Source organism: Streptococcus pseudopneumoniae (genome assembly GCF_001072925.1).
GTDB lineage: Bacteria > Bacillota > Bacilli > Lactobacillales > Streptococcaceae > Streptococcus > Streptococcus pseudopneumoniae_Q.
Map to the genome: position 1 here is coordinate 1 of NZ_JVHE01000104.1, position 48,924 is coordinate 48,924.

The following is a 48,924-nucleotide window of genomic DNA, read 5'->3' on the forward strand; positions in this document are numbered from 1 at the left end:
GTCGCTTTTCATTATAGATCTTATGGGACTTTTTTTCTACACAAAAATAGGCTCCATAATATCTATAGGGGGTTTACCCACTACAAATATTATAGAGCCAAAAAAAGGAGAACCTAAGTCCTCCTTTTCTATATTCTTATTTTTCAGTCAAAGCTGCAAGCCCTGGAAGAACTTTACCTTCGAGAAGTTCCATTGAAGCTCCACCACCAGTAGAAATCCATGAAAACTTATCTGCACGTCCAAGGTTGATCGCTGCGGCAGCTGAGTCACCACCACCGATGATTGATTTAACGCCTGGTTGTTTAACGATAGCGTCCATTACACCGATTGTACCAGCTTGGAAGTCAGGGTTTTCAAATACACCCATAGGTCCGTTCCATACAACAGTTTTCGCACCAGTCAATTCTTTATCGAATTTAGCGATTGATTTAGGACCGATATCCAAACCAAGGAATCCTGGGTCTACTGCTTCACCTTCAGTGTCTTTCACTTCAGTGTAGTCAGCAAATGCGTTTGCTTCTTTTGAGTCAACTGGCAAGATCAATTTGCCGTTTGCTTTTTCAAGAAGAGCTTTAGCGACATCCAATTTGTCTTCTTCTACAAGTGAGTTACCGATTTCGATACCTTGTGCTTTGTAGAATGTGTAAGTCATACCACCACCGATAAGAACTTTATCAGCTTTTTCAAGCAAGTTTTCGATAACACCGATCTTGTCTGAAACTTTTGAACCACCAAGGATAGCCACGAATGGACGTTCTGGAGCTTCAACAGCTTCTTGGATGTATGCAATTTCGTTTTCAAGAAGAAATCCAGCAACTGCTTTTTCAACGTTTGCTGAGATACCAACGTTAGATGCGTGTGCACGGTGAGCTGTACCGAATGCATCGTTTACGAAGATACCATCTCCAAGTGATGCCCAGTATTTACCAAGTTCAGGATCGTTTTTAGATTCTTTCTTACCGTCAACATCTTCAAAACGAGTGTTTTCAACCAAAAGAACTTGCCCATCTTCAAGAGCGTTGATAGCTGCTTCCAATTCAGCACCACGAGTTACACCTGGAAGGAAAGTAACTTCTTGACCCAATTTAGCAGCCAAGTCAGCAGCTACAGGAGCAAGTGATTTACCAGCTTTGTCTGCTTCTTCTTTTACACGTCCAAGGTGAGAGAAGAGGATTGCACGTCCACCTTGTTCAAGGATGTACTTGATAGTTGGAAGAGCTGCAGTGATACGGTTGTCATTAGTAATCACGCCATCTTTTACAGGAACGTTGAAGTCAACACGAACGAGAACTTTTTTCCCTTTCAATTCAACGTCTTTAACAGTCAATTTTGCCATTTGGAAAGACTCCTTAATTTTTTTTACGTGTTAATTATATCACAAAATCAATAAAAGAGATAGCAAAACCTTAAACTTTTATCCACAACAATTTTTCTCGATTAATTCAGGACAGTGCCTTGTAACTACGACAGAATACTCTACCATTTTTATTCTCCTCCCCTATACAAAAAGATTTGACTCTTAAAAGTCAAATCTTTTTTATTAAATATGAAGTCAGTGTTAGATACACTCTCTATCTTAATCTTCTTTTTTCTTTTGAGCTAGCAAGCCAAAACCACTTAAAACTCCGACCAAGCCAAGGGCAAGAGGATTTGCATCTACTTCTGTACCTGTACTTGGAAGTTGTTTTCCTTCAATTTTTTCAGCTTGTGCTTCTGTTTTTGCTGGTTCTTGCTTCGCTGCCTGGCTTGCTTGAACTGGCGAAACGGATGTTTCAGTCTTAGGCTCTGTTTTTCTAGTTTCCTTCTTAGTATCTTGAGTCGCTGGAGCAGGTGTAACTGGTCTGTCACCTGGTACTTTAACTACTTTTGGACCGACTTCAACAATCTCAGTTACAGCTTCCTTGAGAACTTCCGTTCCCTTAAGACTGCGATATCCTTCAGTATCAATCTCTACAAGGTTTCTACGAAGGCCTGCAACTCCTACTTGAACCAAGCGACGTTCTCCTACTTGGAGGCTAGGATTTACTCGTTCTTCATGTTCATAGGCAAGAACTTCTTCTTCCACAACCAAGCTTGGTTTCTTAACTTCTAAGACTTTTGGACCGTCAAGCGGTTGAGTACTACTTTCAATCTTAGTACCAACCTCAGTAATCTCTGCCACTGCTTCTTTGACTACTTCTGTCTTTAGAAGAGTACGGTTGCCTTTGGCATCCACTTCAATCAAATGACGGATTTGTCCTTCTGCACCAGCCTGAACAAGACGTCGTTCACCCAACAAGAGGTCTCCTGACGGACGTTCTTGGCGTTCGAAGGCTTGAGTTTCTGTTTCAACCACTAGCTCAGGTAGAGCTTCAACTGTTGGAGCAGTTTCACCTTCTTCTAAGCTACCCACATGATGGCTTTCTTTAACAAGGAGTTTTTTGTTGAGTTCTTCCTTGAGGTTGGCAAATGCTTCTGGACTTGGATTTGTTGAGCCAATAAGAGTTTCTGCTTGAGCGATGATTGGATCGTCTGCATTTTTCTCACGAACTTTTCCTAGAAGAGTTTCAAGCTCTTCCTTAGCTGTTTGATAAAGCTGTACACCATTCAAGTCAGAACCTGCTTGTTTCAAGTCATTCAAGGCTTGGTTGACTGCTTCTTGACTAGCGTCGTGGTTTTCTAGGACAGCTTTTGCTGCTTCAATCTTCTCAACGAGAGCTGCTTGTTTTTCAGCATCCGCAAATGTATAAGCTATTGTTTCTTTGCGTCCTTGGGCAGATGTGATTTCTTGTTTCAGATATTCGTCGTTAATGGCTGCCTTAGGTGATACTAGAACATCAAATTCGACAGTTTGTCCTTGATAGTGCAATTGGAGTTTTTGACGGCCTGTTTTTTGAGAATCATAACCTGTAATTTCGACTCCTTGGTCTGTAAAGCTATGTTCAGTCTCCGTCTCATCATCATACAAGACCTTGAAACGTCCTTCTGATAAGTCTAGAGCATCACCTACCAAGTAGTCAATTTTCGGTTGCTTGCTAATATACAAGGCTGCGACTTCTTTTGGACCAGTTTCTTCACCAGTGACTTGAACCTTAAAGCTACCTGCAACTGGAAGACCAAGATAGGTTACTGTTAACTCTTGTTCGCCATGATGGTGAGCATCGTAGCCGTTGACTACAACACCAGCATGACTAAGGTTGATGACTTCATCTGCTTCTTCACCTTCGTATTTGACACGGAGAAGACCACCTTTAAGATTCAATTCCTCACCAACTTGATAAGTTGCCTTTTTAGGTGCTACTTCTAGACTGACAGCCTTAATCTTTCTTTCATCCTGAGGAATCGTTACAGCAAGAGTATTACTGATTTCTTTCCCTGGCAATTGTGTGCGGTAGTAAAGAAGGCTTGGACGTTTTTCAAGGCTCAATGGTTCTGTTGCCAAATCTCCTCCAACTACCGTATTTAAGGTAGCGATTGGAGTTTGTGAATCTGCCTTGTCATAGACTGTGATGGTTGCCCCAGCAGGAACTTCTGAGAAGCCGAGCTGAACCTTATTGTCTGTTAGAACACGCGCCGCCACTTTAGCCATTGGAATGTTTTGGCTCTCCGTATCAAGAGCTTCATACATCTTCCAGTTGTAGATACGAATGGCTTTCCATGGTGTTCCATTGTCAGATGTGATGACGTTCAAGCGCCAGTCTTGGGCTGTAATTGGACTATCAAGGGTAATATCTGAAACATGGGCTTTATTGCCACGAACAGCTTTAGCTAATTTCCATTCGCCTGCTTCATCCTTGTAGTAAAGGTCAAAGTCTTTGGTGTTCATCAAGCCATCATTAACAGACTCCCCACCAGCTCCTGCATGATCCATGACCCATCTAACGACACGGCGTGGTTGTGTCAAACGGATATCAACGCTACCACTCAACTGAGCAGAAGACCATTTGTCAGATAGACTGGTGATGGTCCCATTCAACATACCTTCGATACCTTCTCCACCTTCTGTATTTTGGAAAGTACTTCCGATAACAGTCGCTCCTGGAACGATGTTTGCTGCTAATGGTCTTGGAAGGCTTGTATCTTGGACAGTCATTCCCCACTCGAAGTTTGTAGTTGCTGCTTCAGAGCGAAGTCCATTCTTACCGACTGCGACAACCTTCAACTCTTGACTAGTACCAGTTGCACTAGCTGAACGGCTAACTTTTGGTAGGTAGATCGTAGTTGCAGATGAGCCTGTCAATAGGCGCCAAGCATCGCCATCCTTCTCATAAACTTCATAGAAGTCAGCATCCTTGTTACCTGTAAATTGAACAATGGCTTCTGCTTCTTGGGCATTTTTAAGGGATTGTTTAGCTACTTTAAGAGCTGTTGGTGCTTGAGGAGCCTCTTGATTATCTGTTACAGTCAACTCACCCAAGTTAAATTGATAGCCCTTAAGAGCAGCAGTATTTTCAAAAGTGAGTTTGATACCGTAAATGGTCTGACCTGCCAAGGCACTCAAGTCAAATTCATCTTTTGTCCAATCGTCAGATAGAGTCAGTTCTTTACGAGCATTCTCTCCACCATAAGTATAGTTTTTCTGAGTCGCAAACTCTACATAGACCTTGCTTCCCTTACCACCTTTATGAGCAACACGAAGTTTTGTTTTATCTGTTACTTCCAGTTTTGTAGAGTAGAGACGAACATCTTGGTTGGTATTTTCAGCTAAATCACCCGCAAACTTAAGTGAGTTACCACCATTGTAGGCATCTTCAAAGTCATAGTCAGCTTGAAGTTTAGCACCTGATGAAGTTTGCCACCAGCGCCATGTAGGCAAGATACCTGATACAGAACGATAGTTCCATTCAGAATCCTTAGAAACTTTACCGTCTACAAACCATTTTTTACCATGTCCAGTGTTAAAGGATGTTGTGAAGCTACGGCCTACTGCTGGTGTACGGTCAGCTACAAGGTTGGCAATTCCGTACCAGTCCTTGTCATCTGGTTTTTGACCAGTTGGATCTCCTTGATAACCTGTAAAGAAGATGTTTTCATTCTTATGATAGTCTTCGCCTGTCTTACCAAGACTCGTGATAGTATCAGGTGCAAAGAGTCCAAGTGATAAGCGGAGCTTGCCATTTTCATCTAGAAGGGCATCCCATTTCACTTTTGTCTTGTAGGAACCACCTTGTTGCAATTCCAATCCTGTAAAAACATCATACTGACTACGTCCAAGCCATTTTGCCATAGTTACAGAGTAATCATTTTTCTCTTTGGTCCAGTTAAAGTTGGCAAAGAAGTGATCCGCAGGAACCTTGTCTCCCTCTTTTTCCATGAATTGGTAATTGTATTCACCAAGTCCATCTTCATGATAACGACCATATTCATAGGTCATGGCGTCATACCAAGAATATTTGACTGGGTGATTGACTTGAGCTGCATATTCCTTGGTATAAAGCATGAAGTCACGCATTTTCTTACCAAGAGGCGTCACGATATCACCTGTTGTTTCTTGGTTGATAAAGTATCCATCAAATCCATAATATTTAGCCAAATCAACCAACTTACGAGCGATAGGGAAAGTACCGTCTTCATCTTGTTGAAGGGCTGCAGCAAATTTTTCTTGGTCTGCAATGCTATTTGACCAGTTAAAGAATAAGGTACCCAATACAGGAACACCATTACGGTGACCAGCATCAATCACATCCGGAGTTGGAACCAGCCCTTCCCAGAAGACCATGGAATTCAAGTACTGCCAGTAGTCGAAAGCGTAGGCTTTAAACTCTTCACCACCTACAGAAGCATGGTCTTTAGCCTTAGAGTTAGTGTTAGCAAGAGCTTCAACCTTAGCGTCCTTATTAGCTTTTTCGTTAACTACATGTCCACGATAGCGCTTGGCTAGTTCTACTGAAGAGCGGTTAATAGCATCGTCTTCGCGAGCACCTGGTTCCCATTTCAACAAATCTTCCCATGTGTCAAACTTAATTTCTTTTGGTCTAAGACTTTTTTCTTCTTTCTTAGGAACGTTAGCGACAGTAGCTTTTTCTTCTGGCTTATTTTCTGTAGTAGCAGGCGTTTCTTCAACCTTAGGAGTTTCAGCAGCTGGGCTAGTTGCTTCCTTATCAGCTGCAGTCAATTGATCCAAACTTGGTTTCTCTTCTGAAACAGGCTGCTCGCTTGTCTTATCTTCCGTCGCTTCCAGCTCCTTCAATACTTCTGGTGCTGGTGTGGTTGCTTCTGCTGGAGTAGTGGTTGACGGTTGCTCTGAAGCTACTGCTGTAGTTGTTGTCCCATTTTCTGGAACGACAGACTCTTCAGCCAAAGCTGGGCCTGCAAATAGAACTGAACCAATCATCAATGAGCAGGCACCCACTGACAATTTCCGAATACTATAGCGACAATGTTTTTCAAAAAATGGATTCTTCATCTTTTTCTCCTTTGACTTCCTCACAAAAGTAAGCGCTTTATTTCTGAATTAAAAAAGTAGCTGTTCCAAAAATACACAGAACAGGTCATTTTTATTTTACGATATTTAGAAAAAGAGTCAACACTAGCCCTTCAAGAACTATAAAGAAGTGAAGAATTAATATAAATTAGACAATCATTGACCATTTTTCGAATAAAATCAACATTTTTCTCAAAAAAAGAGCATTTACTACTTGTTAGATTTACTTTTATCCTTTAAAATAGAATGGGAGAAATTCCGCGATTATTTTTCGGAGGAAAAAGAAAATGTCCATTAATTGGCAGGAAATTATTTTTCACTTTTTAGGTGGTCTGGGTCTATTTTTATATAGTATCAAGACCATGGGAGACGGTTTGCAACAAGCTGCTGGAGACCGCCTTCGATATTACATTGACAAGTACACAAGTAATCCCTTCTTAGGGGTTTTAGTGGGGATTGTCGTCACTGCCCTAATCCAGTCAAGTACAGGTGTAACGGTTATTACGGTTGGACTAGTCAGTGCTAGTCTCCTCACCCTTAGACAGGCCATCGGGATTATCATGGGAGCCAATATTGGAACGACCGTAACGTCCTTCATCATCGGTTTCAAACTTGGCGAGTATGCCCTACCCTTGATTTTCCTTGGAACCATGTTCTTATTCTTTACAAAAAACCGTACTGCAAATAATATTGGACGTATCCTTTTTGGTGTGGGTGGTATCTTCTATGCCCTCAACCTCATTAGTGCTGGGATGAGCCCTCTTAAAGACTTGCCTCAGTTCAAGGAATACATGGTTACCTTGGGTCAAAATCCTATCTTGGGAGTTGTGGCTGGTGCAGTTATTACCGTTCTGATTCAGGCTTCTTCTGCAACCATCGGGATCCTACAAGGTCTTTATGCAGGTGGATTCCTCGACCTCAAAGGGGCACTACCAGTCCTATTCGGAGATAATATCGGTACAACCTTAACAGTTATCATCGCAGCAGCCGGAGCAAACATCTCTGCTAAACGAGTTGCAGCAACTCACGTTACCTTTAACGTTTTAGGAACCATCCTCTGTTTGATTTTGTTAGGCCCATTCACTTCGATGATCGAGTACTTCCAGGCACTACTTCACCTCTCACCTGAGATGACGATTGCCTTCTCACACGGTGCCTTTAACGTCAGTAACACCATTGTACAATTCCCATTCATCGGTGCTTTGGCTTACTTTGTTACTAAGCTAATCCCTGGTGAAGACGAAGTTGTTAAATACGAACCTCTTTACCTGGATGAACAACTCATCAAGCAAGCTCCTTCTATCGCTCTAGGAAATGCCAAGAAAGAACTCTTGCACCTAGGAAACTATGCTGTAAAAGCATTTGACCTTTCTTACGACTACATTATCAATTCTAACGAAAAAGTAGCTGAAAAAGGACACAAGACTGAAGAAGCTATCAACACAATCGACGAGAAATTAACACGTTACCTCATTAGTCTATCTAGTGAAGCATTGAGCCAAAAAGAGAGTGAAGTCTTAACCAACATCCTTGACTCTTCTCGAGACTTGGAACGTATCGGTGACCACGCTGAAGCTTTGATTAATCTTAACGACTACTTGCAACGCAAGAATGTTCAATTCTCTAACTCAGCCCTAGAAGAGTTGGAAGAGATTTACCGTCAAACAAGCGATTTCGTTAAAGATGCTCTTGAAAGTGTTGAAAACAATGACCTTGAAAAAGCTCAAGCTCTTATTGAACGCCATGAAGCCATCAACAAGATGGAACGTGTCCTTCGTAAGACTCACATCAAGCGCCTAAACAATGGTGAATGTTCTACCCAAGCAGGTGTCAACTTTATCGACATCATTTCACACTATACTCGTGTGTCAGACCACGCTATGAACCTTGCTGAAAAGGTTTTGGCTGAACAAATTTAATATAAAAAAATGCTTTGATTCTTTCGAATCAAAGCATTTTAAATAGCTCTCCAATCATAAAGGAAGATGCGGCTGCACCCCTGTATCTCGCTTCTTCCTTTTTGATAAAGCGGGCCAGATTGACTAACTCTGGTGCTGGTGTTTTGGGATTTTGGAGTAGTTCGAGTGTAACTAAACCTGAAAGTCGGACTGCAAGCAAGCGCTCATTGGTGCTGGGCAACTGCTTAGCAGTTTCTAAGAGTGCAGCCACTAAATCTTCACTCAAGTTTTGACGGGCATTATTGTAAAGATCCCGTATCAAGGTTTCTAGGTTGGCTTCTTCCATCCTACACACCTCCATTTTTAAATTTAATAGTTCTTAATCAAATCTACAGTTGAGCGATCCAATTTTTTCACCAAGGCTTGTAGAAAAGCTTGGGCTTCTAGGAAGTCATCCATAGCGTAAAGGGTTTGGTGAGAGTGGATATAACGAGCACAAACACCGATTGTTGTTGATGGTACTCCACCATTTTTCAGATGAGCTGCACCTGCGTCAGTTCCACCTTTTCCACAGTAGTATTGGTACTTGATACCAGCTTCTTCAGCAGTTGTCAAAAGGAAGTCCTTCATGCCTGGGAGAAGCAAGTGACCTGGATCGTAGAAACGAATCAAGGTTCCATCACCAATCTTACCTTGACCACCATAAACATCACCTGCTGGTGAGCAATCCACCGCAAGGAATACTTCTGGATCAAATTTAGTTGTAGATGCATGGGCACCACGAAGTCCAACTTCCTCTTGCACATTTGCACCGAGGTAAAGTTCATTTCCCAGTTTTTGACCTGACAAGCTTTCTGCCAACTCGCTAACCATGAGAACTCCATAACGGTTATCCCATGCTTTTGAGATGATATTTTTTTCATTAGCAGTTAGGATTGCGCTACTATCTGGAACGATGGTATCTCCAGGACGGATACCAAAGCTTTCAGCTTCTTCCTTATCCGCAAAACCACCGTCAAAAACGATATCTGAAATAGCTGGCATGGTTGGGCCACCTGTGCCTCGAGTCAAATGTGGAGGAACTGAACCTGAGATGACTGGAATTTCACGTCCTTGGCGCGTAAAGAGTTTAAAGCGTTGGCTGCTGACAACCATAGGGTTCCAACCACCAATGCTGACTACTCGGAAGGTCCCGTCTGGCTTGATTTCACTAACCATAAAACCAACTTCATCCATGTGAGAGGCTACCAAAACACGAGGTGCATTTTCAACTTCTGAGTGTTTAACCCCAAAAATACCACCCAAGCCATCAGTCACAACTTCATCTACGTGAGGAGTAATTTTTTCACGAAGATAAGCGCGAACAGGTGCTTCATGACCTGAGATAGCGGAAAGTTCTGTTACTTCTTTGATTTTAGAAAATAATGTTGTCATTTCTATCCCTTCTTTCTTTCAACCATTTTACCACTTTTTATAGGAGAAAGGTAGTGGAAATCAACATTTTACCAAGTAACTTACTCTTATAACAATAAAAGAATCACAAATGTGATCCTTCTTCTCTTGTATTTCGCTTTAATGAAAAGTGATCTGGTACTGGATCTTTACCCGTTTCAGACCAAGGATGGCAACGTAATATCCTAGCCAGTCCCATCAAGATACCCTTGAAGCCATGTTTTTCAATAGCCTGAATCATATAGTTGGAACAGGTAGGCTCAAATCTGCAAGACGGTGGAAAGGCTGGCGAGATAAAACGTTGGTAAAAGCGCACTGGCGCAATTAAGATTTTTTTCATTATTTATTATTTGTTACAGCCATGGTGTGTAGTTGGCTGATTTCTTTTTTATTGAGACGACGTGCTTCTCCTGGACGGAGACCTGTCAAGTCTAAGTGTCCAAAACGTGTCCGAGACAACTTATCCACTTGGAGCCCAACTGCTTCAAACATCTTTTTAACCTGATGGTTACGCCCTTCATGAATGGTCAGCTGTACAACTGAACGATTCTTAACTGGATCTACCTTGAGAATTTCATAAATAGCTGGCTTGGTTTTCTTGCCTTCAATTTCAACGCCTCGAGTCAAAGGACGAAGATTTTCCTTGTTAGCCACACCTTTAACACGCGCAACATAGACCTTATCAATCTCATTACGAGGATGAATCATCTCATCTGTAAAGTCCCCATCGTTGGTCAAAATCAAGACTCCAGATGTATCCCAGTCCAAACGTCCCACAGGGTAAATCCGTTCTTTCACATTAGGCAAGAGGTCCACAACAGTCTTGCGTCCCTTATCATCCGTTACACTGGAAATGACACCACGTGGTTTATTGAGCAGATAATAGACCTTTTCTTCGTTGTAGATGGGTTGACCTTCAACTTCTACCTTGTCACCAGACTTGATAGTCGTCGCTAATTCACGTACCACCTGGCCGTTGACAGTCACCAAGCCTTGCTTAATTAACTCCTCTGCTTTTCTCCTACTGGCCACACCTGCGTGGGCAATATACTTATTGATTCTCATCTTCTTCTATCCTTTCACCAAATAATTGGCTTTCTTGTGCTTGAATGTCAAGCTCATCAATCACGGGCAATTCTTCCAAGTGGTTAATGCCCATGTAATCTAGGAAATAATCCGTCGTTACATAGAGATTAGGGCGTCCAAGTACCTCTTTTTTCCCGTCTTCTCGTATCAAATCGAAGGCCTGTAACTTAGCTAGAGCTCCGCTTGAATTAACCCCACGAATAGCGTCGATTTCTATACGTGTGATAGGTTGCTTATAAGCAATGATGGACAAGGTTTCTAGCGCAGCTCGAGATAGACTCTGGTTGATAGGCGCCTTAGAATATTCTTTCAAAATAGCTGCAAATTGAGGCTTGGTTACCAATCTGTAGGCACCACCTGTCTCAATCAAGGCTAAACTGGAATCTGGGTCTTTTTCATACTTTTGGACTAACTTTTCTAAGCTTTGCTGAATCCCAGTCGGTGGCAAAGAAAGGAGTTCAGCCAACTGGCGAATCCTTATCCCCTCTTCACCCGCTACAAACAAGAGCGCTTCTATTTCTGCTAAAGTACTCATATTTCCTCTCTATCAAGATCGACTCTGCTCTACTTGATTTTCCTCATTCTTTTTCAGGAGATAGATATCTCCAAAGCTCTCTTTTTGGATTAAGAGAATTTCTTGGGTTTTAATCAACTCCAAGGTCGCTAAAAAGAGTGTAATGACCTCTTGTAAATCCTTGGTTTCTTTAAACAAATCCTGCAAGCATAAGTGCTGACCTTCAACCAAGGCTTCTCGGACGATAACCATCATATCCTCAATCTTATACTCATCTCGTAAAATGGTTGTGTGACTTTGCGAGAATTCTTCTTTTTTCTTGGAAAGCAAGTTTGAAAAGGCTAAGAAAAGATCGATCGTGGTCTTATCGTGGACAAGTTCAGCATCCTCATAAATCAACTCTGTCGGCGCTTTTGAGTAATACTGAGCTCGTTCTTGATGCTTCACTTCCAACTGCTCTCCCAAAAGTTTAAACTTACGGTATTCTTCGATTTGAGAAAGGAGGTCCTGCTCCAGGTCATCCTCTAGGTCTGTCACTTCTGCAACCTTGGGCAAGAGCTTGCGACTCTTTATGAGCATGAGTTGACTAGCCATGACCATGTACTCACCTGCGACTTCCAAACGCATAGCTTGTAATGTGGAGATATAGGCTAGATATTGCTCGATAACCTCTGTAATGGGCACATCATAGATATCCATCTGGTACTTTGAAACCAAGTGCAAAAGAAGATCCAAAGGCCCTTCAAAATCTTTTAATTTAATATCCATTATCTATATTTTTCCAAAGTCATGACTGTCTTTAATCCTAGCTTTTTAGCAATTTCGTACAAGTCAACCTTTTCTTCGATTTGTCTTAATATAAACTGTTCTCTCAATCCTTGGGCAGATAAGTCTGAAAAACCTTTTTCCTTTAGAAAGGCTTCTAACTGACGAAAGGCCCACTGACGGGAGTATGGCTTCCCAGATTTTTCAAAGAGGTAGCTCTGCCCCATCAAGGGTTCTAACTCTGCAAGCAAGTTTGTGGGAAGGCTCAAGATTCTTTGTTGGGAAGCCTTCTTGATTCTCAAAACTTGAAAATCCAGATTGATATCCGCAACCTTTAGAGTTAAAATCTCGCTTGGCAAGAGTCCCATTTCCAAGATGAGGAGTGCCAGTAAGCGTCCCTCTGGAAAGTCGCTTTCCTGCCAAAAGGATTCTAGGTCCAAAAGCTCAGGTTTTGCTTGTTGCTGCTCGGCCTGCTTAAGCAATTCTATGCGATAAAAGGTCTTGAGTTCCCCTTTTTGATAGAGAAAGTAGAGAAACTGGTTACAAGCAGAAACCTTACGTTTTTGAGCACTAATCTTCAAACTTGACAGTTGGGCTTGATAAATCTTGAGACTGGTCTCAGAAATCCGCTCGCCTACAATGTCTAAAAATTGCTCAAGATCATACTTATAAGACTGCTTGGAATTGGCAGATAAGCCCTGCTTTTCCTCTAAAAATGCTGAAATCCCTTCTCTCATTTGCTTCGAATCTCATATTCCTTACTAAAGTCATGCAAGAGAGCATTGACAGCCTTAAGGATTGATTTCCGTGTGATAATGCCTTGGAAGATACCATCCTTGTCAACGACTGGTAGGAAAGACTCATCCACTAACTTATGTAAAACATCCGTCAGTGTATAGTCTGGACTGACAACTGCTACGTCCTTCTTGGTCATATGTACGATATCCGTGTCTGCCATAGCTTCCTGACTCAAGCCCTGCTCCATCTGGTAGGCCAGAATGTCTCTAAGTCCAATGGTTCCGACAAATTCTTTCTCATCAGTCACTACTGGCACTCTTGTATAGGTCATCTGGCTAAGGAGGAGAATTGCATGATCTGCATTGTGGCTATCAATGAGTACAGCCAAATTTTCAGCAGGAGTTAAAAAGGTTTCCTCTTGCTCCAGTAAAAACTGTTCAAACTCCTTGGCAATCATCGAGCAAACTCCTTGGATAAGCCTGGATAGACCTCATGGTTACGTGTCAAAAAGTCCACTTTAAAGTAGCTATCATCAATCTCTACACGGGCATAGAGGCATTCTCTGATAGTCCCACGTGGCTGACTGATAGAACCAGGGTTTAGAAAGAGGGTCTTTCCTTCCATCCAAGCGTTTGGAACATGCAAGTGCCCATAAAGACAGATATCTGCATCTTCTTCCTGAGCCCAGAAATCTAGTTTCTGGAAATTAAAGTTAATATCAAACAAATGTCCATGGGTCTGGATGATCTTGGTAGGGCCTAGTTGAGTCACCAAACGTTCTGGATAGTCTGAATAAAAGTCCATGTTTCCTCTGACTACATGGATTCCTTCCCAGAGTGGTGAATCTGGTCGAAGTTCCGAGTCACCATCGTGAAAAATAGCATCGACTTTCCCAAGATAGCGGTCACGGATTTCTTCTACAATCAAGCTATCTCCGTGGGAATCGCTCATTACAATGATGGTTTGCTTTGCCATGATGGAAATACCTCCAAAAGTTTCTTAACGGCTAAGGCACGGTGGGATTGACTATTTTTTTCTTCAAGGGTTAATTCGGCTGATGATTTACCAGTTTCTCCTACTAGGAAAAGAGGATCATAACCAAAACCGTTTTCACCCTTAGGTTCAAAGTTAATGTAGCCTGGCCAGTCAGCTTCGACAACCAAGCTTTCCTTACCTGGGCTAGCTACGACCAAGGTTGTATGGAATTGAGCTGAACGGTCCTTGAGTTCAAAAACCATGGCTAATTCGTGCAAGAGTTTGGCGTTATTTTCTTGATCAGTTGCCCCTACTCCTGCGAAACGAGCTGACCAGACACCTGGTAGACCTCCAAGAACATCCACTTTTAGTCCAGAATCATCTGCCAAGACCATCTTTCCTGTTAATTTAGAAATGGTTTCAGCCTTAAGGCGAGCATTTTCTTCAAAGGTCATACCTGTTTCGGCCACTTCAGGTAGGTCTGGATAATCATTTAGATTTTCTACGTCATAGCCCAGTTTGTCAAAGATAGCTCGAAATTCCTTGGTTTTACCCTCGTTACGAGTTGCAATCAACAAGGTTTCTCTGACTTTATTTGTCTCGAAAAAGTCTTGAACATTGACTCCTTCTTTAGGCAATTCCACATGCAAGAGCTTCCCATTTTCAACCAGAAGCAGAGCTCCCTGACGTTGAATGACTTCCAAGTTTCGATTCGCTTCTTGGTTGAGAATATCTACCACAAAAGAGAGTAAGCGGTAGGCTGAACCATATCGCAAAACAGTGACTGAAAGTGGAAATCCTCGCTCCTCATCACGAAAGATTTTGGCTAAATCAAACAAAGGAAACTCTAAATCATCATCCGTCAAAGTCCGAATGCCACCAAAAACACTGTAGGATCCAACATACCAGTCCTGATCATCCTTGTATTCATAAATTTTGTTTGTCATAATGTTACATGCTCCACATGAATCTCTTTTTCCAGCCACTCTGCTCCTATCTGGGCAAAACTTTGGTTATTTGCAGTTGTATAAAAACGGTGTTTAAGGGGCGCCGCATCTCGGCTACGGTTAATCTCAAAGTAATTGAGTAAGACTGAGATATCGCGCACACACTCAGCGCCACTATCGATCAGCTGAACCTTAGGCCCCATGACATTTTGAATAATGGATCTGAGGAGTGGATAATGAGTACAGCCTAAAATCAAGCTATCTACTTTTCCGACTAAGGGACGCAAGGTTTCATAAACGACTTTCTTGGTCACACTGGTCGATAGAGCACCTGACTCGACCAAGGGAGCAAACTTAGGGCAGGCCAAGCTTTCCACTTGTAAATCTGGGTCTAGATCATGAATCTTTTGTCGATAAATATCTGATTTTACCGTCATCGGGGTTCCAATCACACCGATTTTCCCACCTTGACTTGCTTTGATAGCTGCTGATGCACCAGGCAAAATCACACCCAACACCGGAATATCCAACTTAGCTTTAATCTCTTCCCAGACGACTGCCGTTGCTGTATTACAAGCAATGACAATCATCTTAACATCCTTGGTCAAAAGAAAGTTGACCAGTTGCCAAGTATATTCACGTATCTGCTCAGCAGGACGGGGACCATAAGGAGCCCGTGCCGAATCTCCAATATAGACGATTTCTTCATGAGGAAGCTGGCGCATGAGTTCACGTACAACCGTCAAACCTCCAACGCCCGAATCCAAAAAACCAATCGGTCGATTATCCATACAGTCTTCTTTCTAGTATTTTTTTCTGATTGATAATTATTATTCATTTCTTTCTGAAATTTCTGACAGACTGGGTAGCTCCCCACTGTCTCCCTCTTAATCATAATCAATTATCAATAGAATGCAAGGAAAAAGTCTTGTCTCTAAATATCAGTCAAACATAGTGAGAAGTCTGGAACTTTCATCCCAGACTTTTCCTATTTATTTCTTTTTATTGTTAGCAAGGGCTGCTTTTTGTTGGCGAATGATTTGGTGGTAAACTTGTTGTACTTTAGCTTCGCTTGGCTTTTGACCGTTTGCACTCAAGAGAGTACGAACTGCTTCTGCGTTCAAACGTGGGTTATCCGCAAATTCTTTTTCGATTTGCTTGCGCACCAAGTACATACCTCCAAGAGCTCCTCCTAGAAAAGCTAAAAGAATCAATACAATTGCTAAAATAAGGTTCATAACATTTCTCCTGTTTCTTTTTGAATCTTCTATATTATACCATAAAGTCCTACGCCTGACTAGTTTGAGTTACGCTTTCATAAGGGTTGGTAATTACTCAGATTATTTTTTATCTCTGATCTTTTTCAATAGAATTAAAAAGAACTAAAATTTGGTAAAATAAGGTCATTTTTCCTGAAAGCCCTTGCAATAGTGTTGTTTATTTGTTATATTAAGATTATCTGAAAAAATCACACATATTTCTGCAAGACTTATTTTTTTAAAAGAAAATGTATGCGCTTACAGATTTAAGAAAGGAGAATTTTGTGGATAAGAGATATTGGGAAAAATCCTGTAAGTATAGCATCCGCAAGCTAAGTGTCGGAGCTGCCTCTGTTTTACTTGGAGCTGTGTTTTTAGCAGCACAGGGTGTGGCTGCTGATGGTGTCGAGATTACGGAAAGTGAGGCAACAATTACTGAAACCTCTGCTAAACCGAATACAAAACCAGAGGAAGTTCTTGTTTCTAACACAGAGACTCAGCCTGTAGCTGAATCAGCTGAGAAGCATACAAGTCCAGAGGCAGAACTACCTCAAACTAGTAGTCAGTCAGAGACAAGTGCTACTACCGCCCCTGCTGACAATAAGGAGAGTGAGAAACCAGAACTTCCTGTGAACAAGCAAGAACATTACGAATTACATTACAACCAACCAACTGCTCCTTCCTATGATGGATGGGAAAAACAAGCCCTCCCAGTCGGAAATGGGGAAATGGGTGCCAAGGTTTTCGGACTCATCGGTGAAGAAAGAATCCAGTACAACGAAAAAACACTTTGGTCTGGAGGCCCACAACCTGATAGTCAAGACTACAACGGAGGAAACTACAAGGACCGCTACAAAGTCTTAGCCGAAATTCGTAAGGCCTTAGAAGACGGTGACCGTCAAAAAGCCAAACAACTAGCAGAGAGAAATTTGGTTGGGCCAAACAATGCCCAATACGGTCGCTTCCTAGCCTTCGGTGATATCTTCATGGTCTTTAATAACCAGAAGAAGGGCTTGGAAAATGTTACTGACTATCACCGTGGCTTAGATATTTCTGAAGCTATCACAACTACCTCTTATACTCAAGATGGGACAAGTTTCAAACGAGAAACCTTCTCTAGTTACCCAGATGACGTCACTGTTACCCATTTGACCAAAAAGGGAGATAAGACGCTTGATTTTACTCTTTGGAATAGCTTGACTGAAGATTTGATTGCTAATGGAGATTATTCTTGGGAGAATTCTAAATACAAACAAGGGACTGTTAGCGTTGATTCTAATGGTATTTTGCTCAAGGGAACTGTCAAAGACAACGGTCTGAAATTTGCTTCCTATCTTGGTATCAAGACAGATGGACAAGTCACTGCTCAAGATGGTTATTTGACAGTTACAGGAGCAAGTTATGCAACACTGCTACTCAGCGCCAAGACTAATTTTGCTCAAAATCCGAAAACCAATTATCGCAAGGATATTGATGTAGAAAAGACTGTCAAATCTATCGTAGAAGCTGCTAAAGCCAAAGACTATGAGACTCTGAAAAATGATCACATCAAGGATTACCAAAGCCTTTTCAATCGTGTTCAGTTAAATCTCGGCGGCAGCAAGTCTAATCAAACTACAAAAGAAGCTCTCCAAACCTATAATCCAACAAAAGGGCAAAAACTAGAAGAACTCTTCTTCCAATACGGACGTTACCTACTGATCAGTTCTTCTCGTAACCGGACAGATGCCCTCCCTGCCAACTTGCAAGGGGTCTGGAATGCTGTAGATAATCCACCTTGGAACTCAGACTACCACCTCAATGTCAACCTACAGATGAACTACTGGCCTGCCTACATGAGCAATCTCGCAGAAACGGCTAAGCCAATGATCAATTATATCGATGACATGCGCTATTATGGTCGTATCGCTGCTAAAGAATACGCAGGTATCGAATCCAAAGAAGGTCAAGAAAACGGTTGGTTGGTTCATACTCAGGCGACACCATTTGGCTGGACAACTCCAGGCTGGAATTACTATTGGGGTTGGTCTCCAGCTGCCAATGCTTGGATGATGCAGAACGTCTATGACTACTACAAATTCACCAAGGATGAAACCTATCTCAAAGAAAAGATCTATCCAATGCTCAAGGAAACAGCCAAGTTCTGGAATTCCTTCTTGCACTACGACAAGGCTAGTGACCGCTGGGTTTCTTCTCCATCCTACTCACCAGAACATGGAACTATCACGATTGGGAATACCTTTGACCAATCTCTAGTTTGGCAACTCTTCCACGACTATATGGAAGCAGCCAATCATCTGAAGGTCGACCAAGATTTGGTGACAGAAGTGAAGGCTAAATTTGATAAGCTCAAACCTCTTCACATCAACCAAGACGGCCGTATCAAGGAATGGTACGAAGAAGACAGCCCACAATTCACTAACGAAGGCATTGAAAACCATCACCGCCACGTTTCTCATCTAGTTGGACTCTTCCCAGGTACTCTATTTGGCAAGGATCAGCCTGAATATCTAGAAGCAGCACGCGCAACCTTAAACCACCGTGGAGATGGTGGAACGGGTTGGTCTAAGGCCAATAAAATTAACCTCTGGGCCCGTCTCTTAGATGGAAATCGCGCCCATCGTTTGTTGGCAGAACAGCTCAGATCTTCAACCCTAGAAAACCTCTGGGATACCCACGCTCCTTTCCAAATTGATGGAAACTTTGGTGCAACCAGCGGTATGGCAGAAATGCTCCTTCAATCTCACACAGGCTACATTGCCCCATTACCAGCCCTTCCAGATGCATGGAAAGACGGGCAAGTCTCAGGCTTAGTCGCTCGTGGTAACTTTGAAGTCAGCATGAAATGGAAAGAGAAAAATCTTGAAACGCTATCTTTCCTTTCTAATGTTGGTGGGGATTTAGTCGTAGACTATCCAAATATCGAATCTAGTATTATCAAGATTAATGGCAAGGAAGTTCAAGCTAGTCGCCTCAAAGATAACCGTATCCAACTTGCGACTCAAAAAGGTGATGTCATTACCTTTGAAAACTTCCCTGGACGTGTGACTCGTTTGACAGCTGTTCGAAAAGATGCCATGACGGCTGAACTTGACTTTAACCCAGTCAAGGGAGCAAGTCATTATGTCATCCGACGAGAAAGCAAGGATGAAAACAGTCAAACTCCTAGCGTTCGTGAGTTTATCACCAACCAAACTCACTTCATCGATCGCTCGATTGATTCTAGCCATGCCTATACTTATACCGTTAAGGCTATGCTAGGGGATCGTACAACACCAGTTTCAGATCCTGCTTCTATTGATTCCTTTAGTGAGTTGGTAGATGACCGTGACAAACGCATCCAGTACGGCTCTGCCTTTGGAAATTGGTCTGACACAGAACTATTTGGTGGAACAGAGAAATACGCTGATATCTCAAATGGAAATTATTCTGATAAAGATGCGACTGCAACCATTCCATTCAATGGACCTGGTATTGAAATTTACGGTCTCAAGTCATCTCAATTGGGACTTGCCGATGTTAAAATTGATGGCAAATCTGTTGGAGAACTTGACTTCTATACAGCAGGAGCAACTGAAAAAGGTGTATTGATAGGACGTTACACAAATCTATCCTCAGGTCCTCATTTGATGACCATCACTGTTAAGCGCGAGCACAAAGGACGTGTCAATGAGCGTGCAAAAATTTCTCTTGATTACTTCAAGGTTTTCCCAGGACAAGGAGAAGCTGTTGAGAAGATCGACGACCGTGACCCTCGTATCCAGTATGGTTCCATGTTTAAGGATTGGAGCGATGCAGAGCTCTATGCTTCTACAGAGAAGTATGCCGACATCAACGCTGATGATAGCCTCGCTTCTGAAGCCATAGCAACCATCCCATTCTCTGGAACAGGTATCCGAATCTATGGATTAAAAACAGCATCACTAGGCAAGGCACTTGTCACACTGGATGGCAAAGAGATGCCAGCCCTTGACTTCTTCACTCCAGGAGCAACAGAAAAAGGTGCTTTGATTGGCGAATTCACAAATCTAGCTGATGGTGATCACGTCCTAACTTTGAAAGTAGATCCAGATTCTCCAGAAGGGCGAAAGAAAATCTCTCTTGATTCCTTTGATATCTTAAAAGCACCATCTGTGTCTCTCGATAGTCCAAGCCTTGATCCTATTAAGTCCAAAGATAAGACTGTTACCTTAACCCTACCAACTGGTAATTGGGATGCTGTTGCTGTGACCTTCCCTGGTATCAAAGATCCTCTTCTACTCAGAAAAGTCGATGACGACCATCTTGTTACATCTGGCGAACAAACGGTATTAACCATCAAGGATAATAAGGTACAACTGGATATTCCTGAAACTACAGATCGTAAAGCTGGCAATCCGATAGAAGCTTATGCTATCCAAGGAAAAACAATCAGCAGCTCTGTTGTAACAGTATTTCCTAAGGATGAAACCAGTCCAGTGGAAGAAAAAATTCAAACAAGTAAAGGGGATGAGCCTGCTCCAGTAGTAACCATTCCTGAGTACACAGATCCTATTGGTACTGCTGGGGAGCAGGAGCCACCTACTGTGGAAAGACCTGAATACACTGGTCCTATCGGAACTGCTGGGGAGCAGGAAGCGCCTACTGTAGAAAGACCTGAATACACTGGTCCTATCGGAACTGCTGGGGAACAAGAAGCTCCTACTTCGGAAAGACCTGAATACACTGGTCCTATCGGAACTGCTGGGGAACAGGAAGCGCCTACTGTGGAAAGACCTGAATACACTGACCCCATCGGAACTGCTGGGGATCAAGAAGCACCTACTGCGGAAAGACCTGAATACACTGGTCCTATCGGAACTGTTGGGGATCAGGAGGCACCTACTGCGGAAAGACCTGAATACACTGGTCCTATCGGAACTGCTGGGGATCAGGAGGCGCCTACTGTAGAAAGACCTGAATACACTGGTCCTATCGGAACAACTGGGGATCAGAGAGCACCTACTGTGGAAAGACCTGAATATACTGGCCCTATCGGGACAGGTAGTGGTCAAGCCGCGCCAAGTAACACAGTTCCTGAGTTTAAACTCAAAGTATTGAAAGACAAGACTACAAGAGTTCAAGTTATCAGTGGAACAACTGAACTAGGAGGCGCAAGCTACCTCGACAGTCAAAAAGTTGAAAACAAAGAACTCTTGGGCAAGAAATACGATGCTTACACTCTTCAACTCAAGGATAAAGATGGACAGCCAGTTCAAGCCAAAGGTGCTGTACTCGTTCGACTACCAGTATCCGGTGATATTCAAGAACTCTATCAATTAACTTCAACAAATGAATTAAAACCACAAGAATTCACCATTCGAGACGGTATGATTGAGTTTATTACTTTTGACGTGAGCACTTACGCTATTGTTTACAAGACAGAAGGCTCAACTGTTAAACCTGTCCCAGCTCATACGGAAGAAAGAAACCTAGAAACCACAAAACCATTGGTTGAAAGTAATGAAGCCAATGATCAGGTTTCTACGAATGACAAACAACTCCCAGCCACAGGTGAACAAGCTAGCCCTCTCCTCTTTATGGCAAGTCTCAGCCTAGCCTTATCGGCTACCTTCTTACTAAAAGGTAAGAAAGATTAATACTCTTCGAAAATCTCTTCAAACCACGTCAGCTTCGTCTTGCCGTATATTTGTTACTGACTTCGTCAGTTCTATCCACAACCTCAAAACAGTGTTTTGAGCAACCTGCGGCTCGCTTCCTAGTTTGCTCTTTGATTTTCATTGAGTATAAATATTGTCCCCCTAGGAATATAGATTTATTCCGCTATAAAAAGGATGGGAAATCATTCCATCCTTTTTCAATTTCAATAATATCCTACAAACCAAATCCTGTTCACATCTTTTGAAAATGATTTGATGGGGTAGATAATAGGTAGAACAAGTCTTGATGTTCTATCGTTTTTTTACAATCACTACTTCCGTTTTCTTGCGATTAGGTGAATCGGTGTTCCTTCAAAGACAAAGGCCTTGCGGATTTGATTTTCCAAGAAACGCAAATAAGAGAAGTGCATAAGTTCTTCTTCGTTGACAAAAATCACAAAGGTCGGTGGTTTAGTTGCCACTTGAGTCGCATAGAAGATCTTGAGGCGTTTCCCTTTGTCTGTCGGTGTTGGATTGATGGCAATGGCATCCATAATCACATCATTCAAGACAGCTGATGGAATCCGGGTATTTTGACTCTCGCTGATTTGCTTAATCATCTCAGGCAACTTGTGGAGACGTTGCTTGGTCAAAGCTGATACAAAGATAATCGGTGCGTAAGGCAGGTATTGGAACTGCTCACGGATATCTTCCTCCCAGTTTTTCATAGTATGGTTATCTTTTTCAAGAGTATCCCACTTATTGACCACGATAATCATCCCTTTACCAGCTTCATGGGCAAATCCAGCGATACGCTTGTCATACTCACGAATACCTTCCTCAGCATTGAGCACCATCAAGACTACATCTGAACGGTCAATAGCACGCATGGCACGCATGACAGAGTATTTCTCTGTATTTTCATAGACTTTACCAGATTTACGCATACCAGCCGTATCAATCATGGTAAACTCTTGGCCGTCAGCATCTGTAAAATGGGTATCAATAGCATCACGAGTGGTACCAGCTACAGGGCTGGCAATGACGCGGTCTTCTCCCAAAATGGCATTGATCAAGCTAGATTTTCCAACATTTGGACGTCCAATCAAGCTGAATTTGATAACATCTGGATTTTCTTCTTCAACTTCATGTGGGAGATTTTCCACAATAGCATCCAGCACATCCCCTGTCCCGATACCATGAACAGATGAAATCGGTAGCGGTTCACCCAATCCTAGAGCATAGAAATCATAGATATCATTTCGCATCTCTGGATTGTCAACCTTGTTAACGGCTAAGATAACTGGTTTATGAGTTTTATAAAGTTTATGGGCAACGTATTCGTCCGCATCTGTAATTCCTTCTTTACCAGACACGACAAAGACGATAACATCTGCTTCTTCCATGGCAATTTCTGCCTGGTGTTTGATTTGTTCCATAAACGGAGCATCGACATCATCGATCCCCCCAGTATCAATCATACTAAAAGAACGGTTAAGCCACTCACCTGTGGCATAAATACGATCTCGCGTTACACCTTCAACATCTTCTACGATTGAGATGCGCTCTCCCGCGATACGGTTAAATAGGGTTGATTTCCCAACATTGGGACGTCCCACAATGGCAACAGTTGGTAAGGCCATGTTTTCTCACTTTCTACAATAACTTCTTCTGCTCAAGATTTTCTCGAGTCGAGCTTGGTTCTGGATTACCGAATTGCTCTGCCAAACGTTGACTCCAAGTTGTAGTCGCACGCGCACCTGCATATTCAGTCTGTACACGGTCATAGGCTTCAATAGCCTCCGTTGACTGTTCTTGGTATTCTTCCTCAAAGACAACATTCTCAAGTGGCAATCTTGGTTTTACATCATGCTTTTGATTTGGCACACCTAGTGCAATCCCAAATACTGGATAGGTATAGTCAGGAAGCTTGAACAATTCTGCTAATTCAACAGACTTGTAACGCACCAAACCGATAATCACTCCTCCGTAGCCTAGGCTTTCTGCCGCAAGCAAGGTATTTTGCCCAGCAAGCGCAGCATCTACTGAAGTGATGAGGAGTCCTTCCACCCCTTGAGGTTGGAAAACATCCGTATGAAGACGGGCTCCTTTTTCTGCACGGTTTAGGTCACCGACAAAGAGGAGAAAGGCTGCAGACTGGCGAATCGCTTCTTGAGGAACTAACTCAAATAAGGCATCCTTCTTTTCTTGACTTCTAACTACAATCACAGAATACGATTGGAAATTTTTCCAAGAAGAAGCCATTTGTCCTGCAGACAAAATGGTATTTAAATCTTCTTGGGGAATCTCTTGCTCCTTAAATCTACGCACTGAAGTATGAGCCTTCATTAATTTGATTGTTTCTGTCATCGACGGTTTTCTCCTTTTAGTTGTGTTTCTTCAGCAAGGTAACGGATACGTTCCATGACACGTCTGGCTTCCCAAGTTTCGTCATTTCCGTTCTTGCCTTTTGCAAAATGTTTTTCCAAATCTTCAAAATTGAAGTTTGAAGTAAAGAAAGTCGGTAAATCTTCCTGCATGCGATACTGAAGAATCACCTGCAAGATTTCATCACGGACCCACGGTGTTGATTGCTCAGCACCGATATCATCCAAAATCAGAACTTCTGCCAGCTTGATTTCATCTACCAAGGTTTTGACAGAGCCATCCCCAATAGCATTTTTGACATCAATGACAAAGCTCGGATAGTGGAGGAGAGTTGATGAAACGCCACGTTTTTCTGACAAATCATGGGCTAGGGCAGCCACCATGAAACTTTTACCCACACCAAAGTCTCCATATAAGTACAGACCTTTTCGAATAGCTGGATATTGCTCCACAAAGGCTAGGAGCTTTTCAAAAACGGACAAGCGCCCCAAATCATCTAAATCTACTTGAGCTAGGCTAGCTTTTTTAAGACTAGCTGGAAGATTGATTAGCTTGAGACGGTTTTTAATCGCCGCTTCTTTTTCTGCCGCGATTAGCTCTGGAGTTTCTTCATAAGAGACATCTGCATAGCCATGGTTCATGACTAGGATAGGCTTGTAGCCACGCGCGATATAGTCTGTATCTCCTCGGAGGAACTTATCTCTCTCAGTGATATATTGGTTAAACTTGGAAATACTACGGTTCAACTCCTCCTGACTGAGAGATTCTTTCTGGATAAAGGCCGCAACATCAGGGTCTTTCACAATTTGCTGGACCAAATCCTGATACTGAAATCGGCTTGGTTGACGCTTGAGTACGTCTCCGACACTTTCCATCTAGTCTCCTCCTTTTTCTAATCGAGCTAACATTTCTTTTTTCTTACGTTCTAGTTCTAAGCGAGTTTCTTCGCTGGTTTCATTCTTATATTCAGGATTGCTCCATTTAGGCACATTGGTTTTTGCTGGGGCAGTCTGATTCTGCTTTTGCGTTTTTGCTTTTTGGCCACGTTCACGAATACGGAGGACAGCCTCCTCGGCACTACGAATATTTTGATAGGCGTAGTCATTAGCCACCTTCATGGCGTATTTTTCATTGATATTGGCCGAATCAACCTTATTAAAGGTCAGGAGCAAGATAACATTAATCACTTCATCCAGCAAGCCCAAGGCTGCCATCTGCTGGAGCAGGTCCCGTTCAGTCTGGGTAATACTTCCCTTGCGAGTCTGCTTGATTTCAGCAAGGAACTGCAAGGCTGTCTTTCTCTTAGCCTCTCGGATAATGGTTGCTTCCTTGGGACTAAAGTCAGAAGTCACAGGCTTTTGCGCTATCTTTTCGCGGATGCGTTTGACAGAAATCACTTGCGACACTGCTGTCGCTTTGGCTACTTGATAGGTTTCAAACCAGGTCCACTTCTGCTCATCAGCTATTGCAAACAAGGCCAAAACATCCGAAGTCTCATCTTGAAAACGAAGACCATCGCGAGCCATAATCTGACGGAAATGCTCCAAATCAAAATCATCTGCTAGAGGCTGACTGCTAGAGGTTTCTTGACTCGCAGACTCGGATAACTGAGGAAAGATTTGACTCAAGGACACCGAGATAGGTTCCCCTTCAACACTTTCCTGTCTCATGGCTGCAACCGCAATATCCCCAATCATTTTTTCTAACAAGGTCCGATAAACTGTATGTTGTAAAAATTCTTGAGTTGATAAGGGAGGATGGATTAACAAGTTATAGGCCTCATCCTGCTGATAGAGGGTCACCAATTTCATGGCTGTCAGAGTTTTAAAAGCCTTTAAAAGACTATCCATCCCAAAATTCAGATGATTGAGCATGGCTGCAAAGAGATGTTCCTTTTGACCACCATCCCAAAAAGTCACAGCATAAAGATAGAGGCTCAGCGCCTCCTGACCGATAATCGGGAGGTAGCACTGCACCATTGATGAGGTATCTTGCGACACCCGATTATTCTTTACAAAAGAAAAACGGTCATTTGGCTTCATTTATTTTTCCTTTTTCTTTTTAGAGGATTGTGTGATCTGCTGGAGTAGGCTTTCAAGCTCACTCACATCCTTAAAGCTACGGTAAACACTGGCAAAACGTACATAAGTAATCTCATCTAGCTCTGCCAACTCTTCCATAACCAAGGAACCAATAACCTCACTCTGAATTTCATTTTCATTGCGACTACGGAGTTTTTGTTCGATGCGATTGACCACCATGCCAATTTCATCACTAGACACTGGACGTTTCTGGGCTGAGCGAATAATCCCGTTAAAGATTTTATCTCTTGAAAATTGTTCCCGTGTACCATCTTTTTTGACCACAACTAGTGTTCTCTCTTCTACACGTTCATAGGTTGTAAACCGATGCTGACACTCTTCACACTCACGTCTTCTTCTGATTGTATTTCCTTCTTCAGCCTGGCGACTATCGATCACACTTGATTTTGTAGCGCCACATTTTGGACAACGCATGCCTTTCCCTCCTTGTCGTTTTCTTTTCATTATACCATTTTTTAAGAGATTCCCAAAATAATTCTCCTTTTGGCTTGACAAGTTTTTTGTTTTGTTGTATTATTGAATTAACACAAAGGTAAATAGAAAGGAGATCGTGATGTCTTGGACATTTGATAACAATAAACCCATTTATTTGCAGATTATGGAGAAAATCAAATTGCAGATTATTTCTCATAAACTCGAGCCCAATCAACAACTTCCAACCGTTAGAGAATTGGCTAGCGAGGCAGGGGTCAATCCCAACACCATCCAGCGCGCCCTATCGGACTTGGAGAGAGAAGGCTTTGTCTATACCAAGCGGACATCTGGACGCTTTGTCACAGAGGATTTGGACTTGATCCTCCAATCCCGTAAGCAACTGTCAGAAGAACAGCTGCAACAGTTTGTAACAGGCATGGTAGAATTCGGCTATGAAAAAGAAGAACTACCGACTGTTTTGAGAGATTATATTGAAGGAGTTTAAACTATGACCTTGTTAGCATTTGAAAATGTGTCAAAATCCTATGGAGCAAGTCCTGCTCTTACAAATGTTTCCCTTGAAATTCCAGCTGGAAAAATCGTTGGCCTCCTTGGCCCAAACGGTTCTGGAAAGACAACCTTGATTAAACTAATCAACGGCTTGCTACAGCCAGAGGAAGGGCGTATCCTTATCAACGGTATGGAACCAAGCCCTGCAACTAAGGCGATTGTTTCTTATCTCCCTGATACGACCTACCTCAACGAACAGATGAAGGTTAAGGAAGCTCTCACTTATTTCAAGACCTTCTACCAAGATTTCAATCTTGAACGTGCTCAAGGTCTCCTTCGTGACCTTGGCATCGATGAGAACAGCCGTTTCAAGAAACTCTCAAAAGGGAACAAAGAAAAGGTTCAGTTGATCCTTGTCATGAGTCGTGATGCTCGTCTATACGTTCTTGATGAACCAATCGGTGGTGTCGACCCCGCGGCTCGTGACTATATCTTGAACACCATCATTAACAACTACTCTCCAACTTCGACTGTCTTGATTTCAACTCACTTGATTTCCGACATCGAACCAATCTTGGATGAGATTGTCTTCCTCAAGGACGGAAAAGTCGTCCGTCAAGGAAATGTGGATGATATTCGCTATGAGTCTGGAGAGTCTATCGACCAACTCTTCCGCCACGAATTCAAAGCCTAGATAAAGGAGATTATTATGTTTTGGAATTTAGTTCGTTATGAATTTAAAAATGTTAACAAATGGTATTTAGCCCTCTATGGTGCTGTACTGGCACTTTCTGGTCTTATCGGAATTCAAGCTAGTTCCCTAAAATCCATCGATACTCCCGATCAACAAATGATTATGTTAGTATTTCTAGGTCTGGTTTTTGGTGGACTAATCATTACCTTGAGTATTTCAACTTTGATTTTGATCATCCGTCGCTTCAAGGGTAGTGTCTACGATCGCCAAGGCTATCTCACTCTGACCTTGCCAGTTTCCGAACACCAGATCATCTTAGCCAAACTCTTGGGGGCCTTCATTTGGTCTCTGATCAGTTCAGCAGTTTTTTTCCTAAGTATCTACATTATCTTTGCAACCATTGACCCAAATATGGTTGATTCCTACTTTTTTGATTACTTATTCGTACATTATATCGAGAATTTCTGGTTAACCTTGATTTCATTTTTCATAAGCACTGTAGCAGGCATCCTTTGCATCTACTTGTCTATCTCAATTGGACAGCTCTTTAATGAATACCGTACAGCCCTCGCTGTCTTAGCCTATATTATTATCCACATAGTCCTTGGATTTGTCGACATGTTTAGTCCAAGCTTGAATTATAGCATGATGATGTCTGCTGAAATCGTTAAAGACCTCATCCTCAGCGCAGCCTTCTATCTCGGAACCTACTATATCTTGAAGAATAAAGTTAATTTGCAATAAAAAATGCCCAGCTACTAGAGCTGGGTTTTTGCGTTAACTTAAAATCAAATTAGCTACAATAGGACTCACAAATACATAGAGAATACCCGTAACACCGATGGCTAGTCCTCCCATAGCACCTGCAACTGGTCCATAGCGAAAGGCCGTTCCAGTTCCAACGGCGTGACCTGTTCCACCCAGGGCTAATCCAGCAGCTACTGGATCGTCTATTTTTAGCCATTTTAGAAGTGTTGGTCCGATTACACTGGTCAAAATACCAGTCGCTACGACAACTACTAGGGTCACTGTAGTCAAGCCTTGCAACTTTTCTGTAATTCCTACTGCCATAGCGGTCGTTACTGACTTAGGAAAGAGGGAAATAGCTAGGAAAAAGTCCATGCCAAAGATTTTTGCGACTAGAGCGGTAAAAGTGGTATTGACGATGACAGCTAGAAAGCTACCCAGCAAAATACTCCTAACATGATGCTTCATCAAGTGGAAACTCTTATAGAGTGGAATTCCTAGAGCCACTGTTGAAGGAACAATCAAGTTATTAAGATAAACCCCACCTTGGTAGTAATCTTGGTAGGAAATGCCAGTTACCTTTAGAAAGATAATTATAAAAATAGCTGATAGCAACAAGGGAGTCGTTAAGGGATGAGGATAGCGTCTGAAAATCATCATTCCCCCAAGATAGGCTAAGATTGACAAAGCAATCCCAAATAGGGGATTGGATACAAATTCGCTCATTTAGCACCTCTTTCTTCGTAGTCACCTTCATAGCGTTTTTTGATAAATTGAACCACAAGCGCAATCAAGATGATATTAATCACTGCTGCAAAAAAGACAATCAAGACAATCGGCAGAAGATAGGGAGCAATCACATCAAATTTTTCCATAATTCCAACCGCAGGAGGTAGAAAGAGAATAGTCATGTTGGCTAGGAGAAAATTTCCAACCATGTTGACATGGCGAATGCGCAGCCACTTGAACTGCAAGGCTAGAAACAGAATAATCAAGCCGATGATACTTCCTGGTATGGGCAAATGAAAAAAACTGGAGATTCCTTCACCGATTAAAGAAATCACAAAGAGAATCATTAATTGAACATATAATTTCATCCTAAACTCCACGAAATAGACTTCTTGCATACCAGTTTACTCTTTTTTCGGAAAATTTCAAGGAAATGCACAAGAGTTGATGAAAATTAGAGAAGAAAGGGGATACAGGCAATTGAAGACTAGCATAAACAGGCGTGATATAGGATGAAAGATTTTAGCGTCCTTCTTGCCAGCATCCTTGAAAAGTAGTATAATTATTGCATGCGCAATCATCTTGTGATGCAGAGATTGTCCGTGAATGGACTTTCTTCTATTTATGACTCTAAAAAGAAAGGAGATACTATGACCTATTTAGAAAAATGGTTTGACTTCAATCGTCGGCAGAAAGAAATTGAAAGTCTCTTAGAAGAGACCATTGCCCAGCAGAGTGAACAAAGTCTGACCTTGAAAGAGTTTTACCTGCTCTACTATCTGGACTTGGCCCAAGAAAAATCTCTACGACAGATTGATTTGCCTGATAAACTTCATCTGAGCCCGAGCGCTGTTTCTCGGATGGTGGCTCGTTTGGAGGCTAAAAATTGCGGTCTACTTAGTCGCAGATGTTGCGATCAAGATCGACGCTCTAGCTTTATCTGCCTAACAAGTGATGGGCAAAAGACCCTGGCCTCACTACAAAAGGCTGTCGAAGAAAGCTTGGAAACTGGTTTGGATTTCTTGATTTAAGATGATTTTTTTAAAAAAACTTGCGTGCGCAAGCAATTTTCTTGACATTCCTTTTTCCAAGGAGTAAAATGAAGATATAATTTAGCAAAGGAGAATCCTATGATTGAAATCACTTATCTTGATGCCAGCAAGCAAGAGAGAACCATGACCTTCGAGTCATACGAAGAATTTGAACGTTCTCAACAGGCCTGCCTGATTGGTGTCGCAGACTACTACCCTGTCCAAAAAGTAACCTACAAGGGGCATGATTTGGACTACCATGGGACTTATGGAGATGTCTTCTTCTATCTCATGAAACAAGATTTAAGCCAATATAATTAAAAAGGAGAAATACTATGGCAAAAGCAATTACAGATGCAACATTCGAACAAGAAACTAAAGACGGATTGGTCTTGGTAGACTTCTGGGCAACTTGGTGTGGCCCATGTCGTATGCAAGGTCCAATCTTAGACAAATTGTCTGAAGAACTTTCAGAAGATGTCTTGAAGATTGTTAAAATGGACGTTGATGAAAATCCAAATACAGCTCGTTCATTTGGTATCATGTCTATCCCTACTCTTCTTTTCAAAAAAGATGGACAAGTGGTGAAGCAAGTTGCTGGTGTTCACACTGCAGAACAAATCAAAGCTATCGTTGCTGAATTAAGCTAATCAAAGGAGAGACCAAGTGCATTCATTTGGTTTCTTTTTTCTTGCCCTTTGCCATTTTTCAAAAAATATGCTAAACTGTAACTAGAATATCACGATGTTTGGGACATGCCATCGCTAAAAAAAACCTATACTTGGTATTTTTTAGCTCCCTCTAGGGAGCTTTTTGCGTGCTCTGAACATTTCCCATTTTGGAAGGAGTACTATGAAACGTCAATCAGCCTTGGTCGTCTTTAGTGGTGGTCAAGATTCAACAACCTGCCTTTTCTGGGCCAAGCAACACTATGAAAAGGTCGAAGCCGTTACCTTTGCCTATGGCCAACGTCACCATCTCGAAATTCAAGTGGCTAAAGAAATCGCTGAGGAACAAGGAATTCGTCATCATATCCTAGATATGTCTCTGCTAGGACAAATTACTGAAAACGCCTTGACTTCCGATCTAGAAATTGAGCAAAAAGAAGGAGAGGTGCCTAATACCTTCGTTGACGGTCGCAATCACCTCTTTCTGTCCTTTGCTGCAGTCCTTGCCAAGCAGCGTGGAATTACGGATATTGTGACAGGAGTATGTGAAACAGACTTCTCAGGTTATCCTGACTGTCGGGATGTCTTTGTCAAATCACTCAATGTCACGCTCAACCTTGCCATGGATTACGACTTTGTGATCCAAACACCTCTCATGTGGCTAGACAAGGCTGAAACTTGGGAATTAGCCGACCAACTCGGTGCCTTTGACTATGTTCGTGAAAAGACCTTGACCTGCTACAATGGGATTATTGGTACTGGTTGTGGAGATTGTCCTGCCTGCCATCTACGCCAACATGGTTTAGAGGTTTATCTCTCGCAGAAAGGAGAGGCCTGATGTTTTTTGCCCCCAAAGAAATCAAACAAGAAACTGGGGAATCTCTTGTCTACAATCCTCACAGAACCTTGGTCTCCAAAGAATTTACCTTCGATGCTGCCCACCACCTCTTTCACTATGAGGGGAAATGCAAATCCCTACATGGGCACACTTATCATCTGCAAATCGCTGTCAGTGGTTTTTTAGATGACCGTGGTATGACCTATGATTTTGGGGATATCAAAGATATCTACAAGGACTACCTGGAACCCCACTTAGATCATCGCTATCTCAACGAGACCCTGCCCTACATGAATACGACTGCTGAAAATATGGTTTACTGGATTTTCCAAACCATGAGTCAAGAGTTGCCAGACAAGCGCGGTCTCCGTTTGGAATACGTTCGCCTCTATGAAACTCCGACTGCCTTTGCGGAGTTTAGACGGGAGTGGTTAGATGACTAGGGAACGTGTACTTAAATTACCAGTTCTAGAAATTTTTGGCCCAACATTTCAAGGTGAAGGTCGTGCTATCGGCCAGAAAACCATGTTTGTCCGCACTGCAGGTTGCGACTACCACTGCGACTGGTGCGATTCTGCCTTTACTTGGGATGGTTCTGAGAAACCTACTCGCATGACAGCTGATGAAGTGATCGCTGAGTTAGACAAACTAGGAAGCTACGACTATGTAACCCTATCTGGTGGAAATCCAGCCATCCTAGCTGCCAACATGGCCGAACTGGTCACCAAGCTCAAGGAACGTGGTGTCACTCTTGCTGTTGAAACCCAAGGATCTCGCTGGCAAAATTGGTTAAAAGACATCGACCAGGTGACTCTGAGTCCCAAACCTCCTTCATCCAAGATGGAAGTCAACTTTGAAACCTTGGACTTTATCGTTTCCCAACTAGACCCAGACAAGGTCACCTTTAAAATCCCTGTCTTTGATGATGCAGATCTAGCCTTTGCCAAAGGCATTCAAGAACGCTACCAACCAGATGTCCTCTTCTTATCGGCGGGAAATCCTGAACCCAAGGCTACAGGCAATATTGTCCAAGACCAACTAGACCGCCTCAAAGAACTCTGGGAACGCGTCGCTGCTGACGATAGCTGGGGCAATGTTCGCGTCCTTCCACAACTCCATACCCTCCTCTACGACAACCAACGTGGTGTTTAAGATTAGAAAGAAAAAATCATGTCACAACAAGAAGAAATGAAAAACCTAAGCCTACTTGGCAATAAAGAAACAACCTACATCTTTGACTATCAACCAGAAGTCCTCGAATCCTTTGACAATCGTCATGTGGAAAATGACTATTTCATCAAATTCAACTGCCCTGAATTTACCTCACTGTGCCCAATCACTGCGCAGCCAGACTTTGCAACTATTTATATTTCCTACATTCCTGACAAGCTCTGTGTTGAGTCAAAATCCCTTAAACTCTACCTCTTTAGTTACCGAAATCATGGGGATTTTCACGAAAACTGTATCAATACCATCGGGAAAGACTTGGTCAACTTGCTAGACCCTCGCTATTTAGAGGTTTGGGGGAAATTTACACCTCGCGGTGGTATTTCAATCGACCCTTACTACAACTACGGTAGACCTGGAACCAAGTATGAAGGCTTGGCAGAACAACGCCTCTTCCAACACGACCTTTATCCAGAGAAAATTGACAACCGCTAAACTCATACTCAATGAAAATCAAAGAGCAAACTAGGAAACTAGCCGTAGGTTGCTCAAAGCACTGCTTTGAGGTTGTAGATAGAACTGACGAAGTCAGCTCAAAACACTGTTTTGAGGTTGTGGATAGAACTGACGAAGTCAGTAACCATATCTACGGCAAGATGGAGCTGACGTGGTTTGAAGAGATTTTCGAAGAGTATAATACAAAAAAGCCCTGTTCCTCATCATGAGGAGCAAGGCTTTTTGAGTTTCAATTATTCTTCAGTTCCAAGGAAGTTTTTAGCTACAAGAGCTGCAAGAACTCCACCAACGATTGGTGCAAGGATGAAAATCCAAACTTGTTGAAGGGCTGCTCCACCTACCAAGACAGCTGGAGCCAAGCTACGAGCTGGGTTTACTGAAAGTCCAGTGATGTTCAAGCCAGCTAGAATCAAAGCTGTCAATGACAAACCGATGACCAAACCAGCGATTGAGCCATTACCTTTGCTTGCTGATGTTACAGTCATGATGACCAAAACAAACAAGAATGTTGCGATTGTTTCAAACAAGAAACCACCAAAGACAGTTACACCGTTTGCCAAGGCATTTTCACCAAGACTTGCAGTTGACATACCTGAATTTGCCAAGAGGAAGAATACAGAGCCAGATGCAAGGAAAGCACCAACCACTTGACCAAGGATGTAGTTTACAAGCTCTGAAGATGACAAACGTTTGTTAACAAACATAGCGATAGAAACAGCTGGGTTCAAGTGAGCACCTGAAACAGTTCCGATTGAGAAGGCTGCGACTACGATTGCCAAACCAAAAGCAAGAGCAATTCCAAGGTGTCCAAGTCCCTCAACACCATTTCCAAAAACAACAGCTCCAGTTCCGATGAACACAAGCATAAACGTACCGATTAATTCAGCAACAAATTTTTTCATGTTAAGTCTCCTTTTTTCAAACTATGTATTAGTCTATCAGAAGAAGGAAAGGGTTTCAAGAAATGTGCTTGGAAATTTTGTGCAAGTTTTCACATTTGATAATCAAAATCTAATATTGGAAAGATTGAATAGCTTCTTTCAAGTCATCTTGTAAACTATTTCTCTGGTCGAGTTGAACATAGACTTCTAAGAGACAAGATCTGAAATTGGAAAATTTATAAAAATCTTCCCTCTCTTCTATCGAGAAATCAAGGGACTTTATCCAAGAAGCCAGTGTCGCTTGCTCCACCTTGCCTTGCAAAATAGGTTCATAAAGGACTCTGGCCAAGCGCCAGTCCTCATCATCTATAAATCGAATCGAAATTCTTTTAAATAGTTGACCAAGTATGTCAAATACTTCATGAACTCTGTTTTTAGGAAAGTCTGGATGACAAACAACTTCAGTCAAAAGATCAGCCCCATGAGCAAAAGCATGCACCCAACCATACTGGCTTGAAAAACCAGTCGTATCCTCTTCTTTTTCAAGGTAGTGCAACCCTTGATCGAGCATCGTATTTCTGATATCAGTTTTTAGCTCTCGATAAAAAAGAGACTGTTCATTGCCATCAGCAGATAAGAGATTGGCATAAATAAGTGCCCTAAAAGAACGTTCAAGCGTTGAAGCTCCTGCCTTATCAATCTCTTTATCTAGGCCACCATCAGAAACAATCATAGCAGCAATCAACTGAAATTGCTCCTTGGTAAATAACTCTTCTTGAATCCCTCTAGCCAGACTGGTAAAAACCAATTCATCGCGAATCTCTGGACTCGGATCCCCTATGTGCTCAAGCAACCACTGGAGTTCTTTTTGACTATAACTTGGGTTTTCTTCTGTTATTTTTCTATGTAACTCTTGATACATGGTCAATACCTCTACATTTCTAGCAACTTGATATAATCCAGACCCCATTTTTCGACAGCATCTAAAACAACTCTGAATTCCTGCCCCATTTCGGTTAAGCTGTACTCAACTCGTGGGGGAACTTCCGCATAGACCTTTCGTTGAATAATCTTATCCTTTTCTAATTGACGGAGATGACGGGTCAAAATAGTTTGAGTAATCCCAGGCAATAATCTCTGCAATTCTTTAAATCGTTTAGTACCCGTACTCAACTGATAAATGATTACCAGTGCCCATTTCCCTGTTAAAACCCTCTGCGTTGTCGCAAATGGACAAATACCATACTCACTCACTTTATTTGGCATAAAATATCTTCTTTCTATTTTTTTAAAAAAATTTATCTTTTAGTATCAACAATAGTACTACTTTTGATACTAGCTATCGAAAAAGTGTCTACTTGTTTTTTCGATTGTAACTGTTACAATTATATCATAAAAAAGAAATGGAGAATAGATATGTCAACAAACTTAGAAATTTTCAATGCTTATAACCAAGCTTTAATTGCTGGTGACTTTCCTGGTGTCTTTGAAACGATGGCAGACGATATTATCTGGCATCAACCTGGTACTCATAGTATATCTGGTACAGTTGTTGGTAAGGACAAGCTAGGAACTCACCTGGCTACATTTGCTGAGAAAACTAATGGAACCTTTAAGGTGATAACAAATTGGGTTTCTGACAATAAGGATTTAATCGCAGCTAATGTTACTTTTCTTGGAACACGGGCTGATGGTACTGAACTCAATATGAACGGGATTGACCTCTTCCGTATTGAAGACGGGAAAATCAAAGAAGTTTGGCTCTTCTCTTCAGATCAAGCTGAAGAAGATAGCTTTTGGGGATAATTTAAGAGGCCAGGACAAAAATTTTGATTTTAGGAATTCTTTATTATAAATTTTTAAAATCGATAGATTAGAAAAAAAGCGAACAAGACAGTATTCTGAGTGTCAGATAACTCGTTTTGTTCGCTTTTTATATTTAAGGTTAGACTTTTGTCCCAGACTCTTTTATTTTATTCTCACAACTGGGCATTTAAACTATAATCTAATCAACTGTATCAGACAAGAACTGAATGGTATCACGGAGTGGTTTATCTGTTGAAATATCGGCTTCGATAATCATAGCTGACTCAAGTGGTGTCTTGCTACCACCTGATTTGAGGAGATTGAGCCAATCTTCAGCTCCAGTTTCTGAATGTTTCAGATGAAGGTAACTAGCAGTCGAGATGACAAGTCCTGCTGAGTAAGTGTAGCTATACAAGCCCATGTAGTAGTGAGCTTGGCGCATCCAAGTCAGTGCTGCATCATCATCAATCTCAATAGCATCTCCCCAGAAATCGGTCAAAACTTCCTGCATAATACTGTTGAGTTTGCTTGCCCCAAAGGTTTCTCCTTCTTCAATCAGTGTATACACCTTACGTTGGAAGGCTGCTTCCAAAAGGTGGGTAATAAAGTTATGGAAATAGGTATCTGTCAAGCGGTGGGCAAGAGCGAAGCGTTTCTGACGTGGATCATCAGATTGGTGTTCCAAGTAATCGCTGAGAAGCAATTCATTGAAGGTTGACGGTGCTTCGACATAGTAGGTCGACATGTGGGCATTAAAATAGCTTTGGTGATTGTCAGAAAAGATGAATTGATCAGAATGCCCGATTTCATGAATCAAGGTATAAACATCGCTCAAACGACCTGTCCAGCTCATGAGGTCATATGGATGTATACGGTAGGGATCATCTGTTTCCCCCAATCATACACATCTATTATACAACATTCTTTTCTAGCTATCTTCATTATAAGAAATAAACATGTTAGTCTCAGATAGTTTTTTCACTCTTAGAGGGTTAATTTTTTCCAAAAGCTAAGTATTTGTTTGACACAAATTTCACAAAGGTGTATACTGAAACGTGATAGGACTTCTTTTAGAAACCTATCACGACTCACTTATAAACCTTTTGCTGTTCTTTTATGAACGTTTGAATGGTATCACGGATACCGAGGAGGAATCATATGTCTAAAGTAGCTATCGTTACAGGTGCAGGTCAAGGGATCGGTTTTGCAATCGCAAAACGCTTGGTTCAAGATGGTTTTAAGGTTGGAGTTTTAGACTACAACGCTGAAACAGCTGAGAAAGCAGTTGCTGAATTGTCAGCAGATAAAGCTTTTGCTGTTGTAGCTGATGTATCTAAACAAGCAGAAGTTGCTGCAGCTTTCCAAAAAGTTGTCGATCATTTCGGAGACTTGAACGTTGTGGTAAACAATGCTGGTGTCGCTCCTACTACACCTCTGGATACAATTACAGAGGAACAATTCGCTCGCACATTTGCTATTAACGTCGGTGGGGTGATTTGGGGAGCACAAGCTGCTCAAGCTCAGTTCAAAGCACTTGGTCACGGTGGTAAAATCATCAATGCTACTTCTCAAGCAGGTGTTGTCGGAAATCCAAACTTGACTGTTTACGGCGGTACAAAATTCGCTGTTCGTGGTATTACTCAAACATTGGCGCGTGATTTAGCAGAGTCAGGTATCACTGTCAACGCCTATGCTCCAGGTATCGTAAAAACACCAATGATGTATGATATCGCTCATGAAGTTGGAAAAAATGCAGGAAAAGATGACGAGTGGGGTATGCAAACATTCGCAAAAGATATTACATTGAAACGCCTATCTGAACCAGAAGATGTAGCTGCAGCAGTTAGCTTCCTTGCTGGACCAGATTCAAACTACATTACAGGTCAAACCATTATCGTTGATGGTGGTATGCAATTCCATTAAGATTAAAAAAAGTGAGGTTGGAAAAAATCCAACCTCTTTTATCATCTCTACGATTCCAATTTTCGGAGTCGTTTTTTGTCATTTAAAACAATCTTTCTGTCCTATTCATGCTTCAGAAATGAAAGGATTTCTTCAAGACTAGCGGAACTTCCTTGCTCTAAATAGCGTGATTTACTACCATTTTGATAGACTGAAAGATTCGGAACGGTTTGGATATCCATTTCTTTTGCAAAGGCTGTAATCTCATCCTTTTCATCAGAAGCACTATCCAAATAATAGACTGTCTGGTGACTTTTTTGAATCGCTAGAGCCAAATTGGGCACAAACTTTTGACAATAGGGACAGGATTCTCTTCCAATGTAGACGACAAACTCGTCGCCATTTGCAAGTTTGGAGCGCATTTCTTTCATATTGATTGCTTTGGTATACTGAACAGCTTCCTGATAAGTTTTTGGAAGAACAGGCTGACTGAATTTCCAAATCATAAACAAAATCGGCATAGCAATTCCAATGATAAGCAAGCTAAGTTTTTTATTGACACGCACTAGCATCTCTGTCCTTTTCTAAGTATTTTCCCTAGTCTAATCGCCCACGACAAGATATAAAATCCAACCGATAGATCTATAATATCGCACATTCTGAAGACAAAGTCTTTAGTAAACTTTATTAAATAAATGTCATTCTAAAATCTCAACAATATAATTCTATTGTTGCACTTTTTTAATTTTATACTCTTCGAAAATCAAATTCAAACCGCGTCAACGTCGCCTTTCCGTACTCAAGTACAGCCTGCGGCTAGTTTCCTAGTTTGCTCTTTGATTTTCATTGAGTATTACTCTCCCAACTGGGCACTATAGGCAATAATTTGGTCAACTGTGTCAGACAAGAATTGAATGGTATCACGGAGTGGTTTATCTGTTGAGATATCGGCTCCAATAATCATTGCTGACTCAAGTGGTGTTTTGCTACCTCCTGATTTGAGGAGATTGAGCCAGTCTTCAGCTCCAGTTTCTGAGTTTTTCAAATGGAGATAGCCAGCTGTCGAGATTACAAGACCGGCAGAGTAAGTGTAACTATACAAGCCCATGTAATAGTGAGCTTGGCGCATCCAAGTCAAAGCCGCATCATCATCAATCTCAATAGCATCTCCCCAGAAATCTGTCAAAACTTCCTTCATAATGCTGTTGAGCTTGCTTGCTCCAAAGGTTTCCCCTTCTTCAATTAGTGTATAAACCTTACGCTGAAAAGCTGCTTCCAAGAGGTGGGTGATGAAATTATGGAAGTAGGTATCTGTCAAGCGGTGAGCAAGAGCGAAGCGTTTTTGACGAGGATCATCAGACTGATGCTCCAAATAATCACTGAGAAGCAATTCATTAAAGGTTGACGGTGCTTCGACATAGTAGGTCGACATGTGGGCATTGAAGTAACTTTGGTGATTATCTGAAAAGATAAATTGACCAGAATGCCCGATTTCATGAATCAAGGTATAAACATCGCTCAAACGACCTGTCCAGCTCATGAGAACATATGGATGCACACGGTATGGATCAGCTGCATAGCCACCAGAATCCTTGCCACTATTGGCAGCAAAGTCCACCCAGCGTTCTTCTTGATAGCGAGCAACTTCCTGACAATATTCTTGTCCCAAAGGTTCTACCGACTTCATGACCAAATCATAGGCATCGTCAATGGTCACTTCAGGATTAAGGGCGCTGTCCAGGTCTAGCTTCCAATCAGCAAAGGTCATCTTTTCAAGACCATTTACTTTGGCAACATGCTTGAGGTATCGCTGAGCAACTGGCGCAAAGTCCTTCATGATGAGGTCAATCTGACGATCAAACATGGCACGGTCTACTTCTTGTTCAGCCAGAAGATAATCAAAAACTGAGCCGTATCCCTTCATATCTGCCAATAGTTTTTCAGACTTGACTTGGGCTAGATAGGCTGCCGCAGCTGTATTTTGGTGCTTACGAAGTCCTTCTGAAAAGGAACGGAAGGATTTCTCACGAACCTCAGCGTCCTCGTGGTTTTGGTAGAAGTTTTCATAGGTCACAAAGCTGTTTTTGTAGGTTTTTCCATGGGCTTCAAAATCAGCCATTTCAAAGTCCCCAGCTCGCATTTTAGTATAGATATCCTGTGGACTGTAGAAAACTTCACCCAGATTGGTCAAGGCCTTCTCCACATCAGCCCCAAGATAGTGGGCTTTTTTGATTTTGGCCTGACGAATGGCTGCCGTCAAATGTGGCAATTCACCCAAACGGTCCAAGACTTCTTCCTCTGCTGCTACCAAGGCGTCATCAAAGAAGGTCAAAGCTACGCTGGCATCTGTTTCAAATTCCATCCCAGCTTGGGCAATATTAGCAAACTCTTCATTGCTATAGTCTGTCGTCTGAGGCATAAAGCTGTAATTGCCAATATGACTCATCTGAATGTATATTTGTTCCAATTCTGCAAAGGCCTTTTCAAAATCTTCAAAAGTGTGAAGATTATCCTTGTAGTCACGGCTAAATTGATTGATGTCTTCACGCGCCTTTTCTATCGCACGCAAGAAATCCTCACGGTCTTGATATAGGGCAGTTAAGTCCCAAAGTTCCTTTTCAGGAAATTCTGAACGGTGTTTTTGTTCCATTTTCTTCCTCTTATTTCTCTAATTCTAATAAAACACTAAGGGCTGATAAGGCGTAAAGTGGTGCTGTTTCTGCTCGCAAAATCCGAGGGCCAAGTCCTGCTAGAACAGCTCCTTTAGCCTCAAAACTTTCAATCTCAGCAGGTGAAAGGCCACCTTCTGGACCAAAGATGAAGAGAAGTTTTGCTCCTTTTTCCAGTCCAGCAACAGCTTGGATGAGGGCAGCTGCCTCTCCTTCTTTAGCCGACTCTTCATAGGCCACCACGATGCGGTCAAACTGGTCCAGTTGTGCTAGAAAATCTGCCTTTTTCTCAAACAGCTTGATGCTTGGAACGAAGTTACGCTTGCTTTGCTCGGCTGCTCCAAGGGCAATTTTTTCTAACTTCTCGACCTTTTTGCCCAATTTTTTGCCGTCCCACTTGGCAACCGACCAGTCAGCAGGGAAGGCCCATATCTGGCTAGTACCTAGCTCTGTCACTTTTTGAGTGATGAACTCCAGCTTGTCTCCCTTGGGAAAGCCAGATGCGATGGCCACTTGGACTGGCAGTTCCACATTGTCAGCCAATTCCTCAACTAACTCTAACTGACGGCTTTCTATATTGACCACGCGCGCCAAGCGCTTGATCCCATCATCAAAAACTAGAGTAACCTCGTCCTCTTCTTTCAAACGCATGACCTGAAACATGTGCTTGCTACTTTCCTTGTCCTCAATGGTGACAGGAGAGATTGCACTACCCTTGACAAAATATTGCTGCATGCTAGCCTCCAATCACACCAGAGATATCCTTGGTTTTCTTAAAGACACAGGCATTCCATTCCCCTTGAACCATGTGGGTTTCAAGGAAAAATCCAGCTGACTCAGCCGACTCGCGCACCATATCCCACTTGTCCTTGATAATCCCACTCATGATGAGGTAACCTTCGTCTTTAACCAAGCGATAAGCATCCTCTGTCAGATGAATGAGGATATCCGCCAAGATATTAGCTACAATCACATCTGCCTCAATCTCAACTCCCTTAAGCAAATCTCCTGCTGCTACATGGATGTTTTCCATACCAGGATTGAGCTCAATATTTTCCTGAGCCACACGAACCGCCACATCATCCAAGTCATAGGCGAAAATCTCCTTGGCACCTAGGAGTGAACTTGCAATAGAAAGAACCCCTGATCCAGTACCCACATCCAGCACCGTTTCGCCACCACGAAGAACCTGTTCCAAGGCGAAAAGGCTCATCTTGGTAGTTGGGTGGGTCCCAGTCCCAAAAGCCATCCCAGGATCTAGTTTGATAATCTTTTCTCCAGCAGTCGCTTCATAGTCTGTCCATGACGGCACGATGGTCAGGTCATGGGTGATGCGTGCCGGTTCATAGTATTTCTTCCAGTTGTCGGCCCAGTCTTCCTCAGCCAAGGCAGTCGTGCCAATCTTAACTTCCCCCAGATCCATAAAATCTGTCAATTCTGCAAGACGAGTTTGCAAGTCCGCTTCCACCACTGCTACATCAACCGTATCAGGGTAGTAAGCTGTCACCACAATTTCTTCCTGTTGCTCAACCTCTGGGAAAATCTCACCGAAGCGGTCCACATTGCCCACATAATCCATGCTATCTTCAATTGCTACCCCTTGGGCACCTAACTCAATCAAGAGGTTGGAAACCAATTCCTCTCCCTCACGCTTGACTGTAACTTTTAACTCTTGCCATGTTTCCATCATTAAGATACCAAGCCCGTAAAACACAAAGCCAAAATCGGAAACTCTCTGAAGACGTTTGTGTCTAAGAGAAGTTTATCTTTTTGGCACCGTGTTTAGGGCGGGTTCAGTTTAGAAATTTAACTGAACCGTCCTTTCTATTTGTCAATCAATTTTTTCATGTAGACCATATCCATACCTTCTTTTTCAGGCTCAATGTGGATTTGACGATAGCCGTTTTTCTCGTAAAAAGCAACCATGCCTGCATCCTGTAACACCGTACACAAATCCCATTGTGTGATGGTTGGAAATTCTTTTCCCAGTAAGCTTAAACCTTTAGATCCATACCCTTTTCCTTGATACTGAGGCAAAATCGCTGCCGTTCCCAACCAAGCTTTCGTTAACTCGGCATTGGTCTGAACTCGTAAAAATCCGATGTTTTCTTCATCTTCTTTTACAAAGTAGTAATAGCTATTGGGACGCTCGACTAGTTTCCACTTAATTCTTTCACGGTCCTCCAGATAAGGATCATATTCATCTTGGTATTTCTCATAGACAGACTTAAAGCTAGCTCTTTGAATCGCAATGATGGTCTCCAAATCCTCTGCTCCCGCTCGAACAAGTGTTATCATAAACTTTCCTCCAAATAATCCCACAATCTCCCCTGTAGCTGAGGCACTGCCTGTTTAGACTTCAAAAATTCCTCAATAGGCATCAGTTTATAGGCCTGTCCTTCATCTCCAAAGGTAATATTGTCAAATTGTTCTTGTCTTAGCTGACCAACCATAAAGACCGATTGCTTGTCTTTAAAGATTACGCTAGGATAAATCTTGCTCCAAAGCAGACAGTCTTCATCTAAATGAATTCCCAATTCCTCATAAACTTCACGCGCTGCGCACTCGAAAGGGCTTTCGTTTCCTTCACGACCACCACCTGGCAACTCCCACATGTTGGGACAAGGGATATCGTCCTTGTCATCACGTAAGATAGTCAAGACCTTATCCCCACAAATCAAGGCAATCTTGCAACCTTGGAAATCCATTCTGCTATCCAATAATTCCATGATATTTACTCTTTTCTATGATAACAATTACTCTCTAGGAAAATACGAGCTAGCTTTCTTCGATTACTTTTTGGCACTCTGCATCCCAGTATGCTTGCCATCTGCCATGTTTTTTAGCAAAATAAACCGTAAACTCATCATTTACATAATCTGCAACATAGCGAAGATTAGGCGGGTTTTCCTCAAAACTTAATATCCAAGGATGGAAGTAAAAGGTTTTCTCCCACCTCTTCTGAGTATAGCCTAGATCCTTAGCATACTGAGGGATGGGTTGTTGCAACTCGCTTTCCAAATGGGACTGAATGGCATTATCAATACTATTTAAACGAGCTAATAGTTGCTGAAACTGCTCTTCTTCCTCCGTCTTAAAACCAACTAGAAATTCAAATTCCGCAAAATCTTCAGGAAATTCAAGTTCTGTGATTTTCCCATCCTCAGCATAGCGTCCTTCCTCATTAACAAGGCGACGAGCTCCTGACTTCAATACTCTCTCGAAATCTAGATCCGCAAAGCGATTGCGGGGAAGGAACGACTCACGTTCTTGGGATTTTTTACTAAATAACCGCTTAAATTTCTGAAGCATCGGACAGCTCCCTTTTCTATTTCTCAGCTCACTGAGTCTCTTCTTCCTGTATGGCTTGTTCCAACTCATCTAACCACTGCTGGTAGTAGGATTTCTCATCCCGTAACATCCGGCTGCTATTCATTTTTTGTCTAGCAATCTTCATAGCCTTGTGAGTTTGAACTACATCTTTCTTTGCCTTAAATTGATACCAAGCTTGAATGACCTGCATATCTGCTGTTTTTAGAGATAAAAAGGATTTGACCCCTCGAATACTTGCATATTCTTCCGCCTTCTTATTATCTCCTTCTATCAGAGCAATTTGAAGAAGGTATAATTGAGAAATAGATTTAGACATTGGATTATCTGTTTTCTCTAACACAGACTGAAACTGTTGCTTTGCAAGCTCTATATTATCATCCAATATGAATACCAATCCCTGAAGAGCCTGAACACTTTCTGCAAGCCCCCCTCTCACATCCTCATCAACAGAAATGATAAAGTCTTTTAAATCATATTCTTGAGGAGCTAGCAAGGTCTGGGCAGAATGCCTCAACATCAGGTAGGCGTATTTCGTATTTTCAGGGTGTTGTAGTAATTCCCAAATTTTTGCTCCATCGGTAATCCCAACTGGCAGAGCATTGAAAAGAAGAAGAGATAAATTAAGAAAAATCCAAGTCCCTGCAAAATACCAGTTTGTTGTCAAAAAACCAAAAAGTGTTGCCAATAATATCAAGCAAAGGTGAACTATCAAGCCTCCTGAAAGCATCAAGATGATTCTTTGATCACTTTCATTCTCTTTTAAACCAATATACTGAGCACCAACATTTTTCAAAACTGCTGTTCGACTAAGATGAAATCTGTCTGACTTTTTGGTCAAAAGAAAATGTCCTAACCCAAAAGCCACCAGCCGATAGCCTGTCAAGTAGCCACAAAAAGCATGACCCAACTCATGAAGAATAAAGATTAAATACATACTTAAAAGAGCGAAGGAATAACCAAAAGTAAAGACTAAAACTGCGGAATACCCCAACTCTGCAAATGCGATTGTTCCACAAGCAAAAGCTAGCATAATAAAGACAAAAGCTAGCACATAAACCAAATACGTCCCAATTTTCTTCATAAAATCTCCAACCAACTCCTAATACCTCGGATAAGGATAAAATTCTCCCTCTTCCAAGCCTGCTTTTCCTTCTTCAAAGACTTCTTGGTTCCATTCCATGACGAATTCTTCTGCTTCTGGGTCTTCCAAAAAGTCCATGAGGGCATCTAGTCCAACCTCTGCAGTATCTTTAAGGAATAGTGCAAAATAAGCTAAAAATTCACGAGAAAAACCTTTCTTAGGCAGGTAAGGGATGACCGTCAAATAGTCTTCTGCATTGACTGTTGACTTGGCAGGATTGTAAAAAAGCACCGCTTCTTCAAAAAGGATATCATCTGACGAAACCTCTCCGTCTTCATCTAGCATCTCCACCCCTGCAGCATTTTGTGCCTCTAATAGAAAACTCACTTCAACCGCATGATTGCGCTTGTCCCAGCTAATCTCATAATCAAAAGGAAAGTTCTTGTCCAACTCTTCTTGTAAAACATCTAAAAATCCGTATGTTGCCATTTTGTCCTCTTTCTATACGATTCTTTAATCGCCCCGAATACTCGGAAATATGCTAAAATAGATACTACCATATTACCACATATACATCAGAAAATCCATGTTAGAAAGGACTGCTATGCCAGACAATCTCGCACTTCGTATGCGCCCCAAAACCATCGACCAGGTTATCGGTCAGGAGCATCTGGTCGGCCCAGGAAAAATCATCCGTCGCATGGTGGAGGCTAACCGCCTATCGTCTATGATTCTCTATGGACCTCCGGGTATCGGAAAAACCAGTATCGCCTCAGCCATCGCTGGAACGACCAAGTATGCCTTTCGGACCTTTAATGCGACAGTTGATAGTAAAAAACGTCTCCAAGAAATCGCCGAAGAAGCCAAGTTTTCAGGTGGTCTTGTACTACTCCTAGACGAGATCCACCGCTTAGACAAGACCAAGCAAGACTTTCTCCTGCCACTTTTGGAAAGTGGCCTGGTCATCATGATTGGTGCGACAACTGAAAATCCTTTCTTTTCTGTCACTCCAGCCATCCGTAGCCGTGTTCAGATTTTTGAATTAGAACCCTTATCCAATCAAGACGTCAAAAAGGCCATTCAAATAGCCCTGACAGATCCTGAACGTGGTTTTGATTTCCCTGTCGAGTTAGATGATGATGCCCTTGATTTTATCGCAACATCTACCAACGGAGACCTCCGTTCTGCCTTTAACTCACTGGACTTGGCAGTTCTCTCCACTCCAGAAAATAATGACGGTATCCGTCATATCACGCTGAATATCATGGAAAATAGTCTCCAGAGAAGCTATATCACTATGGACAAGGATGGAGACGGGCACTATGATGTTCTATCTGCCCTTCAAAAGTCTATTCGCGGATCAGATGTGGACGCTAGTCTCCACTATGCTGCTCGCTTGATAGAGGCCGGTGACCTTCCTAGCCTAGCTCGTCGTTTGACTGTGATTGCTTATGAAGATATCGGTTTGGCCAATCCCGAAGCCCAGATTCATACCGTGACTGCTCTGGATGCAGCACAGAGGATCGGTTTCCCCGAAGCCCGCATCCTCATTGCCAATGTTGTGATTGATTTGGCCCTTTCTCCAAAATCCAACTCAGCCTATGTAGCTATGGACAAGGCTCTGTCTGACCTTAAAACCTCAGGTCACCTACCAATCCCACGTCACCTGCGAGATGGCCACTATAGTGGTAGCAAGGAATTAGGCAATGCCCAAAACTACCTCTATCCACATAACTACCCAGGTCACTGGGTCAAACAAGAGTACTTGCCAGAAAAAATTCGCAACCATAGCTACTTCTCACCAGAAGATAGTGGAAAATACGAACGTGCCCTGGCTCAACGCAAGGAAACCATTGATAAATTACGAAACTTATGAAATCCTTTTCAAAATTTTTAATTTTCCCTTGATTTTTTTTGAAAAAGTGGTATCATATAATCATAGAAACGCTGTGGTGTACGACTTCACATTTAAGTGTTGACCGACTATTTTTTGTATTATTAGGGAAACAAAAGTCTTCTAACAGCATGTAGGCCGTCTCACACGGAAACAGCTTCAGTTAGAGCGAGTTGCCCACCTGCTTAATTGCGCGGGTTCAATACAAACCGTGAAGTTTCGGCACCAATACAGCTTTTTATTTGCCTCCTTAGCTCAGTTGGTAGAGCAGTAGACTCTTAATCTATGGGTCACAGGTTCGAGCCCTGTAGGGGGCATCTAAATCAACAGGAAAAAGCCTTGATTTATAAGGCTTTTTTGCTTGTCTATAACTGATTTGCCCCATCATTTGCCCCACATTTTTTTATGAGCAATCTTTCCAAACATCTCTGATTACGAAAAACAAAAAAGCTATCCTACCTTTGCAAATTTAGATAAGATAGCAGAATATTTTAATGCAACTCCAACTCAACTTTTTGGAACTAGTAAAGAGATTGAATTAGAAAAGAGTGTTCTTGAATCGAATGAATACTCTGATAAAGTAAGTGAGATCTTAAAGGCTGTCAAATACATCGAACATTTTCTAGAAACTGATGGACAGTACTTAGAGGATTTACTTTACTTAACAAGAGGCAACCAACTATACACAGAAGATGGAGATGAGTTGTATATTGATCCAACTTCTCAGAAAAGAACACTTCATAACCAATATGAACCTGGTTTTATTGAAGCAAGGGATAAATCTCCACTAGAACTCTTAATTGAAAATAAGGAATTGTTTGATAAATAGAAAAAGCGAGGATAACCTCGCTTCAGATTGAAGTTAAAATCTTTAGAAGACACTTTTATAAGGACTTTGTCTTCAATCTGTGAAAAGGAGTGAAAACTCCTTTTCTTTTTGTAAGTCAGACTGAAACTTCCAAATTGTTTATTTATTTTATTGACATTTTCTATAAAAATAAGTACAATAGTTTTATTAGAAAACTATACTATATAGGGGGTATTGAAATGAAATTTTCTAATCGTTTACTGCTATTCCTTGCAGGAGTTGTTTTTGTCCTTTTAGGACTTTTCCTATTTACAAACCCAGTAGCTAATCTTGTTGCTTACAGCTGGTGGATTTCATTTGGTTTACTGGTTTCTTCTATAGCAGCTATTTTAGGCTATTTCTCTGCACCAAAAGAGCTTCGCTCACCTGTTTATCTTTTCCAAGGATTTGTTAGTCTTCTCTTAGCTCTTTACCTCGTTGCTTATGGCTTTGTGACCCTGCCGGTCGTCATTCCGACCATTGTAGGAATTTGGTTAATTGTAGAAGCCATTATTGCTTTCTTTAAAGGCAATCGTCTAAGATTGATTTTCCCTATTATTGGTAGCAATATCATGTGGGTAGCCTTGCTTGAATTTTTACTAGGTCTAGTGATTCTGTTCAATCCAGTGGCTACAGGTGTCTTTGTCGTTTATGTCATTGCCTTTTCATTTTTAGTTACTGGCTTCACCTACATTATTGAGGCCTTTCGTAAATAGTCTAGTTGCTATTTCTATCGCATTCAAAAAAGCTGGGAAATCATATTCTCAGCTTTTTTGTCTCTTTAATTATCACTTTTTCGCATTCCATTCTGCGTAGAAATTTGTTTTTCCATTTTATTCTCCAATTTGATCTCGCACTGACATTTATTTATAACAACACTATATATCTAGAATAGCATAATCATTAGGTATTATAGGTTTTCAAACAAAATACGAGTCATTCGTTTTTGCCCCACTTTTGCCCCATTTTTAAATCCTGACATTGAAAATACCTAAAAGTATTTCCCTAAAATCAGCTATATTTCAACATTTTTGTTTATTTTCAATATGAAA

The 48,924-nt window shown here is 41.9% G+C and carries 50 protein-coding genes, 1 tRNA gene and 1 pseudogene; 18 read left to right on the forward strand and 34 right to left on the reverse strand.

What is annotated here, in order from left to right; translation table 11 throughout:
* Positions 1-136: 136 nt before the first annotated feature.
* A complete protein-coding gene (locus ADH81_RS07185) occupies positions 137-1,336 on the reverse strand; it encodes a phosphoglycerate kinase (protein WP_049527697.1) in 1,200 nt (399 codons plus the stop codon).
* Positions 1,337-1,576: 240 nt separating this feature from the next.
* Complete coding sequence (locus ADH81_RS07190) at positions 1,577-6,385, reverse strand: endo-beta-N-acetylglucosaminidase (RefSeq protein WP_049527700.1); 4,809 nt, start codon at positions 6,383-6,385, stop codon at positions 1,577-1,579.
* 305 nt (positions 6,386-6,690) lie between these two features.
* On the opposite strand from ADH81_RS07190, the gene ADH81_RS07195 reads away from it, so the two are divergent.
* Positions 6,691-8,322, forward strand: coding sequence for a Na/Pi cotransporter family protein (locus ADH81_RS07195; RefSeq protein WP_049527702.1), 1,632 nt, complete (start codon positions 6,691-6,693; stop codon positions 8,320-8,322).
* Between the two features lie 28 nt (positions 8,323-8,350).
* Here the strand turns inward: ADH81_RS07195 and ADH81_RS07200 are convergent, their stop codons facing one another.
* The 12 genes from ADH81_RS07200 to ADH81_RS07255 form a co-directional block, all read right to left on the reverse strand.
* Positions 8,351-8,647, reverse strand: coding sequence for an enterocin immunity protein (locus tag ADH81_RS07200; protein ID WP_049527704.1), 297 nt, complete (start codon positions 8,645-8,647; stop codon positions 8,351-8,353).
* Positions 8,648-8,670: 23 nt separating this feature from the next.
* Positions 8,671-9,735: a glutamyl aminopeptidase gene (gene pepA, locus ADH81_RS07205; protein WP_049527706.1), complete on the reverse strand. Its 1,065-nt coding sequence runs from the start codon at positions 9,733-9,735 to the stop codon at positions 8,671-8,673.
* A 103-nt stretch (positions 9,736-9,838) separates the two neighbouring features.
* A complete protein-coding gene (gene yidD / locus ADH81_RS07210) occupies positions 9,839-10,093 on the reverse strand; it encodes a membrane protein insertion efficiency factor YidD (protein ID WP_049527707.1) in 255 nt (84 codons plus the stop codon).
* Entirely contained in the window at positions 10,093-10,818 is a 726-nt protein-coding gene (locus ADH81_RS07215; RefSeq protein WP_049527709.1) for a pseudouridine synthase, read from the reverse strand. Before ADH81_RS07215 ends, yidD begins: the two co-directional genes overlap by 1 nt.
* Positions 10,805-11,374 carry an SMC-Scp complex subunit ScpB gene (gene scpB, locus ADH81_RS07220; RefSeq protein WP_049527710.1) on the reverse strand — a complete coding sequence of 190 codons (570 nt, stop codon included), beginning with the start codon at positions 11,372-11,374 and terminating at the stop codon, positions 10,805-10,807. The genes ADH81_RS07215 and scpB overlap by 14 nt, the downstream gene beginning before the upstream one ends.
* Before the next feature lie 12 nt (positions 11,375-11,386).
* Positions 11,387-12,121 carry a segregation/condensation protein A gene (locus tag ADH81_RS07225; RefSeq protein ID WP_049527713.1) on the reverse strand — a complete coding sequence of 245 codons (735 nt, stop codon included), beginning with the start codon at positions 12,119-12,121 and terminating at the stop codon, positions 11,387-11,389.
* The gene (gene xerD, locus ADH81_RS07230) at positions 12,121-12,855 is read right to left on the reverse strand and encodes a site-specific tyrosine recombinase XerD (protein WP_049527716.1); all 735 of its coding nucleotides are present in this window, start codon (positions 12,853-12,855) and stop codon (positions 12,121-12,123) included. The genes ADH81_RS07225 and xerD overlap by 1 nt, the downstream gene beginning before the upstream one ends.
* Positions 12,852-13,313: a cyclic-di-AMP-binding protein CbpB gene (gene cbpB / locus ADH81_RS07235; protein WP_049527719.1), complete on the reverse strand. Its 462-nt coding sequence runs from the start codon at positions 13,311-13,313 to the stop codon at positions 12,852-12,854. Before cbpB ends, xerD begins: the two co-directional genes overlap by 4 nt.
* Complete coding sequence (locus ADH81_RS07240) at positions 13,310-13,831, reverse strand: metallophosphoesterase (RefSeq protein WP_049527720.1); 522 nt, start codon at positions 13,829-13,831, stop codon at positions 13,310-13,312. The genes cbpB and ADH81_RS07240 overlap by 4 nt, the downstream gene beginning before the upstream one ends.
* On the reverse strand, positions 13,807-14,778 hold the full coding sequence (locus tag ADH81_RS07245) for a nucleoside-triphosphate diphosphatase (protein ID WP_049527723.1): 972 nt from the start codon (positions 14,776-14,778) through the stop codon (positions 13,807-13,809). The genes ADH81_RS07240 and ADH81_RS07245 overlap by 25 nt, the downstream gene beginning before the upstream one ends.
* Positions 14,775-15,569 (reverse strand): glutamate racemase, encoded by a 795-nt coding sequence (gene racE / locus ADH81_RS07250; RefSeq protein WP_049527725.1) that lies wholly within the window; start codon positions 15,567-15,569, stop codon positions 14,775-14,777. The genes ADH81_RS07245 and racE overlap by 4 nt, the downstream gene beginning before the upstream one ends.
* A gap of 201 nt (positions 15,570-15,770) precedes the next feature.
* Positions 15,771-16,016 carry a YneF family protein gene (locus ADH81_RS07255; protein ID WP_001048970.1) on the reverse strand — a complete coding sequence of 82 codons (246 nt, stop codon included), beginning with the start codon at positions 16,014-16,016 and terminating at the stop codon, positions 15,771-15,773.
* 305 nt (positions 16,017-16,321) lie between these two features.
* On the opposite strand from ADH81_RS07255, the gene ADH81_RS10815 reads away from it, so the two are divergent.
* Positions 16,322-21,655, forward strand: coding sequence for an SIALI-17 repeat-containing surface protein (locus ADH81_RS10815; protein WP_080979300.1), 5,334 nt, complete (start codon positions 16,322-16,324; stop codon positions 21,653-21,655).
* A 332-nt stretch (positions 21,656-21,987) separates the two neighbouring features.
* Here ADH81_RS10815 and der read toward each other — a convergent pair whose 3' ends face one another.
* Genes der through nrdR form a run of 5 tightly spaced genes read right to left on the reverse strand, consistent with a single transcriptional unit; the run spans position 21,988 to position 26,559 of the window.
* Positions 21,988-23,298 (reverse strand): ribosome biogenesis GTPase Der, encoded by a 1,311-nt coding sequence (gene der, locus ADH81_RS07265; RefSeq protein WP_049527726.1) that lies wholly within the window; start codon positions 23,296-23,298, stop codon positions 21,988-21,990.
* Between the two features lie 13 nt (positions 23,299-23,311).
* A complete protein-coding gene (locus tag ADH81_RS07270) occupies positions 23,312-24,025 on the reverse strand; it encodes an NADPH-dependent oxidoreductase (RefSeq protein ID WP_049527729.1) in 714 nt (237 codons plus the stop codon).
* Positions 24,022-24,918, reverse strand: a complete 897-nt coding sequence (gene dnaI, locus ADH81_RS07275; RefSeq protein WP_049527732.1) for a primosomal protein DnaI — start codon at positions 24,916-24,918, stop codon at positions 24,022-24,024. The genes ADH81_RS07270 and dnaI overlap by 4 nt, the downstream gene beginning before the upstream one ends.
* The gene (locus ADH81_RS07280; protein WP_049527735.1) at positions 24,919-26,085 is read right to left on the reverse strand and encodes a DnaD domain protein; all 1,167 of its coding nucleotides are present in this window, start codon (positions 26,083-26,085) and stop codon (positions 24,919-24,921) included.
* Positions 26,086-26,559 (reverse strand): transcriptional regulator NrdR, encoded by a 474-nt coding sequence (nrdR, locus tag ADH81_RS07285; protein ID WP_001203674.1) that lies wholly within the window; start codon positions 26,557-26,559, stop codon positions 26,086-26,088. It lies immediately after the preceding gene.
* 139 nt (positions 26,560-26,698) lie between these two features.
* Here nrdR and ADH81_RS07290 point away from each other — a divergent pair, with 139 nt between their 5' ends.
* From ADH81_RS07290 to ADH81_RS07300, 3 genes are read left to right on the forward strand one after another with little or no spacing between them, the layout of a single operon-like run.
* Positions 26,699-27,064 (forward strand): GntR family transcriptional regulator, encoded by a 366-nt coding sequence (locus ADH81_RS07290; RefSeq protein WP_000119157.1) that lies wholly within the window; start codon positions 26,699-26,701, stop codon positions 27,062-27,064.
* 3 nt (positions 27,065-27,067) lie between these two features.
* Entirely contained in the window at positions 27,068-27,763 is a 696-nt protein-coding gene (locus ADH81_RS07295; protein WP_049527738.1) for an ABC transporter ATP-binding protein, read from the forward strand.
* Between the two features lie 15 nt (positions 27,764-27,778).
* Complete coding sequence (locus ADH81_RS07300; protein ID WP_049527741.1) at positions 27,779-28,507, forward strand: hypothetical protein; 729 nt, start codon at positions 27,779-27,781, stop codon at positions 28,505-28,507.
* Between the two features lie 33 nt (positions 28,508-28,540).
* On the opposite strand, the gene ADH81_RS07305 is transcribed toward ADH81_RS07300, so the two are convergent.
* On the reverse strand, positions 28,541-29,236 hold the full coding sequence (locus ADH81_RS07305; RefSeq protein WP_001288931.1) for an LrgB family protein: 696 nt from the start codon (positions 29,234-29,236) through the stop codon (positions 28,541-28,543).
* Positions 29,233-29,607, reverse strand: coding sequence for a CidA/LrgA family protein (locus tag ADH81_RS07310; protein WP_000781321.1), 375 nt, complete (start codon positions 29,605-29,607; stop codon positions 29,233-29,235). The genes ADH81_RS07305 and ADH81_RS07310 overlap by 4 nt, the downstream gene beginning before the upstream one ends.
* Positions 29,608-29,889: 282 nt before the next feature.
* On the opposite strand from ADH81_RS07310, the gene ADH81_RS07315 reads away from it, so the two are divergent.
* The 7 genes from ADH81_RS07315 (at position 29,890) to queF (ending at position 33,438) form a co-directional block, all read left to right on the forward strand.
* Positions 29,890-30,270 carry a MarR family winged helix-turn-helix transcriptional regulator gene (locus ADH81_RS07315; protein ID WP_000221632.1) on the forward strand — a complete coding sequence of 127 codons (381 nt, stop codon included), beginning with the start codon at positions 29,890-29,892 and terminating at the stop codon, positions 30,268-30,270.
* 99 nt (positions 30,271-30,369) lie between these two features.
* On the forward strand, positions 30,370-30,591 hold the full coding sequence (locus ADH81_RS07320; protein WP_000570260.1) for a DUF4649 family protein: 222 nt from the start codon (positions 30,370-30,372) through the stop codon (positions 30,589-30,591).
* 14 nt (positions 30,592-30,605) lie between these two features.
* Positions 30,606-30,920 carry a thioredoxin gene (gene trxA, locus ADH81_RS07325; protein WP_001029584.1) on the forward strand — a complete coding sequence of 105 codons (315 nt, stop codon included), beginning with the start codon at positions 30,606-30,608 and terminating at the stop codon, positions 30,918-30,920.
* A 202-nt stretch (positions 30,921-31,122) separates the two neighbouring features.
* Complete coding sequence (queC, locus tag ADH81_RS07330) at positions 31,123-31,776, forward strand: 7-cyano-7-deazaguanine synthase QueC (protein ID WP_000828781.1); 654 nt, start codon at positions 31,123-31,125, stop codon at positions 31,774-31,776.
* Positions 31,776-32,219: a 6-carboxytetrahydropterin synthase QueD gene (gene queD, locus ADH81_RS07335; RefSeq protein ID WP_049527749.1), complete on the forward strand. Its 444-nt coding sequence runs from the start codon at positions 31,776-31,778 to the stop codon at positions 32,217-32,219. The genes queC and queD overlap by 1 nt, the downstream gene beginning before the upstream one ends.
* Positions 32,212-32,928 (forward strand): 7-carboxy-7-deazaguanine synthase QueE, encoded by a 717-nt coding sequence (gene queE, locus ADH81_RS07340; protein WP_000196475.1) that lies wholly within the window; start codon positions 32,212-32,214, stop codon positions 32,926-32,928. Before queD ends, queE begins: the two co-directional genes overlap by 8 nt.
* Before the next feature lie 18 nt (positions 32,929-32,946).
* Positions 32,947-33,438, forward strand: coding sequence for a preQ(1) synthase (gene queF, locus ADH81_RS07345; protein WP_000082591.1), 492 nt, complete (start codon positions 32,947-32,949; stop codon positions 33,436-33,438).
* 254 nt (positions 33,439-33,692) lie between these two features.
* Here the strand turns inward: queF and ADH81_RS07355 are convergent, their stop codons facing one another.
* The 3 genes from ADH81_RS07355 to ADH81_RS07365 form a co-directional block, all read right to left on the reverse strand.
* Positions 33,693-34,361, reverse strand: a complete 669-nt coding sequence (locus tag ADH81_RS07355; protein WP_049527755.1) for an MIP/aquaporin family protein — start codon at positions 34,359-34,361, stop codon at positions 33,693-33,695.
* Between the two features lie 109 nt (positions 34,362-34,470).
* On the reverse strand, positions 34,471-35,262 hold the full coding sequence (locus ADH81_RS07360; protein WP_049527759.1) for a DUF2785 domain-containing protein: 792 nt from the start codon (positions 35,260-35,262) through the stop codon (positions 34,471-34,473).
* An 11-nt stretch (positions 35,263-35,273) separates the two neighbouring features.
* Complete coding sequence (locus tag ADH81_RS07365) at positions 35,274-35,606, reverse strand: winged helix-turn-helix transcriptional regulator (RefSeq protein WP_049503255.1); 333 nt, start codon at positions 35,604-35,606, stop codon at positions 35,274-35,276.
* Positions 35,607-35,756: 150 nt separating this feature from the next.
* Between ADH81_RS07365 and ADH81_RS07370 the strand changes: the two genes are divergently transcribed.
* Positions 35,757-36,146 (forward strand): nuclear transport factor 2 family protein, encoded by a 390-nt coding sequence (locus tag ADH81_RS07370; protein ID WP_000106197.1) that lies wholly within the window; start codon positions 35,757-35,759, stop codon positions 36,144-36,146.
* 199 nt (positions 36,147-36,345) lie between these two features.
* Here ADH81_RS07370 and ADH81_RS07375 read toward each other — a convergent pair.
* A pseudogene (locus ADH81_RS07375) lies at positions 36,346-37,041 on the reverse strand (M3 family metallopeptidase); the annotation flags it as partial.
* Positions 37,042-37,304: 263 nt separating this feature from the next.
* On the opposite strand from ADH81_RS07375, the gene ADH81_RS07380 reads away from it, so the two are divergent.
* Positions 37,305-38,069 carry a (S)-acetoin forming diacetyl reductase gene (locus tag ADH81_RS07380; RefSeq protein WP_000048146.1) on the forward strand — a complete coding sequence of 255 codons (765 nt, stop codon included), beginning with the start codon at positions 37,305-37,307 and terminating at the stop codon, positions 38,067-38,069.
* Positions 38,070-38,170: 101 nt separating this feature from the next.
* Here the strand turns inward: ADH81_RS07380 and ADH81_RS07385 are convergent, their stop codons facing one another.
* The 9 genes from ADH81_RS07385 to ADH81_RS07425 all read right to left on the reverse strand — a co-directional run bounded on the left by ADH81_RS07385 (position 38,171) and on the right by ADH81_RS07425 (position 45,620).
* Positions 38,171-38,620, reverse strand: a complete 450-nt coding sequence (locus tag ADH81_RS07385; protein ID WP_065427776.1) for a thioredoxin domain-containing protein — start codon at positions 38,618-38,620, stop codon at positions 38,171-38,173.
* Positions 38,621-38,901: 281 nt separating this feature from the next.
* Positions 38,902-40,698, reverse strand: a complete 1,797-nt coding sequence (pepF, locus tag ADH81_RS07390; RefSeq protein WP_049527763.1) for an oligoendopeptidase F — start codon at positions 40,696-40,698, stop codon at positions 38,902-38,904.
* A gap of 10 nt (positions 40,699-40,708) precedes the next feature.
* Positions 40,709-41,452: a 16S rRNA (uracil(1498)-N(3))-methyltransferase gene (locus ADH81_RS07395; protein WP_049527766.1), complete on the reverse strand. Its 744-nt coding sequence runs from the start codon at positions 41,450-41,452 to the stop codon at positions 40,709-40,711.
* A gap of 1 nt (position 41,453) precedes the next feature.
* Positions 41,454-42,404, reverse strand: coding sequence for a 50S ribosomal protein L11 methyltransferase (gene prmA / locus ADH81_RS07400; RefSeq protein ID WP_152904397.1), 951 nt, complete (start codon positions 42,402-42,404; stop codon positions 41,454-41,456).
* Positions 42,405-42,541: 137 nt separating this feature from the next.
* Positions 42,542-43,015, reverse strand: coding sequence for a GNAT family N-acetyltransferase (locus ADH81_RS07405; protein ID WP_049527771.1), 474 nt, complete (start codon positions 43,013-43,015; stop codon positions 42,542-42,544).
* Positions 43,012-43,446, reverse strand: a complete 435-nt coding sequence (locus ADH81_RS07410) for an NUDIX hydrolase (RefSeq protein ID WP_049527774.1) — start codon at positions 43,444-43,446, stop codon at positions 43,012-43,014. The genes ADH81_RS07405 and ADH81_RS07410 overlap by 4 nt, the downstream gene beginning before the upstream one ends.
* A gap of 49 nt (positions 43,447-43,495) precedes the next feature.
* A complete protein-coding gene (locus ADH81_RS07415) occupies positions 43,496-44,029 on the reverse strand; it encodes a hypothetical protein (protein WP_049527777.1) in 534 nt (177 codons plus the stop codon).
* Between the two features lie 28 nt (positions 44,030-44,057).
* Positions 44,058-45,131, reverse strand: a complete 1,074-nt coding sequence (locus ADH81_RS07420) for a site-2 protease family protein (RefSeq protein WP_049527780.1) — start codon at positions 45,129-45,131, stop codon at positions 44,058-44,060.
* Positions 45,132-45,149: 18 nt separating this feature from the next.
* Positions 45,150-45,620 carry a DUF3013 family protein gene (locus ADH81_RS07425; RefSeq protein WP_000257132.1) on the reverse strand — a complete coding sequence of 157 codons (471 nt, stop codon included), beginning with the start codon at positions 45,618-45,620 and terminating at the stop codon, positions 45,150-45,152.
* Between the two features lie 115 nt (positions 45,621-45,735).
* On the opposite strand from ADH81_RS07425, the gene ADH81_RS07430 reads away from it, so the two are divergent.
* The 4 genes from ADH81_RS07430 (at position 45,736) to ADH81_RS07440 (ending at position 48,588) form a co-directional block, all read left to right on the forward strand.
* The gene (locus ADH81_RS07430) at positions 45,736-47,007 is read left to right on the forward strand and encodes a replication-associated recombination protein A (RefSeq protein WP_049527783.1); all 1,272 of its coding nucleotides are present in this window, start codon (positions 45,736-45,738) and stop codon (positions 47,005-47,007) included.
* A gap of 262 nt (positions 47,008-47,269) precedes the next feature.
* A tRNA-Lys gene (locus tag ADH81_RS07435) sits at positions 47,270-47,342 on the forward strand.
* Between the two features lie 95 nt (positions 47,343-47,437).
* Entirely contained in the window at positions 47,438-47,854 is a 417-nt protein-coding gene (locus tag ADH81_RS10825) for a helix-turn-helix domain-containing protein (protein WP_080979301.1), read from the forward strand.
* Positions 47,855-48,072: 218 nt separating this feature from the next.
* Positions 48,073-48,588, forward strand: a complete 516-nt coding sequence (locus ADH81_RS07440) for an HdeD family acid-resistance protein (protein WP_003004261.1) — start codon at positions 48,073-48,075, stop codon at positions 48,586-48,588.
* Positions 48,589-48,924: the final 336 nt, after the last annotated feature.

Excerpts from the sequence above, each read along its gene's own strand:
- cbpB (WP_049527719.1), bottom strand. The coding sequence starts at position 13,313 with ATGATTGCCAAGGAGTTTGAACAGTTTTTACTGGAGCAAGAGGAAACC.
- ADH81_RS07410 (WP_049527774.1), bottom strand. The coding sequence starts at position 43,446 with ATGGAATTATTGGATAGCAGAATGGATTTCCAAGGTTGCAAGATTGCC.
- pepF (WP_049527763.1), bottom strand. The coding sequence starts at position 40,698 with ATGGAACAAAAACACCGTTCAGAATTTCCTGAAAAGGAACTTTGGGAC.
- ADH81_RS07430 (WP_049527783.1), top strand. The coding sequence starts at position 45,736 with ATGCCAGACAATCTCGCACTTCGTATGCGCCCCAAAACCATCGACCAG.
- queF (WP_000082591.1), top strand. The coding sequence starts at position 32,947 with ATGTCACAACAAGAAGAAATGAAAAACCTAAGCCTACTTGGCAATAAA.
- yidD (WP_049527707.1), bottom strand. The coding sequence starts at position 10,093 with ATGAAAAAAATCTTAATTGCGCCAGTGCGCTTTTACCAACGTTTTATC.
- ADH81_RS07255 (WP_001048970.1), bottom strand. The coding sequence starts at position 16,016 with ATGAACCTTATTTTAGCAATTGTATTGATTCTTTTAGCTTTTCTAGGA.
- ADH81_RS07305 (WP_001288931.1), bottom strand. The coding sequence starts at position 29,236 with ATGAGCGAATTTGTATCCAATCCCCTATTTGGGATTGCTTTGTCAATC.
- ADH81_RS07360 (WP_049527759.1), bottom strand. The coding sequence starts at position 35,262 with ATGTATCAAGAGTTACATAGAAAAATAACAGAAGAAAACCCAAGTTAT.
- dnaI (WP_049527732.1), bottom strand. The coding sequence starts at position 24,918 with ATGGAAAGTGTCGGAGACGTACTCAAGCGTCAACCAAGCCGATTTCAG.
- ADH81_RS07310 (WP_000781321.1), bottom strand. The coding sequence starts at position 29,607 with ATGAAATTATATGTTCAATTAATGATTCTCTTTGTGATTTCTTTAATC.
- ADH81_RS07200 (WP_049527704.1), bottom strand. The coding sequence starts at position 8,647 with ATGGAAGAAGCCAACCTAGAAACCTTGATACGGGATCTTTACAATAAT.
- ADH81_RS07415 (WP_049527777.1), bottom strand. The coding sequence starts at position 44,029 with ATGCTTCAGAAATTTAAGCGGTTATTTAGTAAAAAATCCCAAGAACGT.
- trxA (WP_001029584.1), top strand. The coding sequence starts at position 30,606 with ATGGCAAAAGCAATTACAGATGCAACATTCGAACAAGAAACTAAAGAC.
- ADH81_RS07425 (WP_000257132.1), bottom strand. The coding sequence starts at position 45,620 with ATGGCAACATACGGATTTTTAGATGTTTTACAAGAAGAGTTGGACAAG.
- ADH81_RS07270 (WP_049527729.1), bottom strand. The coding sequence starts at position 24,025 with ATGACAGAAACAATCAAATTAATGAAGGCTCATACTTCAGTGCGTAGA.
- ADH81_RS07300 (WP_049527741.1), top strand. The coding sequence starts at position 27,779 with ATGTTTTGGAATTTAGTTCGTTATGAATTTAAAAATGTTAACAAATGG.
- queD (WP_049527749.1), top strand. The coding sequence starts at position 31,776 with ATGTTTTTTGCCCCCAAAGAAATCAAACAAGAAACTGGGGAATCTCTT.
- ADH81_RS07240 (WP_049527720.1), bottom strand. The coding sequence starts at position 13,831 with ATGGCAAAGCAAACCATCATTGTAATGAGCGATTCCCACGGAGATAGC.
- ADH81_RS07385 (WP_065427776.1), bottom strand. The coding sequence starts at position 38,620 with ATGCTAGTGCGTGTCAATAAAAAACTTAGCTTGCTTATCATTGGAATT.
- xerD (WP_049527716.1), bottom strand. The coding sequence starts at position 12,855 with ATGAGAGAAGGGATTTCAGCATTTTTAGAGGAAAAGCAGGGCTTATCT.
- nrdR (WP_001203674.1), bottom strand. The coding sequence starts at position 26,559 with ATGCGTTGTCCAAAATGTGGCGCTACAAAATCAAGTGTGATCGATAGT.
- ADH81_RS07320 (WP_000570260.1), top strand. The coding sequence starts at position 30,370 with ATGATTGAAATCACTTATCTTGATGCCAGCAAGCAAGAGAGAACCATG.
- ADH81_RS07420 (WP_049527780.1), bottom strand. The coding sequence starts at position 45,131 with ATGAAGAAAATTGGGACGTATTTGGTTTATGTGCTAGCTTTTGTCTTT.
- ADH81_RS07225 (WP_049527713.1), bottom strand. The coding sequence starts at position 12,121 with ATGGATATTAAATTAAAAGATTTTGAAGGGCCTTTGGATCTTCTTTTG.
- ADH81_RS07395 (WP_049527766.1), bottom strand. The coding sequence starts at position 41,452 with ATGCAGCAATATTTTGTCAAGGGTAGTGCAATCTCTCCTGTCACCATT.
- ADH81_RS07370 (WP_000106197.1), top strand. The coding sequence starts at position 35,757 with ATGTCAACAAACTTAGAAATTTTCAATGCTTATAACCAAGCTTTAATT.
- prmA (WP_152904397.1), bottom strand. The coding sequence starts at position 42,404 with ATGGAAACATGGCAAGAGTTAAAAGTTACAGTCAAGCGTGAGGGAGAG.
- ADH81_RS07355 (WP_049527755.1), bottom strand. The coding sequence starts at position 34,361 with ATGAAAAAATTTGTTGCTGAATTAATCGGTACGTTTATGCTTGTGTTC.
- ADH81_RS07315 (WP_000221632.1), top strand. The coding sequence starts at position 29,890 with ATGACCTATTTAGAAAAATGGTTTGACTTCAATCGTCGGCAGAAAGAA.
- pepA (WP_049527706.1), bottom strand. The coding sequence starts at position 9,735 with ATGACAACATTATTTTCTAAAATCAAAGAAGTAACAGAACTTTCCGCT.
- ADH81_RS07280 (WP_049527735.1), bottom strand. The coding sequence starts at position 26,085 with ATGAAGCCAAATGACCGTTTTTCTTTTGTAAAGAATAATCGGGTGTCG.
- ADH81_RS07365 (WP_049503255.1), bottom strand. The coding sequence starts at position 35,606 with ATGCCAAATAAAGTGAGTGAGTATGGTATTTGTCCATTTGCGACAACG.
- queE (WP_000196475.1), top strand. The coding sequence starts at position 32,212 with ATGACTAGGGAACGTGTACTTAAATTACCAGTTCTAGAAATTTTTGGC.
- ADH81_RS07295 (WP_049527738.1), top strand. The coding sequence starts at position 27,068 with ATGACCTTGTTAGCATTTGAAAATGTGTCAAAATCCTATGGAGCAAGT.
- ADH81_RS07215 (WP_049527709.1), bottom strand. The coding sequence starts at position 10,818 with ATGAGAATCAATAAGTATATTGCCCACGCAGGTGTGGCCAGTAGGAGA.
- queC (WP_000828781.1), top strand. The coding sequence starts at position 31,123 with ATGAAACGTCAATCAGCCTTGGTCGTCTTTAGTGGTGGTCAAGATTCA.
- ADH81_RS07440 (WP_003004261.1), top strand. The coding sequence starts at position 48,073 with ATGAAATTTTCTAATCGTTTACTGCTATTCCTTGCAGGAGTTGTTTTT.
- der (WP_049527726.1), bottom strand. The coding sequence starts at position 23,298 with ATGGCCTTACCAACTGTTGCCATTGTGGGACGTCCCAATGTTGGGAAA.
- ADH81_RS07405 (WP_049527771.1), bottom strand. The coding sequence starts at position 43,015 with ATGATAACACTTGTTCGAGCGGGAGCAGAGGATTTGGAGACCATCATT.
- ADH81_RS07380 (WP_000048146.1), top strand. The coding sequence starts at position 37,305 with ATGTCTAAAGTAGCTATCGTTACAGGTGCAGGTCAAGGGATCGGTTTT.
- ADH81_RS07195 (WP_049527702.1), top strand. The coding sequence starts at position 6,691 with ATGTCCATTAATTGGCAGGAAATTATTTTTCACTTTTTAGGTGGTCTG.
- ADH81_RS07245 (WP_049527723.1), bottom strand. The coding sequence starts at position 14,778 with ATGACAAACAAAATTTATGAATACAAGGATGATCAGGACTGGTATGTT.
- ADH81_RS07185 (WP_049527697.1), bottom strand. The coding sequence starts at position 1,336 with ATGGCAAAATTGACTGTTAAAGACGTTGAATTGAAAGGGAAAAAAGTT.
- racE (WP_049527725.1), bottom strand. The coding sequence starts at position 15,569 with ATGGATAATCGACCGATTGGTTTTTTGGATTCGGGCGTTGGAGGTTTG.
- ADH81_RS07190 (WP_049527700.1), bottom strand. The coding sequence starts at position 6,385 with ATGAAGAATCCATTTTTTGAAAAACATTGTCGCTATAGTATTCGGAAA.
- ADH81_RS07290 (WP_000119157.1), top strand. The coding sequence starts at position 26,699 with ATGTCTTGGACATTTGATAACAATAAACCCATTTATTTGCAGATTATG.
- scpB (WP_049527710.1), bottom strand. The coding sequence starts at position 11,374 with ATGAGTACTTTAGCAGAAATAGAAGCGCTCTTGTTTGTAGCGGGTGAA.